Here is a 57,010-nt window from a genome sequence, read left to right as displayed (position 1 = left end):
TTCCACCGCTGCACCCCGTAGGCGATCAGGAACGTCAGCCCGAGTACGAGGACCACCGAGAGGGCCAGGATTCCCAGCTCACCCGCCGGCGGGAGCAGGACGTCGCCGCTGCCCTCGCGCCCGACCTGGAGCAGCGCCGGGAGGCCGAACGCGAGCAGCGTCACGCCCACCGCCCACGCCATCGCCCGCTTCGCCATCCCGGAACCGCCTCAGCGCAGGTGCGCGGTGTCGTTCACCAGCCGCACCGAGGTGCGCCCGTCGGAGCTCCAGGCGACCGTGCACAGCGAGGCTGCCTCCAGGAAGACCCGGTGGACGACGTCGTCGTCGACCCCGAGCCCGGCCGCGAGCAGCAGCTTGATCGGCGTGACGTGGCTGACCACCAGTACCGTCTTCCCGGCGTGCCGGGTGAGGATGCGCCGGCGGGCGCCGGCCAGCCGGGCGCTCACGTCGGCGATCGACTCCCCACCGGGCGCGGCCACCGTCACGTCGGCCATGAACCGGCGCACGGCGAGAGGGTGCCGGGAGCGCGCCTCGTCGAAGGTCAGCCCTTCCAGGTCACCGAAGTCGAGCTCCCGCAGGTCGTCGTCGAACTCCACCGGCAGCCCGAGGCGCCCGGCGACGATCTCGGCGGTCTCCCGCGTCCGGCGCAGCGGCGACGCGACGACGACCTCGATGCCCAGCTGGCCGGCCCGCTCCCCCGCCGCCTCGGCCTCGGCCCGCCCGGTGCGCGACAGAGGCAGCTCGTTGCGGCCGCTGAACCGGCGCTCGGGGGTGTGCTCGGTCTGCCCGTGGCGCAGCAGGTGGGTGACCGTGGTGACCACCGGGGCGGGCTCCGGCGTGGGCTGGACGTCGTCCTCGGCCACGCTGGGCTCGGCGGCGGCGTCGCGGTGCACCGGCTTGCCGTCCATCGCGCTGTTGGCGAGGGCGTCGGCGGCGCCGTTCTGCGCGCGGGGCACCCAGGTGTAGCGGACCCCGCCCAGCTTCCGCGCGATCGCGCGGGCCTGCAGCGCCAGCTGCTGCATGTCGGGGTGCTTGATCTTCCAGCGGCCCGACATCTGCTCGACGACGAGCTTGGAGTCCATCCGCACCTCGACCTCGGCGGAGGCGTCGAGGTCCAGCGCCGCCTGCAGCCCGGCGACCAGGCCGCCGTACTCGGCCACGTTGTTGGTCGCCCGGCCCACCGACGCGGCGCGCTCGGCGAGCACCCGGCCGGTCTCCGCGTCCCGCACGAGCGCGCCGTAGCCGGCGGGCCCGGGGTTGCCGCGCGAGCCGCCGTCGGCCTCGACGACGAACCGGCGGGTCACAGCGCTCCCCGTTCGACTCCGGGCTCGATCCGCTCCTCGGTCGCTGTCCCCCGCAAGCGGGAGGTGCCCCCAGCCTGTGGCGATGCTCCCTCGCCCGTCGTCCTCACAGCCCGGACTCGGCCGTGCGCACCAGGATCCGCCCGCAGTTCTCGCAGCGCACCACCTCGTGCGGGTCGGCCTTCTGGACCGCGGCCAGCTCACGGCCGTTCAGCTCCAGCCGGCACCCCTGGCACTGCCGCGCCCTGAGCATCGCCGCCCCGGTGCTGCCGGTCTGGGTGCGGACCCGGTCGTAGAGGGTCAGCAGCGGGGCGGAGAGGCCGCCGGCGACCGCGGCGCGCGCGCTCTCGTGCCGGGCGGTGGAGTCGGCGATGTCGGCGAGCGCGTCGTCGCGCAGCTGCTCCGCGCGCTCCCGGTCGGCCCGCGCCTGCTCGAGCGCCTGCTGCGCCGCCCGCAGGGTGGACTCGGCGGTCTCCAGGCGCTCCATCAGCTCGAGCTCCTGGTCCTCCAGGGTCGCCTGGCGCCGGGCGAGCGACTCCAGCTCCAGCTGCAGGCTGGTGGTCTCCCGCGCGGTGACCCCGCCGGCGTCCAGGCGCTGCTGGTCGCGGGTCGCGCGCTGCCGCACCGTCTCGACGTCGGCCTCCAGGCGGGACACCTCCCGCTGCAGGTCGCGGACCTCGGTCTCCGCCCGGACGACGTCGTCCCCGAGCGTCCGCTCGGTCTCCGCGGCGGCCTCGACGGCCGTGGCCTCCGGCAGCGTCCGCTTCCGGTGGGCGAGCTGGGTCAGGGCGACGTCCTCCGCCGCGAGCTCCAGGAGCTTCTGCTGCTCGAAATGGTCGACCTTCACGCGCTCAACCTACCCGCGCCCCGGTGGCGCTCCGCGCCGGTGACCCGCACGCGGCCGGGTCACCGCAGCGACAGCTCCGCCTCCACCGCGTCGACGGCGGCGGCGGGTGCGGGCAGGCCACCGGAGGCGAGCACCACGCCGTCGACGACGAGCGACTCGACCGCCATCCCCGCACGCACAGAGCGGCGCAACGCGGCGCCCCGGAGCCCGCGGCGGCGCCCGGCCCTCACCAGCTCCGGCAGCAGCCAGAGCCAGTTCGACGGCGAGACGACCTCGATCGCGACGTCGGCCGGCAGCCGCGCCCGCAGCGCCCGGTACACCTCCCCCACCGGGTCCGCCCGGGGCGCGTGGGCGTGCGAGCCCCCGTCGTCGAAGGGGCGCACGTCCCCGCTGCAGCAGCCGCCGCCCCCGCCCGCGGCCCGGGAGCCGCGGACGAGGACGACCCGCGAGGTCACCTGCGCGAGGTCCCGGTCGGCCCTTCGGTGGGCCCGGCCGTCGACTCGCCGACCTCGGGGTTGGCCTTCGCCACCGCGTCCGGCTCGCCCGTCCCGAACCCGTCCACCGGGGCGGACGGCCGCTCGCGGTAGGCGGTGCGGAGGGCCAGCGCCGCCTCCACGATCAGCCAGACCGCCAGGACGAAGATCAGGGCGTCCAGCGGGGCCAGCACCCACTGGTCGTCCCGGACGAAGTTGCGCAGGTTGACGATCAACGCCCACGACGTCATGGCCAGCAGGAACACCAGCGGGATGAGCGCGGCGAGGGGGTTGCGGCCGCGCCGGGTGATCCACACGGCGATGACCGACAGCGCCAGGCCGGCGGTGAGCTGGTTGGTGGTGCCGAACAGCTGCCACAGGACGCCGAACGTGTACCCCGCCTCGCCTCCGCCGGGCAGCAGCGCCATGCCGAGGGGGATGAGGACCGCGATGGTCGTCGCGACCGTGAGGTTGCGGGAGAGCGCCCGGATGCCGAGCAGCTCACCGATCTCCTGTACGACGTAGCGCTGCAGCCGGACCCCGGTGTCCATCGTCGTCGCGGCGAAGCTGATGACCACGACGGCGGCGAAGATCGTCGCGAGGTCGAGCGGGATCGCGATGTTGTTCGCGAACTGGGCCACGCCGTTGACGAAGTTGCCGGTCGCCCCGCTCGAGGCGGTCGCGAAGTCCGGGTAGAGCGCCTCCCAGTCCGCCTGGGACGCGGCGACGCCGGCCGTGGCGGCCAGGACGGCACCGGTGGCCAGCGACCCCTCGCCGACCGCCCCCATGTAGCCCACGTAGCGGGCGTCGGTCTCCTTGTCCAGCTGCTTGGACGTCGTGCCGGAGGAGACCAGGGAGTGGAAGCCGGAGATGGCCCCGCAGGCGATGGTGATGAAGAGGAAGGGGAAGAAGCTCGGCGATCCCTCGGGCACGTCGTTGATCACCGGCGCCTGGATGGTGTTCATGCCGACGATGACGCCCAGCGCGATGACGCCGAGGGCGATGAACAGCTGGTGGCTGTTGATGTAGTCGCGCGGCTGCAGCAGCACCCACACCGGGATGCGCGAGGCGATCCACGTGTAGGCGAAGAGCAGGACCACCCAGACGTTGCGGGTCTGCTCCACCCCCAGCGCCTCGGCGAGCCCGTCGAGCGAGATCGGGAAGGCGTTGCCGACCAGGATGAGGGCGTACAGCACGATCACGCCGACGATCGACGGGATCAGCGCCGAGGAGCGCGTCCGGTAGATGTAGACGCCGATCGCGATGGCCAGCGGGATCTCGAGCACGATCGGGATGACCGCACCCGGGTTGGCGACGAACAGGTTCCCGATCACCACGGCGAACACCGCGTTCACCAGGGTCAGCAGGAAGAAGATGATCGCCAGGAAGAGCTTCCGGGCCCGGCCGTTGATGACCTCGCCGGCCAGCGTGCCGATGCTCTTGGCCTTGTGCCGGACCGACACCGCCAGCGCTCCGAAGTCGTGCACGCCGGCGGCGAAGATGGTGCCCAGGACGATCCAGGTCAGGGCCGGGCCCCAGCCCCAGAACACCGCGATCGCCGGGCCGACGATCGGTGCCGCCCCGGCCACCGAGGTGAAGTGGTGGCCGAACAGGACGTGCTTGTTCGTCGGCACGAAGTCGTTGCCGTCGTTGTACTGGTGGGCCGGCGTGACGAACGCCGGGTCGAGGGCGTACACCTTCCGGGCCAGGTAGCTGGAGTAATACCGGTAGCCGAGGAAGAACAGCACCCCGACCACGGCGGCCACGACGAACGCGGGCACGGCAGAACCCCCTGGGTCCAGGGCGGCTTCGTCGCCGCCGTCGGAGGGAGTGAACACTCAGGCCATGGACCCCACAAGTCTGGCCGCGCTCCACGCCGCGGGTGTGGCCGAACTGTTGTGGTCCACGCCGGACGGGCCCCCGGCGGCCACCGGCGTCGTCCCGCTGGTCCTCGGCGGCCGGCCGGCGGTCGCGCTGCCCTGGGCGCACGTGGCGACCGCCCGCGCCGCCGCCGCTGCCGGCTCGGCCGCGCTGGTCCTCTCCGAGCCACGGTTGACCGGCTCCCGGTGGGCGCCGCTGGTGGCCACCGGCCGCCTCACCCTGGTCGAGGACGGCGACGGCGACCTGTTCACCGAGGAGCTGCTGGACCAGGAGCTCCGCAAGCACCCGCCCTCCCGGGCGCTGGCCGACTCGCACATGCTGCGCCGCGAGCACTGGTGGTACCTGCCGCGCCTGGTGCTGGTGCTCGATCCCGCCGACGTCACCGCGGGCGGGCGCCGGGACGGCCCCGCCGACGCGGTCCTCGCCGTCGACGACGGCGGCCTGCACGTGCGCACCGTCCGGATCCCCGACTGGGACGCCGATCCGCTCGCGCTGCCGGGCGGACCGCCGGAGGTGGCCGGCCCGGCGGTGCTGGTCGGGCAGGAGCTCTCCGTGCCCGACGTCGAGCGGTGGACCGTGCACACCACCTCCGGCCGCTACGCCGACGGCCGGCTCACCGGGGTGCGGCCGGCCGCGACCCGGCAGCTGGAGCCGGTGCCGGGGCTGCTCGCGCGGATCCGCCGCCAGCGCGCGCTCGAGCGCGGCTGCGTGCAGGCCCTGCGGGCCGCCGGCCACGGCTGACCGCGCGGACGCCCCGGTCAGCCCGCCCGGTGGGTCCAGGGATCGGTCCGCGGGGTGGCGACGGCCACCTCCACCGCGCCGTCCAGGTCGCGGCGCAGCACGTCGGCGGCCACCGGCAGCCACGGCCACTCGGAGGCCCAGTGCGCCACGTCGCACAGCGCCGGCCCGGGCACCTCCAGCGCGTCGGACACGGGGTGGTGCTTCAGGTCGCTGGTGAGCAGCACGTCGGCCCCGGCCGCCGCGGCGGCGCCCAGCAGCGAGCCACCGCTGCCGCCGCAGACCGCGACCGTGGTGATCCGCCGGTCGGGGTCACCGGCGGCCCGGACGCCCCCGGCCGTGGCGGGCAGCGCGGCCGCGGCGTGCTCGGCGAACCGGCGCAGCGTCATCGGCTCCGGCAGCCGGCCCACCCGGCCGAGCCCGGCCCGCGGGTCCGCGGCCGTCGGCTCCAGCGGCACGGCGTCCTCGAGGCCGAGCGCCGCCGCCAGCGCGTCGTTGACCCCGTGGCGCGGGGCCCGGTCGGCGTTGGTGTGCGCGACGAACAGCGCGGCGCCGGCCCGGACCAGCCGGTGCACCAGCCGCCCCCGCGGGTCGTCGGCCGGCACGCCGTGCACCGGGCCGAGGAACAGCGGGTGGTGGGTGACCAGCAGCTGCGCACCGGTCCGCACCACCTCGTCGACGACCGCCGCGGTCGGGTCCACGGCGAACAGCACCCGCCGCACCTGCTCCGCTGGATCCCCGCAGACCAGGCCGACGGCGTCCCAGCCCTCGGCGAGAGCCGGGTCGTATCGGGCATCGAGGGCGGCGAGGACCTTCCCGAGCTGCACGGTCACGGCTGGTCAGGGTAGGCGGGGGTGCGCACGGGCGGCCCGGTGGAGTGCCAAGCTTCGGAGCGTGGTGCGGCGGCGTGGGCAGCGATCGCTGCGGGCCCCCGCCTGGCTCGAGGAGCTGGTGCGCACCACGCCGCCGCCGGTCCCCTGGCGCGACGTCGCCCGGTTCGCCGTCTCGATCCCCGCCCCCCTGGGCGTCGCCGTCGCCATGGGCGGCCTGGACTCCGCCGCGCCCCTGGGCGCCGGCGTCTTCGGCACCATCGGGGCGCTCGCGGCGAGCCTCGCGCCCCAGCCCGGCCCGCTGCGCGAGCGGTTGCGCCGGATCGCCGCCGCCACGCTCTTCGGCACACTCGGCCTGCTCGTGGGCCAGTACGCGAGCGGTGGCGGCTGGGCGCCGGTGGCCGTCATCGCCGCGCTGTCGGCGGCCGCCGCGCTGATCAGCGCCGTCAACGCCACGCTGTCCCTGGGCGCGCTGCAGCTGCTCGTCTACACCGCCCTCGCCTCGGGCCTGGTGACACCGCTGCCGCTCGCCGCCGAGGTCGGGTTCTTCCTCTGCGGCGCCGCATGGGCGACGGTCGCGACCCTGGCCCAGGCCCGCACCGAGCCGCTGGACCCCGACCGGTCCGCCGTCGCGGCCGTCTTCACCCGCATCGGCGAGCTCCTGGCGGCGGTCGGCGGCGACGCGGCCCCCGAGGCCCGGCGGGCGCTCACCACGGCGCTCAACGCGGCCTACGACCGGGTCATCCGGAGTCGCAGCCGGTCGGCCGGTCGCAGCCGGGAGCTCTCGGAGCTCGCCGGCGTCCTCAACGCGGCGGCGCCGCTCGTGGAGGGCGCCGTCGCCGCCGCGCGCGCGGGTATCCCCCCGGATCCGCAGGACGTCGCCGCCGCGCACGCGCTGGCGGCGGCCGTCTCGGGCCGCGGCGAGCTGGTCGAGCAGCGCCCCGCTCCGCTCGAGCACGGCCACCCGGCCGTGCGGGCCGTCCGGCACGGCGTCCGGCTGGTGTGGAACGTGGTGGGCGACCCCGAGGAACGGGCCGGCGCGGCGGCCGCGGCGGTGGCCCGGCCCGACCTCCGCACCCGCCTCCACGACCTGGCCGACCGCACGCTCGCCAGCGCCGACGCCCGCAGCTTCGCCGTCCGGCTGTCGCTGTGCATGACCATCGCCGAGATCGCCCGCCAGCACCTGCCGATCGAGCGGCCGTACTGGGTCCTGCTCACGGTCGCGATCGTCCTGAAGCCCGACTTTGGCTCGGTGTTCACCCGGGCGGTGCAGCGGGGCGCCGGAACCCTCCTCGGCGTGCTGCTCGGCTCCGCTCTCCTCGCGGTGCTCCCCCGCAACGGGTGGGTGCTCGTGGCGCTGGCCGGTTCGGCCGCGGTGCTGCCGTGGGCGCGCAACGCCAACTTCGGCCTGTTCTCGGTGTTCCAGACGCCGCTGATCATTCTGCTTCTCGACCTCGCGCTGCCCGCCGGGCCGGGGCTGGTCGGTGCCCGGCTGCTGGACACGCTGATCGGCTGCGCGATCGTGCTGGTCTTCGGCTACCTGCTGTGGCCGCAGACCTGGCGCGCCCCGCTCGACGAGGCGCTGCGCGACGCCGCCCGCAGCCTGGACGCGTTCGTGGCGGCCGCCTTCACCGGCGGCCCGGCCGAGCGGCGGCGCGCCCGCCGGCGCAGCTACCGCGCGCTCACCGAGCTGCAGACCCAGCTGCAGCGGCGCCTGGCCGAGCCACCGCCGATCAGCACGCGGGCGGCCGCGTGGTGGCCGGTGATCGTGCAGCTGGAACGCGCGGCCGACGCGGTCACCGAGGCCGTCATCGCCAGCCGTGGCGGCGAGCCGGCCCCCGACCTCGCCCAGGTGGCCGTCCTGCGCCGGGCGATCCGCGGCCTGGAGGACGACGTCCGGGCGTCCGTCGTGCCGGACGACGCGGAGCTGCACGCAGAGGGCGTGCTGGCCCCGGTGGCCCGCGAGGTCGACGCCGCCCGCCGCCTGGTGCGCGAAACCGCCCCCGGGCGCCGCGGGGGGCACTGAGCCGACGGCCGCGGGCACGCCGGGGCAGCCCCGGTTGCGCGTGCCGCGCCGGGGGCCTGGGATGGCGCCGTGCCCGACGACCCGCCGCTGCTGACCGTGTCCCCGCTCGACGGCCCCCCGCCGCCGGGCTCCCGGACGGTGACCACCGATGACGGCTGCGACCTGCACGTGGAGTTCGACGGGCCGGGCGGGGGCGGTGGGGAGGACGCACCGCTCACCGTCGTCCTCTGCCACGGGTTCACCGCACGGCTGGCGGAGTGGCAGCTCCAGCGCGCGGCGCTGCGGGACCGGGCCCGGCTCGTCCTGTGGGACCAGCGCGGCCACGGCCGGTCCGGCTGGACGCCGCTGACGCGGGCCACGATCGACCGCACCGGCCAGGACCTCGGGCAGGTGCTCGACGCCGTCGCCCCCGCCGGCCCGGTGGTGCTCGCCGGCCACTCCATGGGCGGGATGAGCATCCTCGCGCTGGCCCGGCAGCGCCCCGAGCTGTTCGGCACCCGGGTCGTCGGGGTCTTCCTGCTCGCCACCTCGGCCGGCGGGCTGGTCAGCACCGGCGTCCTGGGCACCGCGGTGAGGCTGATGCGCCGGCTGCGGCTGCTGCCGCTGTACCTCTGGCTGCTGCAGCTGCTGGCCCCGACGCTGGAGCGGTGGCGCCGGCGGGGCACGCGGCTCGGCCGGCGGGCCATCCGGCGGCTGCTGTTCGGGAAGGACGACGCCGATCCGCGCAGCGTGCGCCTGGTGCAGCAACTGCTGGAGGAGACGCCGCTGCCGGTGACGATGGCGTTCTACGCGACCTTCCTCGACCACGACGAGACGGCGGCGCTGGAGGTCCTGCGCCGCGTGCCGGTGACCGTGGTGGCCGCGACGCACGACCGGCTGACCCCCGAGGCCCACGGACGGCGGATCGCCGAGGCGGTCGGCCCGGGCGCCGAGCTGGTCGTCGTCCCCGGGGCCGGGCACAGCGTCAACCTCACCCGCACGGCAGTGGTAGACCGCGCGTTCACCGGGCTGCTCGACCGGGTCGAGGTCGAGCGCCGGAAGGCCGGTTGACCGGCCGGATACGGGGCACCGGAAGGTGTGGCCGCCGCCACACTGCTGACTTGCCTGCACGGAGGGACACACCTACCTTCGGCGGCCACCATCCGGGACGTGCGAGGCCCTGGTCCGAGCAGAGCGACCAGGGCGGCGAGGAGTGAGACGTGGACCGCATGAGTGCCCTCGACAGCGGGTTCTACTTCGCCGAGAGCGAGAACACCCCCATGCACGTGGGGTCGGTAGCCGTGTTCGAAGGACCGGCACCGACCTACGGCGACGTGGTCCGGCTGCTGCTCAGCAAGCTGCCGCTCGTGCCGCGGTACCGGCAGCGGGTGCGGGAGGTACCGCTGCAGCTCGGCCGCCCGATGTGGGTCGACGACCCGCACTTCCAGATCCTGTACCACGTCCGGCACACCGCGGTGCCCTCCCCGGGCAACGACGAGCAGCTCCGCAACCTCGCCGGCCGCGTGCTCGGCCAGCGGCTGGACATGGCCAAGCCGCTGTGGGAGCTCTGGCTCGTCGAGGGCCTGGCCGACGGGCGCTGGGCACTCATCTCCAAGGTCCACCACTGCATGGTCGACGGCGTCGCCGGCACCGACCTCATGCAGCTGATGTTCGACCTGGACCCCGAGGCCACCCACGACGACCCCCGCGACTGGACGCCGCGGCGCGATCCCTCGTCGCTGGCCCTGGTCGCCGGAGCGGTCACCGAGGCGGCCACCCAGCCGCTGCGCACACTGACCAGCCTGCCCTCCGTCGGCAGCACCGTCCGCAACGTCCGCGGCCTCGCCGAGTCCGGGCGCACGCTGGCCCGCACCGTGCCGTCGCTGGCGAAGCAGGCCGTGACCCCGACCGCCCGGTCGCTCAACGGGCACATCGGACCGCACCGTCGCTGGGCGTGGACCCAGGGCCGGTTCGAGGAGTTCAAGTCCGTGCGCACCGCGCTGGGCGGCACGGTGAACGACGTCGTCCTCACCGCGATCACGAAGGGGTTCCGGGACCTGCTGCAGGGACGCGGCGAGCTCTCCTCCGAGGACCTGGTGGTGCGGTCGATGGTGCCGGTCTCGGTCCGCTCCGAGCAGCAGCGCGGATCGCTGAACAACCGGGTTGCCTGCGTCTTCGTCGACCTGCCCGTCGGCGACCCGGACCCGGTGTCGCGGCTGCGCGCGATCCGCGGGCAGATGGACGAGTACAAGCGTGCGATGCAGGCCGTCGACGTCCCGACGATCATCTCGATGGGCGACTTCGTCGCCCCCACCCTGCTCTCCCTCGGTGTGCGCTCGGCCATGCAGGCCGGGCAGATGTGGTGCCAGGCGGTGACCACCAACGTGCCGGGGCCGCGGGTGCCGCTCTACGTGCTGGGCAGCCGGATGTGCTCGGCCCACGCCTACGTGCCGATCGCCGGCGGCACCCGCTGCTCGATCGGGATCTTCAGCTACCTCGACACGATGACCTTCGGCGTCAACGCCGACTTCGACGCCTTCCCCGACGTCGACGTCCTGTCCGGAGGCATCCGGCGGGGCATCGAGGAGCTGCTCGAGCTCGCCCGCGCGGAGGAGGCCACGCCCGACGTGGAGCAGCCCACCCGGGGGACGACCAAGGCCCGGGCAGCCGCCCGGTGAGCGCCGGTGGGCGCGGGCTGACCGTGGCCGTCACCGGGCCGACCGGCACCTTCGGCGCCGGGCTCGTGCCGCTGCTGCAGGACGACGACCGCGTCGGGTCGATCATCGGCATCGCGCGCCGCCCGTTCGACCCGGCCGAGCGCGGCTGGACCAAGATGCGCTACCGGCAGGGCGACGTGCGTGACCCGGAGGGGCTGCAGGAGGCGTTCGCCGGCGCCGACGTCGTCGTCCACCTGGCCTTCCTGATCACCGGCAACGCCTCCCGGGAGACGACCCGGGCGATCAACGTCGACGGCACGCTGAACGTGTTCCGCGCGGCGGCGGCGGTCGGCGCCCGGCGGTTCGTCTACGCCTCCTCGGTCGCCGCCTACGGCTTCCACCGCGACAACCCGGAGCAGATCTCCGAGGAGTGGCCGGTGCGCCCGGCGGCGCGACTGTTCTACGCCCAGGAGAAGGCCGAGCTGGAGCACCTGCTGCAGGACGAGCTGGCGACGGCACCCGAGTTGGCGCTCTACCTGCTCCGCCCGCCGGTGGTGGTGGGTCCGCACGCCATCGGCGGCAAGGACGTGCTCCCGGGTCCGCTCGCCCCGCTGGGCCGCCGGTTGTTCGACCGGCCACGGCGGCTGCCGGTCCCCGTCCCGATGCTGGTGCCCCGCCACCCGCTGCAGTTCGTCCACGAGGACGACGTCGGGCAGGCACTGCTGCTGTGCGTCCTGGGCGCGGGTCCGCCGGGTGCCTACAACATCGCCGGCGACGGCGTCCTCACCGCCGCGGACGTGGCCCGGGAGTTCGGCGCGATCGCGATCCCGCTGCCCGCCGCACCCGCGCAGGCCGCGGCGCGGGTGGTCTCCCGGCTGCCGTTCCTGCCGCCGGCGGCCGAGTGGGTCGAGGCGGCCACCCGGCCGGCGATCATGGACACCACGCGCGCCCGCGAGGAGCTCGGCTGGCGGCCGCGCTACACCGGGCTGGAGGCGCTGCGCGACACGCTCCGCCCCGGCGGGGGGAGCTAGGCCCGCGACCCGGCGAGCCGCGCGTCCCGCATCCAGCCCAGCACCTCGGCCACCAGGCGCTCCGGCTCCTGCAGCTGCGGCACGTGACCGACGCCTGCCCACTCGGCGTACCGCCAGGCGGGGTGCTGCCGCGCGATCTCCCGGGCCGCCTGCACCGGCACCAACCGGTCGCGGTCGCCGTGGACCAGGAGCACGGGGACGTCGATGGACTCCATCGCGGCGCGGTAGCGACGCGGATCGGCCAGCACCCGGAGCACCGAGCGGGCGGCGGCGAGGAACGCCCGGTCCATCCCCTGGACGTCCCGGCGCTCCTCGATCAGGGTGACCGACCGGTCGATGACCTCCGCGGGCACCCGCTCGGGGTCGACGCCCACCAGTTCGAGCATGTCGTGCACGCGGACCAGCGCCGACGTGCGCTGCCGCCGCCACCACAGGAAGCGCTCCCCGACGAACGGGATCGCGTACAGCGCGAACGTGACGGCCACCAGGGGATCCAGCGCCCGGCGCGGGCCGGGCACGGCGGGGTCGAGCAGCACCAGCCCGCGGACGGCCTCGGGGTGCTCCCCGGCCTCGAGGATGGAGAGCATCCCGCCCATCGAGTTGCCGACGAGCACGGCCGGTTCACCGACCACCTGGGTGAGGAAGCGGTGCAGCACGGCCACGTTGGCCGGCACGCTGGCCGTGCGGCCGCCGGGCTCGCTCCGCCCGAAACCCGGCAGGTCGAGGGCCAGCACCCGCGCGTGCTCTCGCAGCGCCGGCGCGACGAGGTCCCAGTTCAGGTGCGAGCCGCCCAGCCCGTGCACCAGCACGACCGCCGGGCCGTCGTCCGGCCCTCCGAAGTCGAGGTAGTGCACGGGCCCGTCGAGGTCCACCGTGCTGCTCCGCCCGGGTGTGCCGTCCTCGCCCATCCCGCTCCTCTCGCCGTCGTCGTCCGTACGGTGGCACGTGGTGCCACCGGGCGCAGCGCGGGCGGGCCGCGAGGCGCGGAACGCGAACGTCCGCTATGACTCAGGACACAGTTCGGCAACATGTGCCCGCGCGTGCGCCCCCGCCAGGTGTGAGCCAGGCCGCATCTTGGTAGAGCCCGTGCACGAATGGACGGCAGCCTGGAGGACGACGTGGCACGACAGCAGGGTGACGGTCCGGCGCTCCCGCTCTACCTGAGCGAGCCCACCAGGGCGTTCGCGGACTACGGCCTCTACCTGGCGGCCCGTCCGCTGGCCCAGCGACTGCCGAAGGGCGACGGGCACCCGGTGCTCGTCCTCCCCGGCCTGCTCGCCGACGACTCCTCCACCCGGGTGCTGCGGGCGACGCTCCGGCGGCTCGGCTACCGGGTGCACGGGTGGGGGCTGGGCCGCAACATCGGCCCGACCGCCATCTGCGTGAACGGCCTGCGCGACAAGCTCGACTACCTGCACAACCGCTACCGGCGCGAGGTGACCGTCATCGGCTGGAGCCTGGGCGGCATCTTCGCCCGCGATCTCGCCCGGCAGTGCCCCGACCAGGTGCGCCAGGTGATCACCCTCGGCAGCCCGTTCCGCATCGAGCGGCACAGCCAGACCCGGGCCACCAAGGCGTTCGACCGCTACGCCCACCTGCACGTGGAGCGGCGCGAGTTCCCGCTGGAGTCCGAGGGCTGCCCCCTGCCGGTGCCCGCGACGTCGATCTACTCGCACTTCGACGGCATCGTGCACTGGCAGACCTGCCTGAACGTGCCCGGCGAGCGCTGCGAGAACATCGCGGTCACGGCCAGCCACCTCGGCATCGGCCACCACCCGGCGGCGCTCTGGGCCATCGCCGACCGGCTGGCGCAGCCCGAGGGCGAGTGGACGCCGTTCAAGGCGCCGGCGTTCCTGCGGCCGGCGTTCCCGAAGCCGGCCGCGCCGGGCCGGGTCGACGCCGCCGCCTGACCTGTCCGGGCACCGGCGGGGTTGTGGGCGCGACAGGGTTCGAACCTGCGACCGCTCGCTTGTAAGGCGAGAGCTCTACCGCTGAGCTACGCGCCCCGCCGGCCCAGCGTAAGGACCTCCCCGCCCCTCGCCACTCGCGAGCCGGCGGGGAGGCCCTGGCCGGGCGGCCGGTCAGGCGGCCGTGAGCTGCGCGACCGCGTCCTTCCAGCCGGACTGCTGGCGGGCGTCACCGGGTGCGTTCACCTCGGTGAAGGCGATGGTGCCCTCGGCGTCGACGAGGAACGTGCCGCGCAGGGCCATGCCGGCCTTCTCGTTGAACACCCCGTAGGCCTGGGCGACCTCGCCGTGCGGCCAGAAGTCCGAGAGCAGCGGGAACTCGAGGTTCTCCTGCGCCTTGAACGCCTTGAGGCTGAAGACCGGGTCGGTGCTGATGGCCAGCACCTTCACCCCGGCACCGGTGTAGGCGGTCAGCTCGTCGCGCAGCTGGCAGAGCTCGCCGGTGCAGATGCCGGAGAAGGCGAAGGGGTAGAAGACGAGCAGCACGGGGGTGCCGCGCAGGTCGGCCAGGGACACGACCTGCTTGTCCTGGTCGGGCAGGCTGAACTCGGGGGCGCGGTCACCGACGGAGAGGCTCATGCCCCCGATCGTGCCTCAGCGGCGGCTGCGCGCCGCCTTCGGGGTGACCAGCCGGATGCCGGACCAGTCCTTGGCCGCGGAGATGCTGCTGGTCTGCGACAGCCCGGCCGTGGGGGCGACCTCGGTGACGTCGCCGGGCTCCACGTGCCCGGGCCGGCCGGACTTCGGCACCAGCAGCCAGACGACGCCCTCGTCGGCCAGCGAGGTGAGCGCATCGGTGAGGGCGTCGAACAGGTCGCCGTCGTCCTCGCGCCACCAGAGGATGACGACGTCGGCCACCTCGTCGGTGTCCTCGTCGACCATCTCGCTGCCGGATGCCTCGATGATCGAGTCGCGCAGGTCCTCGTCGGCGTCCTCGCTCCAGCCGAGCTCCTGCACGACCATGCCCGGCTTGATGCCCAGCCGGGCCGCCATGCCGGCGCTGTCGACGCTCATCCCTGCTGCTCCTCCATGGGTCGGCCTGCTGCTGGCCAGGTGTGGGGTGTTCGGTGCCCGGCCCGGCCGGTGTTCACGCACGAAGGCGTCACGGGAGGACCGAGCGGTCGACGGACGGACACGCGGCGGAGATCGACACGACCAGCGGGAGAACCACCCGCACCCCGGTCATGTCCCCCCTCTCGCTGTCGTCGACGCCGTCGTCCGGCCGTCGTGGCCGGGCATCCGGGGCGGCGCCGTCTCGTCGATGCACCGCAGGCGGAAGCGTAGGGCATACGGGGCCGGGCGCAAGCCTGCATGCACCCAGCGCACCGGGGACGCCCCTCCGGTGGTGCGCGTCCGACACGACTTTTCCGCAGAGCGGGCACAGACGTGACGGGGACTACGTCGGCGGGAGACGATGGAGCCATGAGCGCACCGCAGCAGCCGGACGGCGACCCCGCCCGCGCAGGACAAACCCGCGCGGTCATCACCGACGGGCTCCCCAGCCAGCTGGTCGACACCGACCCCGACGAGACCCAGGAGTGGCTGGAGTCCCTCGACGCCGTCGTCGACCATGCCGGCCGCGGCCGGGCCCGCTACCTCATGCTCCGGATGCTCGAGCGCAGCCGGCAGCAGCAGGTGGGGGTGCCGGCCCTGCGCAGCACCGACTACATCAACACCATCCCGCCGGAGCGCGAGCCCTGGTTCCCCGGCGACGAGCACGCCGAGCGGCGCATCCGCGCCTACATCCGGTGGAACGCCGCGATCATGGTGCACCGGGCGCAGCGCCCCGGGGTGGGCGTCGGCGGCCACATCTCCTCCTACGCCTCGTCCGCCTCGCTGTACGAGGTCGGCTTCAACCACTTCTTCCGCGGCAAGGACCACCCCGGCGGCGGCGACCAGATCTGGTTCCAGGGGCACGCCTCCCCCGGCATCTACGCCCGCGCCTTCCTCGAGGGCCGGCTGACCGAGGAGCAGCTCGACGGCTTCCGCCAGGAGGTCAGCCACCCCGGCGGCGGGCTGTCGTCCTACCCGCACCCGCGGCTGATGCCCGACTTCTGGGAGTTCCCGACCGTCTCGATGGGCCTCGGCCCGCTCAACGCGATCTACCAGGCGCGGTTCAACCGCTACCTGCACGCGCGCGGGGTCAAGGACACCTCCGACCAGCACGTCTGGGCCTTCCTCGGCGACGGCGAGATGGACGAGCCGGAGTCGCTCGGCGCCATCGGCCTGGCCGCGCGCGAGGAGCTGGACAACCTCACCTTCGTCATCAACTGCAACCTGCAGCGGCTCGACGGCCCGGTGCGGGGCAACGGCAAGGTGATCCAGGAGCTCGAGTCGTTCTTCCGCGGCGCCGGCTGGAACGTCATCAAGGTGATCTGGGGCCGCGGCTGGGACAAGCTGCTGGCGGCCGACCGCGACGGCGCGCTGGTCAACCTGATGAACACCACGCCGGACGGCGACTACCAGACCTACAAGGCCGAGGACGGCGCCTTCGTCCGCGAGCACTTCTTCGGGCGTGACCCCCGCACCCGCAAGCTGGTCGAGGGCATGAGCGACAAGGAGGTCTGGGACCTCGCCCGCGGTGGCCACGACTACCGCAAGGTCTACGCCGCCTACAAGGCCGCGGTGGAGCACAAGGGCCAGCCGACGGTGATCCTCGCCAAGACCATCAAGGGCTGGACGCTGGGCAGCCACTTCGAGGGCCGCAACTCCACGCACCAGATGAAGAAGCTGACCGCCGAGGACCTCGCCGCCTTCCGCGACCGGCTCTACCTGGACATCCCCGACTCGGCGCTGGACAAGACCCTGCCGCCCTACTACAAGCCCGACCCCGACTCCGACGAGATGCAGTACATGCTCGAGCGGCGCCGGGCCCTTGGCGGGGCGGTGCCGCGCCGGCGGTCGGAGTTCAAGACGCTCAAGGCGCCCGAGGACAAGGCCCTCGACGTCCTGCGCCGCGGCTCGGGCAAGCAGGAGGTGGCGACGACGATGGCGTTCGTCCGCCTGCTCAAGGAGCTGCTCAAGGACTCCGAGCTCGGCCCGCGCTTCGTGCCGATCATCCCCGACGAGGCGCGCACGTTCGGGATGGACTCCCTCTTCCCGACGCAGAAGATCTACAACCCGGCCGGCCAGCGCTACACCTCGGTCGACCGCGAGCTGATGCTCACCTACAAGGAGTCCGAGCAGGGCCAGATCCTGCACGAGGGCATCAACGAGGCCGGCTCCACGGCGTCCTTCACCGCCGCCGCGACGTCGTACTCGACGCACGGCGAGCCGATGATCCCGATCTACATCTTCTACTCGATGTTCGGGTTCCAGCGGACCGGTGACTCCATCTGGGCCGCCGCCGACCAGATGAGCCGCGGCTTCCTGCTCGGCGCCACCGCCGGGCGGACGACGCTCAACGGCGAGGGTCTCCAGCACGAGGACGGCCACTCGCTCCTGCTGGCCCACACCAACCCGGCGGTGGTGTCGTACGACCCGGCGTTCTCCTACGAGGTCGCGCACATCACCCGGGACGCCCTGGTGCGCATGTACGGCGAGGACCCGGGCGCCCCGCTGGGCGGCTCCCGCTCCCCCGACGTCATGTACTACCTGACGGTCTACAACGAGCCATTCAGCCAGCCGGCCGAGCCGGAGGACCTGGACGTGCAGGGCCTGCTGGCCGGCATGTACCGCTACGCCGAGGGCCCGCGGGCCGACGACGGCGCGGCCGGCGAGGTCAAGGCGCAACTGCTCGCCTCCGGCGTCGCCGTGCCGTGGGCGCTGCGCGCCCAGGAACTGCTGGCCCAGGACTGGGGCGTGAGCGCCGACGTCTGGTCGGTGACGTCCTGGAACGAGCTGCGCCGGCAGGCCGACGAGTGCGCGGAGTGGAACCTCCTGCACCCCGAGGAGGAGCCGCGGACGCCGTTCGTCACCGCGCGGCTGCAGGAGACGGTGGGTCCGGTCGTGGCGGTGTCGGACTGGATGCGCGCCGTCCCCGACCTGATCGCGCCGTACGTGCCCGGCGGCATGGCGACGCTGGGCACCGACGGGTTCGGGCTCTCCGACACCCGCCCGGCGCTGCGGCGGCACTTCCACGTCGACGCCGAGTCGATCGTCGTGCGCACGCTCGCCTCGCTGGCCGACGAGGGCCAGGTGGACCGGGCGCGGGTGCGCGAGGCGGTGGAGAAGTACCGGGTGCGCGACGTGCAGGCCGCGCCGGCCGACGAGCGGTCCGACCCCAGCCCGGCCACCTGAACGGGCGAGGGGGCGCCGGGCACTGCTCGGCGCCCCCTCGTCGTCCTAGGCCTGCTGGCGGTGGCGGCGGATGATCTCGGCGTAGGCGCGACCGCTGTCCTTGATCGTGCGCCGCTGGGTCGCGTAGTCGACGTGCACCAGCCCGAACCGCTGGGCGTAGCCGCGGGCCCACTCGTAGTTGTCCAGCAGCGACCAGGCGAAGTAGCCGCGCACGTCGACGCCGGCCGCCATCGCCGCACGGAGTGCCGCCAGGTGCCGGAGCAGGAAGTCGGTGCGCTCGGGGTCGTGCACGGCGCCGTCGGCCGACACCTCGTCGTCCCAGGCCGAGCCGTTCTCCGTGATGACCAGGGGAAGGCCGGGCGCCTGCTCCTTCAGCCACAGCAGCAGCCGGGTGAACGCCTCCGGGCTCACCCCCCAGCCCATCGTCGTCGTGACCCCTTCCGGGTCCAGCTCGACGACGTCCTCCCCACCGATGAAGGAGGTCGGCGGCATGTCCTCGGGCCGGGCGCCGGCCCGCACCGTCTGCTCGAAGTAGTAGTTGACGCCCAGCCAGTCCAGCGGTGCGGAGATGACCTCCAGGTCGCCGTCCTCGACCGGCAGCGGGGCGCCGGCGGCCGCCAGGTCCGCCACGACGTCCTCGGGGTAGGCACCGGAGACGATCGGCACCAGGAACATCCGGTTCTGCTGCCCGTCGAGCTTGCGCGCGGCGTCGACGTCCTCGGGCCGGTCGCCGGCCGGGGACATCGGCGTGAAGTTCAGCGTGATGCCCAGGTGGTCGACCCCCTTGTCGCGCAGCACCCGCGCGGCCAGCCCGTGCCCGAGCAGCAGGTGGTGCACCGCGCGGGAGGCGGAGACGGCATCGCGGAGGCCCGGCGCGTGCGCCCCCGACTGGTGGCCCAGCAGGGCGCTCACCATGGGCTCGTTGAGCGTCGACCAGTGCCGCACCCGGTCCCCGAGCGCGTCGTGGACGATGCCGGCGTAGTCGGCGAAGCGGGCAGCGGTGTCCCGGTCGGCCCAGCCGCCGCGGTCCTGCAGCGCCTGGGGCAGGTCCCAGTGGTACAGCGTGAGCCACGGGTCCACGCCCTGGGCGAGCAGCTCGTCGACCAGCCGGCGGTAGAAGTCCAGGCCCCGCTGCTCCACGCGGCCGGTGCCCTCGGGCAGCACCCGCGGCCAGGCCACGGAGAACCGGTAGGCCGACAGGCCCAGCTCCTTCATCAGCGCCACGTCTTCCGGGTACCGGGTGTAGTGCTCCACGGCGACGTCGCCGGTGTCGCCCCGGAACGTGCGGCCCGGGGTGTGGCTGAAGGTGTCCCAGATGGAGGGGCCCCGGCCGTCGACGTCGACGGCGCCCTCGATCTGGTAGGCCGCGGTGGCGGCGCCGAAGAAGAACCCGGGCGGGAAGGTGAGCTGGCCGGCGAGCTCCGGACGGCTGTCGGTCGAGGACATGGGCGCACTGCTCCTTGGCGGGTCGGTGGGTCCGGGGCGCCGACCGACGGGCGTGCGCGGGCGACGCGGTGAGAACGCTCTCACACCAGGCGCCCGGCCGCCTCGCCCGGACCGGCGGATCTCCTCGCGCGCCTCGTGCGGCCGACCGGCGCGCACTACCGTGATCTCCCGGCGGCCGGTGGTACCGGGCGCCGGCCGTGATCGCGGAGGAGGTGCCATGACCACCGCTGGTGCGCGGCCTCCGACGCCCACGCTGGAGCAGGTGGCCGCGCTCGCCGGGGTCTCCCGGGCGACGGTGTCGCGGGTCATCAACGACTCGCCGCGCGTGAGCCCCGCGGCCCGGGACGCGGTGCACGCCGCCGTCGAGGCGCTGCGGTACGTCCCCAACCGGGCGGCCCGCAGCCTGGTCACCCGGCGCACCGACACCCTCGCCCTGGTGCTGTCGGAGTCCCACACCCAGGTCTTCGCCGACCCCTTCTTCGCCCGCATCGTCCGCGGGCTGTCGGCCCGGCTGGCCGACACCGATCTGAACCTGGTCCTGCTGACCGCCCGCGGCCGGCGGGAGCAGGAGAAGGTCGCCCGGTACGTCCAGCAGGGGCACGTCGACGGCATCATCCTCATCTCGCTGCACCGCGACGACCTGCTGCCCGATCTGCTCGCCCGCTCCCCCGTGCCGCTCGTGCTGTCCGGGCGGCCGTTCGACGGTCGGCCGGTGCCCTACGTCGACGCCGACAACGTCGGCGGGGCCACCACCGCCACCGCCCACCTGGTGTCGCTGGGCCGCACCCGGATCGGCACGGTCACCGGCCCGCTGGACATGGTGGCCGGCCTCGACCGCTTGGCCGGGTACCGCGCCGCGCTCGCCGCCGCCGGCGTGCCCGCCCGGCCGGAGCTGGTCGCCGAGGGCGACTTCACCGAGGCCGGGGGCTCGCGCGCCATGACCAGGCTCCTCGCCGACGTGCCCGACCTGGACGCCGTCTTCGTCGCCTCCGACCCCATGGCGATCGGGGCGCTGCGCGTGCTGCGGGCGGCCGGCCGGCGGGTGCCCGACGACGTCGCGGTGGTGGGCTTCGACGACGCCGAGGTGGCGGCGGCCTCCGACCCACCGCTGACGACCGTGGCCCAGCCGCTGGAGGAGATGACCGGCGCGCTGGTCGACCTGCTGCTCGACCGGATCGGCTCCGAGGGGTCCGGGACCGGGGCTCGCGTCTGCGGCACCTCGCTGGTGCGGCGCGCGTCCGCCTAACCGGTCAGGGCGCGCAGCGCCATCTGGGCGTAGAGCGCGACGCCGGCCGGCAGCGGTTCCTCGTCGAACACGACCAGGTTGGAGTGGTTGGGCGGCGCCGTGGCCGGGTCGATGCCGTGCGGGCGGGCGCCTAGCCATGCCATGACGCCGGGCACCCGCTGCAGCACGTAGGAGAAGTCCTCGGCACCCATCAGCGGGGCCGGCATCAGCACGGCGGCCTCCCGGCCCAGCAGCTCGGCCGCCGTGGTCAGCACGTGGGCGGCCATGCCCGGATCGTTCATGGTGACCGGGTAGCCCTCGAAGTGCTCCCAGTGCAGCTCCAGGTCGTGCGCGGCGGCCACGTGGGTGGCGACCCGCCGCACCGAGGCGACCACGTCGGCGCGACGTTCGGCCGACAGCGTCCGGATCGTCCCCTCGAGGTACGCGGTGTCGGGGATGACGTTGTTGGTGGCACCGGCCTCGATGTGCGCCACCGTCACCACCGCGGGGTCGAAGACGTCCACCCGCCGGGTGACCATCGACTGCAGGGCCAGCACGATCTCGGCCGCCACCGGGATCGGGTCGGCGGCCGCGTGCGGTTCGGAGGCGTGGCCGCCGCGGCCGCGCAGCGTCATCCGCCACTGGTCGGCGGCGGCCATCATCGGCCCGGGTCGGACGTTCACCGTCCCGCTCGGCAGCGTCGAGGAGATGTGCAGCGCGAAGGCGCCGCTGACCGGCGCCTCGGGGACGACGTCGAGCAGGCCCTCCTCGAGCATGTAGCGCGCACCGTGGAAGCCCTCCTCCCCCGGCTGCACCATGAAGACGACCTGCCCGGCCAGCTCGTCCCGGCGGGCGGCGAGCAGCCGGGCGGCGCCCACCAGCATCGCCACGTGGGTGTCGTGCCCGCAGGCGTGCATCACGCCGGGGACCTCGGAGGCGAAGGGCAGGGCGCTGTCCTCGTGCACGGGCAGGGCGTCCATGTCGCCGCGGAGCAGGAAGGTCGGTCCCGGCCGGGCGCCGCGCAGCACGCCCACGACCGAGCTCGTGGTGGTGCCGGTGGTGACCTCCACCGGCAGCTCGGCGAACGCCTCCAGCACCGTGGCCTGCGTCCGCGGCAGGTGCAGCCCGATCTCCGGGTGCCGGTGCAGCTGCCGGCGCAGCTCGATGGTGCGGTCGGCGTCGGAGTACGCGGCGGCGAGCAGGTCGGAGGAGCTGGTCGGCATGCCCCCACTCTCACCCACGCGACCGGGGTCGCGCCCGTCGCCACCACCCCCTCCCGGCGATCAGGTGGCCCAGCTCGGCCGGGAGGCGTCGAGCTGCCACACCAGCACCGTGGCCGCCCCGCCGGTGCGCACCGGACCGGCGTCCTGCTGTCGCACGCCGGAGGCGTCGGCGACGAGCACCAGCCCCGGCGGCGGCGCGAGCTCCTCCCCCGCTGCCGGGCGGGCCACCCACAGCCGGGCGTCGCCGCGCCCCAGGTCCAGCCACCCCCCGGGCGACCGGTGCACCGCGTGGGCCGCGGGTTCCGCGGGAGCGGCGCTGCGCAGGTAGCACTGCAGCACCCGCGCTCCCCGGTCGCCGGCCACCTCGTCGTGGACCAGCCCGTCACCCGCCCGGAGCACCGCCACGTCACCGGCGGCCAGGGCCGCCCCCGGGCCCCAGCGGTGGTGCAGGCTCCCGCCCAGGACGACGGCGACGACGTCGACCGCCCGGTGCTCGTGCCGGCCGTAGCCGGCCCCCGGCCCGAGCCGGTCGTCGGCGATCCGCAGCAGCGGGCCCAGCGAGCCGTCGTCGGGCGCCAGCACCACGCGGGAGTCGAGGCCGCTCACCGTGGCGCTCCCGCCGCTCCGGGAGCACCGGCCGAGGCATGATCCACACCTGCACTCTCCCCGATCCCGGGGGGCGTGACACGCTGACCCGGTGAGCCGGGTGAGCAACCGCCCGCCGAGCGACGCGACGCTGCGGCGGCTGGAGCGGGCGTCGGGGTCGTTGGCCACGCAGGCCGTGGCCCGGATGGACGAGGACCTGCCGTGGTTCCGGGCCATGCCGGCCGACCAGCGCTCGTGGGTCACCCTCGTCGCCCAGGCGGGCATCGCGTCGCTCGTCGAGTGGTGCCGCAACCCCGGGCGGCCGCCCCGCCTCACCGGCGAGGTGTTCGGGGCGGCCCCGCGCGAGCTGGTGCGGGCCGTGGCCCTGAAGCAGACCGTCGACCTCATCAAGGTCACCGTCGAGGTGACGGAGGAGCGCGTCGCATCGGTCGCCGAGCCCGGCGACGAGGAGGCGCTGCGGCTCGCCGTGCTGCAGTTCAGCCGCGAGGTCGCCTTCGCCACCGCGCACGTCTACGCCACCTTCGCGGAGAACCGGGGCGCCTGGGACGCGCGCCTGGAGGCGCTGGTGGTCGACGCGCTGGTGCGTGGCGAGCGCTCGGAGGAGCTCTCCGGCCGGGCCGCGGCGCTGGGCTGGGCCGCCGGCACGCCGGCGCTCGTCGTCGTGGGGGCCACGCCGGCCGGGCACGACGATCCGCACGGGGCCGTGCGCCGGGCCGCCCGCGGGCTGGGCTGCGACGTGCTGGTCGGCGTGCACGCCGACCAGCTGGTGGTCGTCCTGGGCGGCACCGGCGACCTCGAGGCCGCTGCGGAGCGGGTCGCGGACGACTTCGGCGCGGGCCCGGTGGTCACCGGCCCGGTCGTGGACGGGCTGGGACGCGCCGCCGTCTCCGCCGCCGCGGCACTCGCCGGGCTGCGGGCGGCGGGTGCCTGGCCGGAGGCGCCGCGCCCGGTCGCGGCGGACGCCCTGCTGGCCGAACGCGCGCTGAACGGCGACCCGCTGGCCCGCACCGCCCTGCACGAGCACGTGGCCGCGCCGCTGCGCTCGGCCGGTGGCGGGGTGCTGGAGACGGTGCGCGCGGTGCTCAGCAGCGGCGGCAACCTCGAGGCGAGCGCGCGGGCGATCTTCGTGCACCCCAACACCGTGCGGTACCGGCTCCGCCGCGCCGCGGAGCTCACCGGGCTGTCGGCGACCGACCCGCGGGGCAGCTGGACCCTCCAGGTCGCCCTCGCGCTCGCCGCGCTCGACCGCGACCGCTCCCTCTGGCACTGACCCGGACGGTCCGGTTCCCACGACGGGAACGCGCATCGAGGCCCTGAACCGCCGGGTGTATTGGAGGAATCCCACAAAGATCGGCGGGGTGCTTTCGTGCCGGACCGCCGCGCGCGGGACCGGTGATCACTGGCACGGTGGTGAGGTGCTCGCCGTCCTCGCCCCGGGTCAGGGTGCGCAGAAGCCCGGGATGCTGACCGACTGGCTCGACCTCCCCGGCGCCGAACCGTTCTTCCGCTGGGCCGGCGCGATCGCCGGCGCCGACCTGCTCTCCCTCGGCACGACCGGCGACGCCGAGGCGATCAAGGACACCGCGGTCACCCAGCCCCTCGTGGTCGCGATGAGCCTGTTCGTCGCCCGCGAGCTGGGTGGGCTCCCGGGGCCGGTGGCCCACACCCCGCACACCGGGCGCGACGTCGTCATCGCCGGGCACAGCGTCGGCGAGCTCACCGCCGGGGCGCTCGCCGGCGTGCTGAGCGTCGAGGCGGCGATCGCGCTCACCGCCGTCCGCGGCCGGGCCATGGCCGCCGCCTGCGCGCAGACCCCCACCGGCATGTCCGCGGTGCTCGGCGGCGACCCGGACGAGGTGCTGGCCGCCATCGAGCAGCACGGCCTGAGCCCCGCGAACATGAACGGCGCCGGCCAGATCGTCGCCGCCGGCCCGCTCGACGGGCTGGCCGCGCTCCGGGCCGAGCCGCCGGCGAAGGCGCGGGTCATGCCCCTTCCGGTGGCCGGCGCGTTCCACACCTCCTTCATGGCCCCGGCCCGAGCGGAGCTGGAGGGTCTCGTGGGCGGGCTGCGGCCGGCCGACCCGAGCCGGCTGCTGCTCTCCAACGCCGACGGCGCGGCGGTCGACTGCGGCTCCGAGGCGCTGGCCCGGCTGGTCAGCCAGGTCACCAGCCCCGTGCGGTTCGACGCGTGCCTGGCGACCATGCGGGAGCTGGGCGTCACCGCCGTGATCGAGCTGCCGCCCGCCGGCGCGCTCGCCGGGCTGGCCAAGCGGGAGTGGAAGGGCGCGGGCATCGAGGTGCTCGCCGTGAGCACGCCCGCCGACCTCGACCGGGCCCGCGAGCTGATCGAGGCCGAGCGGGGCCGCGCCGAGGCCGAGCACCTGCCCGACTGGCGGATGGTCGTGGCGCCCGCCCGCGGGACGGTGAGCCCCGCGGAGATCGCCGAGGGCACCCGCCTGCCCGCCGGCACCCCGCTCGGCTGCATCCGCGGCCGCCGGGAGGAGGTCAACGTCTCCGCCGGCTACGACGGCGTGCTGGCCGAGTGGCTGGTGCACGACGGCGACCTCGTCGACGCCGGCGACCCGATCGCCCGGCTCTACCCGGAGGTGTCCTCGTGACCCGTCTCCAGCTCCCGCCCGGCGCCCCCGGTGCCCGCATCCTCGGCTTCGGCAGCTACCGGCCCCGCCGCCGGGTGACGAACGCCGACCTCGCCCAGCGGATGGACACCAACGACGAGTGGATCCAGGCGCGGGTCGGCATCGCCGAGCGCCGGTGGGCCGAGCCCGACGAGACGCTCGTGGAGATGTCGGTGGCGGCCGGCGGCAAGGCGCTGGCCGCCAGCGGCCTCGACGCCGGCGACATCGACCTGGTGCTGCTCGCGACCACCAGCCCGCCGAAGGCGATCCCGGGGCTCGCCCCGCGGATCGCCCACCAGCTCGGGGTGCCCCGGCCCGGTGCCTTCGACGTCAACGCCGGCTGCGCCGGCTGGTGCTACGCGCTCAGCGCCGCGGCCGACGCCATCCGCAGCGGCACCGCGCGCAACGCGCTCGTCATCGGCGGCGAGCGGCTGACCGACTACACCAACCTCGACGACCGGGCGACGGCGGTCATCTTCGCCGACGGCGCCGGCGCCGCGGTCGTGACCGCCTCCGACGAGCCGGCCATCGGGCCGGCGGTGTGGGGCAGCGACGGCGACCTGCACGAGGCCATCGCCATCCCCGAGAACGAGACCGGCATGAGCATGGCGGGCCAGGCGGTGTACCGCTGGGCCACCACCAAGCTGACCGAGACCCTGACCGAGGCCATGCGTCGCGCCGGCGTCGGCCCCGACGACATCGACGTGTTCGCGCCGCACCAGGCGAACCTGCGGATCATCGAGCTCATGGCCAAGCGGCTGAAGCTGCCCGAGCGCACGGTCATCGCCCGCGACATCGTCCGCTCCGGCAACACCTCGTCGGCCTCCGTGCCGCTGGCGCTGGCCGCCCTGCTCGAGAGCGGCGAGGCCAAGAGCGGGGATCTCGCCCTGCTGCTCGGCTACGGCGCCGGCCTCACCTTCGCCGGCCAGGTGGTCGTGCTCCCGTGAGCCGCCCCACCCCAGTTCGCCGGGACACCGTGTCCCGGACGTCGGCGGGCACCGCCCGCCCCATCCGAGAGAGAGGACCCGCGTGAGCACCCAGGAGATCCAGTCCGGTCTGGCCGAGATCCTGGAGGAGGTCGCCGGGGTGAACCCCGCCGACGCCACCCCGGAGAAGTCCTTCACCGAGGACCTCGACGTCGACTCCCTGTCGATGGTCGAGATCGCCACCGCCGTCGAGGACAAGTTCGGCGTCGCCATCCCCGACGACCAGCTCGCCAACATCAAGACGGTGGGCGACGCGATCAGCTTCATCGAGAAGAACCAGGGCTGACCCCCTCGGGTCCCGCCGGCCGACCGCCGGCGGGACCCGGTCCCCGATCCGGCCCACCCGGCCGTCGTCCGCACGAGGAGATCCCATGAGCCCGTCCACCACCGACGTCGTCGTCACCGGCCTGGGTGCCACCACGCCGCTCGGCGGCGACGTGGCCAGCACCTGGGACGCCCTGCTCGCCGGGCGCTCGGGCGTCAGCCGGATCACCGAGGAGTGGGTGCGGGAGTTTCCCGCCCAGCTCGTCGCCCGCCTGGCCACCGAACCCGCCGAGCAGATCGACCGGGTCCGCGCCCGCCGGCTCGACCGCAGCCAGCAGGTGGCCGTCGTGGCCGCCGAGCAGGCGTGGGCCGAGTCCGGGGCCGGCGACGCCGGCGTCGCCCCCGAGCGGATCGCGGTCGTCTTCGGTACCGGCATCGGCGGTGCGCTGACCCTGCTGGGCCAGGACGACGTCCTGGAGCAGAAGGGCCCCAAGCGGGTCTCCCCCTTCACCATCCCGATGCTCATGCCCAACGGCCCGGCGGCGGCGGTCGGCCTGGCCATCGGGGCCAAGGGCGGCGTGCACGCACCGGTGAGCGCCTGCGCCTCGGGCGCCGAGGCGATCCGCTGGGGGCTGGACCTGCTCCGGTTCGACCGCGCCGACGTCGTGCTCGTCGGTGGCGCGGAGGCCTGCGTCCACCCGCTGCCGATGGCCGGCTTCGCCGCCATGCGCGCGATGTCCACCCGCAACGACGAGCCCGAGCGCGCCTCCCGCCCGTTCGACAAGGGCCGGGACGGGTTCGTCCTCGGCGAGGGCGCGGCCGCGCTCGTGCTCGAGCGGGCCGACTCCGCCGCCGCCCGCGGAGCCCGCGTGCACGCCCGCCTGGCCGGCGCGGGTGCGACCGCCGACGGCTACGACCTGGTCGCCCCCCACCCGGAGGGCGAGGGCGCCGGCCGGGCGATCACCGCCGCGCTGCGCGACGCCGGCCTCTCCACCACCGACGTGGGGCACGTCAACGCCCACGCGACCTCCACCCCGGTCGGTGACACCGCCGAGGCCGCGGCCATCCGCTCCTCGCTGGGCGAGCACGTGCTGGTGAGCGCCACCAAGAGCCAGACCGGCCACCTGCTGGGCGCCGCCGGCGCCCTGGAGTCGGTGTTCACCATCCTGGCGCTGCGCGAGCAGATCGTCCCCGCGACGGCGAACCTCGACGACCCCGACGACGACGCCGCCGTCCAGGCCCTCGACATCGTCCGCCGGGAGCCGCGCCGGGCGCAGCTGACCGCGGCGGTCAACGACTCGTTCGGCTTCGGCGGGCACAACATCGCGTTGGTCTTCACCACCGCCTGAAGAAGGACCCCGCTGCCCCCCGCCACTCGCGAGCTCGCGGCGGGAACCTGCAGCGCGGCCATGAGCCCCGGAGGTACCCGTGACGACAGTCCAGGCCGCGCCCGCCGTGACGGCCCCCGACCCGCGTGACCCGGAGGACCGGCTGCGGCGGTTCTTCGACACCGACTCCATGCAGCTGCTCGGCACCCGGGACACCTCCGGGGTGCTGGCCGCCCGCGGCGCCGTGTCCGGCAGCCCGGCCGTGGCCTTCTGCACGGACGCCACGGTGATGGGCGGGGCGATGGGCATCGACGGCTGCCGGCACATCGTCGACGCGATCGACACCGCCCTGCGCGAACGCGTGCCGGTCGTCGGCATCTGGCACTCCGGCGGCGCTCGCCTGGCCGAGGGGGTGACCGCGCTGCACGCCGTCGGCGAGGTCTTCGCCGCCATGGTCCGCGCGTCCGGGCGGATCCCGCAGATCTCCGTGGTGCTCGGACCGGCGGCCGGTGGCGCCGCGTACGGCCCAGCGCTGACCGACCTGGTGATCATGGGTCCGGCCGGCCGGGTGTTCGTCACCGGGCCGGAGGTCGTCCGCTCGGTCACCGGCGAGAACGTCGACATGGAGAGCCTCGGCGGCCCCGACACGCACGGCCGCCGCAGCGGGGTGGTGCACGTGGTCACCGACTCCGAGCCCGCCGCCCTGGAGACCGCCCGGCTGGCCGTCGACCTGCTGGCGGCGCAGGGCAGCTTCGCCCCGGCCGACGACGAGGCGGGGAACGACCTGGCGGCGCTGCTGCCCGAGCAGACCAACCGTGCCTACGACGTGAAGCCGCTGGTGTCCTCCGTGCTCGACGAGCCGGGCCTGGAGCTGCACCCCCGGTTCGCGCCCAACGTCGTCACCACGCTGGGCCGGCTCGCCGGCCGGACGGTCGGCGTGATCGCGAACAACCCGCTGCGGCTCGGCGGGTGCCTGGACTCCGCGTCCGCGGAGAAGGCGGCGCGGTTCGTGCGCATGTGCGACGCCTTCGGCATCCCGCTGGTGGTGCTCGTCGACGTGCCCGGTTACCTGCCGGGCGTCGGCCAGGAGTGGGACGGCGTGGTGCGCCGCGGCGCCAAGCTCCTGCACGCGTTCGCCGAGGCCGTGGTCCCGCGCGTCACGCTGGTGACCCGCAAGTCCTACGGCGGTGCCTACATCGCGATGAACTCCCGCTCGCTGGGCGCCACGAAGGTGTTCGCCTGGCCCGGCGCCGAGGTGGCCGTCATGGGCGCCAAGGCGGCCGTCGGCATCCTGCACCGCAAGAAGCTGGCCGCTGCCCCGCCCGGCGAGCGCGAGGCGCTGCACGCGCAGCTGGCCGAGGAGCACGAGCGGATCGCCGGCGGGGTCAACCGGGCGCTGCAGATCGGCGTCGTCGACGAGGTGGTCGAGCCGGTCCGGACGCGGCAGCGGCTCATCGAGGCGCTGGCCGGAGCGCCGCTCGGTCGCGGGGCCCACGGCAACATCCCGCTCTGACGTGGAAAGGCCGTCCCGGCGCCGCTTCCCCGACGGCGCCCGGACGGCCCGCTCCAGGCTACGACGACTCCCCGACCAGGCCGGGAGTGTCGTGCCCCGATCGTGACCTTCAGACGACCTGGTGCAGCCAGGTGACGGGACTGCCGTCACCGGCGTGCCGGTAGACCTCCAGATCGGCATCCCATGCGGCGCCCAGCAGCTGGTCGACGCCGTGCCGGAACGCCTCGATGGACGACGCCGTCGCCGCGAGGTGCCGCAGCTGCTGCTCGGTGACGATGAGGTCGCCGTTGGCGCTCGTGGGCGCGCGGAAGACCCCGTGGCCGGGCACGTAGGACATGCGCTCACCGTCGTTGCCGTGGCTGGCCTCTTCGGTCACCTCGAAGCGCAGCATCGGCCACGCGCGCAGCGCAGCGACCAGCTTGGCGCCGGTACCGGGCGAACCGGTCCACGCCACTTCAGCACGGTAGGCACCGTGCGCCGCGGGCTGCTCAGCCCACGACAGGGAGACCGGCGCGCCGACGACGCGTTCCAGCGCCCACTCGACGTGCTGGCAGAGCGCCTTCGGGCACGAGTGCACGAAGACGACACCCTGGGTTGACCGTCGCTGCACCGGGCACCTCCATCGACTCGATCGGTCTCGTCTTCCCCTACGGACCCATCGATTCGGTGACGCGCCGTTATCGGCAGTGGCGGAGCAGGGCTCCCGCGACAAGTTTGCACGATGGTCCCCCCATCGCGCCAGCCCGGCTGCGACTCCTGGGACGAAAGTGACGGCCGCGCTCGCCCGCCCGCCGGAGCACGGCCTTGTCGCTGGTCAGCGGCCAATACCATCTGTCACTGGCGGCGTCTACCTGCGTCAGCGATTTCACAGCTCCGCCCGACCGGCCGGAACCGTACCGGTCCCGGAGTGCTCGGAACCGGAGCGACGGCAACCGAGTGCGTCGTCACGCAGTGTAGTCGCGGACCCGGGGGCGCCGCCGCCCACCGTCCCCTTCGACCAGCGCGTCCTCCCCGCAGAAAACCACGTTGCGTAACCCACAGGCCACGCGGCGTGGACGGATCCGCGTCAGGCGTCCAGCACGCCCACCCGGTCGCCGCCGGTGCTCTTCGCCCGGTACATGGCGACGTCGGCCCGGTGCATCAGGTCCTCGACGTCGTCGCCCGGCTCGATCTCGGCCAGGCCCACGCTGGCGGTGACCTGGAACCGTGCGCCGGTGAGGGCCACGGCCGTCCGCAGCCGCTCGGCGAGCAGGGCCGCGGAGAACCCCGCGGTCACGTCGGCGAGCACCGCGAACTCGTCCCCGCCCAGGCGGGCCACGGTGTCGATCTCGCGCACGGCGGCCCCCAGCGCCGAGCCGACCGCGTTGAGCAGGGCGTCGCCGGCCGCGTGCCCCTCGGCATCGTTGACGGCCTTGAAGCCGTCCAGATCCACCAGGCAGACCACCGACTGGTGACCCCATGCCGCGGCCTCCACCGCGCGGGACACCCGCTCGAGGAACAGCCGCCGGTTGGGGATGCCGGTGAGCGGATCGGTGGAGGCGAGCATCTCCTGCGCGCGGATCAGCAGCATCTGCCGGTCGTAGGCGGCCCAGGAGTTCGCCGAGGACATCGCGCAGACGATGGTGAAGACACCCAGGACGGCGAGGAAGAACATGCCGTTGGTGGTCGTCCCCGGCAGCTCGATGAAGAACAGGTACGCCGCGGTCATGACGGTGCCCATGGCGACGACACCGGCCGGTGAGTACGCCACCGCCGTGAACGTCAGGGTGAGGAACAGCAGCGCGTCCAACGGGCTGGTGGACCCGCCGTCGAGGCGGGTGGCGACGACGACCACGACGATGGTGGCCAGCGTCCACCCGTAGAACAGGGTGGGTCCGCGCCAGTCGCGCATCATGGCGCGCAGCGGGAGCAACAGGGTCGCCGGAACGACCAGCGCCACCCCTGCGACGAGCAGCGCCAGGGCGAGGCGCGATGCGGCGGGTCCGTCGGCGAGCGCCGCGTAGCCGATGACGGCGAGCGCCGTGAGCTCGGTGACCAGCACGCCGATCCGGACGTGCCGGATCCAGAAGGCGACGCGGGCGTCGTCCCCGGCCAGAGGCCGGTACAGGCCGGACCGCAGGCGGACGAGGACGCCTGGCGGGGCCGGGCGCGACCGTCGCCCGGAGGCGTGGACGCTGCCCGCTCGGCGGTCGTGCGCCGGTGTCTCGCTCACAGAGGAGCGATCGGTCGGCGCCCTCCGCAGCTTGACGGCGCGCTCCCCCGTGCGGGTGACCGGTGCCACGGTGGTCCGTGCCTGCCGCGCGCGGCCTCCGGGTAGGGCTCCCCCCGTGGGTGGACACCAGGGCATGGCGGACGCGGGCCGCGACGCGGTCGCGGGGATGGTGCTGGACGCGTGGGACGCCTTCCTCGCGCAGGCGGAGTCGGTGGACCTCGACCGCCGGTCCCGGCTGCCCGGGTGGCGGGCACACGAGATCTGCGTGCACCTGGGCTGCTGGGACGACCACACCGCGCTGCCCGACCTCATCGCCTCCGCCCGGACCGGCGGCTCCGGCACGCCTCCCGACCCGGACGCGGTGAACGCGCGGGTGACCGCCGCTCACCGCGGCGCCTCCCGCGCCGAGGTGCTGGCCGCCCTGCGCCGCAACCGCGAGGCGACCGCCCGCTACCTGGCCGACGAGCCGGTGGAGCTCGACACCGCACCAGCGGTCTCGGTCGTCGGCCGGCTGCCGCTGCTCAGCGTCGTCCTCGGGCAGGCCTACGAGCTCGCCGTCCACGGGCTGGACCTGGTGTCCTGCGGTGCGCCGCCGCCGCACGCCCCGGTGCTGCAGTCGGGGCTCGCGGCGCTGACCGACGTGACCGGTGCGCTGGCCGCCTCCTCCGGCATCGCGGGCCGCGTCAGCCTCGTGACACCCGACGGCGGCTGGGGGTTCACCGCGGACGGCGACGGGTGGCAGGTGCGCCGGGTACCGGCCGGGGTCGTCGAGGGCCCGGCCGTCGAGGCCGCCGCCGACCTCCTGCTCGACGCCGCGGCCGGCCGGGTCAACCCGGTACCGGCGGTCGCCCGTCGCCGGCTCGCGGTGCACGACGTGGCGGGGCTCCTCCAGCTGGCGCCCATCGTGCAGCAGGTGCCGGGCATCCCGGGCGGACCGATCCTCCAGCTGGCCGCCCGTACCGTCGGCGGGGCCGGCGGGATGCTGGGGCGGCTCTTCGGCCGGGGTTAGCCCGCTCCCCCGAGCCAGGAGACGAGCACGCCGGTGGACGCGCCGGCACCCACCTGGAGCACCGTGCTGGGCACCAGCCCGACGGCGGTGGCCGCGAGGAAGTGCCCGAACCGGACCCCGGCCAGGCCCGCCCCGTAGCTGACCACCACGAACGGCGCCACCGGGACCAGCCGGCCGCCGAGCACCCACAGGAAGCCGCGTCCGGCGACCAGCCGATCGGCGCGGCGGAGCCGTGGGCCGGCGAGCCGCTCGGCGGCCGGGCGGCCCAGCGTGCGGCTCAGCCCGAAGGCGGCAGCCGCCCCCAGCAGGCCGCCGGAGAGCGCGACCGCCAGGCCCGGACCGAACCCGAGGACCGCGCCGGCCAGCGCCGACAGGACCGAGCGCGGGACGGGCGCCAGCAGCGCCACCGCCAGCGCTACGACCAGCAGCACCCAGACCTCCGCGCCGCCGCCGTCGAGCAGGGTGCGCAGCTGCTCCCCGGACGGCAGGTCGAGCCGCACGGCCACGACACCGCCGGCGACCAGGAGCGCTCCCAGGACGGCGGCACGCAGCCGGATCGAGGCACCCGCCGTCCGCCCGGTCCGGTTTCCCGGAACGAGCGCACCGGCAGGCTCAGCCGCAGCTGCCGCCGAGGGTGATGCCACGCTGCGCCAGCCACGGCACCGGGTTGGAGCGGTTGGCGTACAGGCCGCCGTAGTGCACCTCGAAGTGCAGGTGCGGGCCGGTGGACTGCCCCCGGTTGCCCACCTCGGCGATCTGCTGCCCACCGCTGACGACCTGGCCCGGCGAGACGAAGAACTGGTTCACGTGGCCGTAGACGGTGATGGCCCCGTCGTGGTGCTGGATGGCGACGGCGAGACCGAAGCCGCTGGCCGGGCCGGCCTGCAGCACGACCCCGGGCTCCGGCGTGAAGATCGGGGTGCCGATCGGTGCGGCGATGTCCACGCCGAGGTGCTGGGTGCCCCACCGGCTGCCGTAGCAGGAGGTGACCCGCCCCTGGGTGAGCTGGCCGGCACCCCCGGTCACCGGAGCCGCGACGGCCGCCTGCTCGGTGGCCTGCTGCTCGGACCAGGCGGCGACGGGATCGGCCGTGCCGCGGAGGCTGAGCATGCGGATCTCCGCCTCGCGCAGCTGCTCGTCCAGCGCCGCCTTCTCGGCGGTGAGCGCGTCGAAGTCGGCCTGCGCGGCGGCGAGGAGGGCGTCGACCTCCGCCTGCATGCCCTGCGCCTTGCGCGCGGCGGCATCCCGCTCGGCGACGGCGGTCTTCGCCTCCTGGTCGAGCCGGGCCTCGCGGGCCTCGGCCACCCGCAGGTCCTCGAGCACCTGCGCGCGGTCCTCGCCGAGGAGGTCGAGCGTCGCGGCCTGCTGGAGGAGCTCCCCCGGGCCTTCGGCGTGCAGGACCATCTCCAACTGCTTCATCGACTGGTCGCTGCCCATGTAGGCCTCCCGGCCGATGGCGGCGACCTCGCCCTGGGTGCTCGCCACGGCCTCCCGGACGGCGGCGAGCTCGGCGGCGATGGCGTCGGCGTGCTCGCGGGCGCGGTCGAGCTCGGCCTGCGCGGCGAGCACGGCGCCGCTGGCCTCCTCCGCCCGCAGGGTCAGCTGCTGCAGGCGCTCCTCGGCGTCGCGGACGCGCTGCTCGATGCCGGCGACCTCCGCCTCGACGCGGTCGTGCTCGCTGCGCGCGTCGCCGGGCGCGGCCGCCGCGGTCGGCGTCCCGAGCACGGCGAGCGCCAGCAGCGCGGTGGCGGCGGTGGCCGCCAGACGGGTGCGGCGGAGGGTCCGGCGCGCGGGCGCGGCCGGGACGTGGTTGCGCAGGTGGTGCGAGGTCGCCAAGGCGACGGTCTCCGTTCCTCGATCCGCCTACCAGGTCAGCTGACGGGTTCGGGCCGGAACATGCCCTACCTGTCTGCCCGTGGTGGCGCAGACGGGATTCACCCCAGAAAACGTGGGTCCCCGGTCCCCGCGGCGGTGAGGCCGCAGAGTTCGGCGGGGCCCGCCCGAGCCCCCGGGTTTCGGGAGCGGGATCGGGTGGGCCGCGAGAGACGGTACAAGCGGATCGCCCGAATGTCACAGGGGGGTAACGGACCTTGTCGGTTCGTCCCACCGACCCCAGGGCGTGACTGCGGCGCCGCGGCGCCGTCTGGCAGGCTGGCGGGTCCGGGGCGGTAGCTCAGCTGGTCAGAGCATGGGACTCATAATCCCTGGGTCGTGGGTTCGAGCCCCACCCGCCCCACCACTTCCGGGCCGCGGCGTCCTGCCCGGCGCTCGCGCCGCGCTGCCCGCGTGAGCAAGGACACCGCTCCGGTCGGGCGTGGGCACGGAGCGCACGTCGGCGCCGGTGGCGCGCCACTCCGGTGCCGCGGCCGGCCCTGCCCCGGGCCGGAGGTGCGGCAGCAGGTCCACGACGAGAGCGACCGGCGCGCCTCTGCACCGCCGCCTTCCCGACGTGTCGTAATCGAGCAGTGACACAACGTGCAACCGCCGTCGCCATGAACACGCGCAACCTGGCCGTCCTGGCGGCGCTGACCCTGATCGGCGGCGCCGGACTCACCGCTGCCGTCCTGGAGGCCCCTCGGCCCGTCACGTCGCAGACCCAGGCCGCCGCCGTGCTGCTCGCCCCGGCCGATCTCACCGGCAAGGCCGTCGATCAGCGGGCTTCGCTGGACTGGTCGGGGGTGTCCGGGGCGCGCGACTACCTCGTCATCGACGTCACCTCCAGCGCCGCCGGTCGCATCGTGGGCTCCACCAGCGCCACCGCCTGGACGTCGCCGCGCCTGCCGCTGTCCACCCCGAGGTACGCCTTCGTGGTCGTGCCGCGGGACCACGCCAAGGTGCAGGGTGAGCGGACGGAGCCGGTGCAGATCTACCCCGGCGGCCAGCCGGCCGAGCCGACCACCCCGGCCGAGGCGGCCCCGACGCCCCCTCCGTCCGAGCCCGCCACGACCAGCGAGCCGCCGACGCCTGCCACGGAGCCCACCACGCCCCCGACGACGCCGACGACCCCGCTCGCGACGGACCCTGCGCCCGAGCTGCCCACCGTCCAGCCCACGAGGGTCTGGGGCTACGACGCCACGACGCTGGCACCCGCTCCCTGGCCGGAGATCCACGCCCTCCGGCCGGACCAGTACGGCACCACCACGGCCAACCCGTACCCCGGTTCCGAGCGCACCGCCTTCTTCACCGTGCAACCCGGCGACACCGGCTGGAACGGTACGCAGGGCACCCTGCGCTCCGAGGTCCGCGACTCGATCGCCGACTCCGGCGACGTCCGGCCCGGCGACGAGCAGTGGTGGGCCTGGTCCACGTTCTTCCCGGCCGACTTCGACTGGGACGAGCGCGGCCAGTTCCTGATCTACACCCAGTGGCACCAGACGGTGAACTCCGGCAACCCCAACGTGCACTTCTGGTCGGACGTGGACGAGAACCTCATGGTCGACGTCCGCGGTGGCACGGGAGGCCGCATCGCCGGCGACGCGCAGTACGTCCGGACGTTCAACCTCGGCACCATCGACAAGGGCGCCTGGAACGACCACACGGTCCGCTTCATCTGGTCCCCCGACCCGGCGAAGGGCCTCATCGAGGTCTGGCACCAGGGCGAGAAGGTCCTCTCCGAACAGGTCGCCAACCTGTACGAGGGGCAGTCGGTGTACATCAAGCAGGGCATCTACTCGGCGGCCGGGACGTCCCGGACGCACTACCTCCAGCACGCCCCGATCGGCTTCGGCCCGACGCGCGAGTCCGTCGCGTCGCTGAACGCGATGGACTGATCCGCCCTGCTCGCCGGCTCGACGAGCCCGACCGTCATGGGCGGCGTACCGCCCGGAGCTGCCCGGGCGGCGGCTAGGTCACCGCCTCCGCCACCAGGTCGGCGAGCGCCCGGGCGCCGGCCTCCGTCGGGTGGACCCCGTCCCGGGTCAGGTCGCGGTCGCCCAGCACGCCGGCGAAGTCCACCAGCTCGACGCCCGTCTCCTCCGCCAGCCGGCGGACGGCGGCGTTGAGCGCCGTGGCGTCCGTGCCCGTCCACGGCTGCACCGTCGCCAGCAGCACGGTGCCCGCGACCTCCTGCCCGAGCCGGACCGCCCGGCGCAGGCTCGCCACCGTCTCCCTCGTCGGCACCCCGAGGCGGAGGTCGTTCGTGCCGGCCTGGACGACCAGGACGTCCACCCGCGGCTCGTCGGCCTCCAGACGCTCCAGGACGTCCGCCGCCGTCTCGCCGGCCACGGCCGCGTTCGCGCCGTCGGTGAACTCGTCGGAGCAGACGAGGTAGGAGTACCAGGAGCGACCGCCGTGGAAGCCGAACCGGGGCTCGCTGTCCGCGCGGCTGATCGAGTCCCCGTAGACCGCCAGCGACCGGTTCCCGTCGTCACCCACCCACGTGACGCACTCCGCGTGCACGGCGCCCCGGGCGAAGGCCCGCGTCGGGCTGCCCGGGATCAGGACCGACAGGCCCAGGGCGAGCACCACGATCCCGCCGGTGATCGCGATCGTGCGCCGCCGCGACATGCCGCAGGACGCTATCGGACCGCGCACCCCGTCAGCCCGCGACGAGCAACCACAGCGGCACGGTCACGAGCGCGGCCGTCGTCGCCAGGGAGACGTGCGCGGAGACGAACCCGCCGTTGCCGCCCATGCGCGCGGTCAGCACGTAGGACGCCGTGGCGGGCGGCACGACCGCGAACGCGAGGACGACGGCCCGCTGGTCGCCGTCGATGCCCAGGAGCGCCACGAGGCCCAGCGCCGCGGCGGGCACCGCGAGCAGCTTGACCGCCGCCAGGTAGCCGGAGAGCGCCCACTCCCGGCGGGCCAGCTCACCGATCCGGAGCGCCGCGCCCACCGTCAGCAGCCCCATCGGCACGGCCGCGGCGGCGATCCGGCCGAGCGTGGCGTCGACCGGCTCCGGCAGCACCAGGCCGGCGGCGTTCCCGGCGAGCCCGGCGACGGTCGCCACGATCAGCGGGTTGCGCACGACGGCCCCGAGCACGCCGAGGAGCGCGCCGCGTCCGCTCGCCGCGGCGGTGCCTCCCGCGAGGGCCATCACCGCGAGGACGTTGACCGCGGGGACGGTGACGCCCAGCAGGACGCCCATCAGCGCGAGCGCGGCCGGCCCGCGGTCGTCGACGAGCGCCAGCGCCAGGAAGGAGTTGAAGCGGAACGCCGTCTGCCATCCCGAGGCCGCGGTCACCCGGTCGATGCCCGGGAACCAGCGCACGAGCGCGCCGAGCAGCGCGCCCACCGCGATCCCCCCCACCGCCGCCAGCAGGGCCGCCCCCGTACCGGCCGCGGCGACGTCGGCGGCGAGCGTGGTGCGGAACAGCAGCGCCGGGAACAGCACGAAGTACACGAGGCGCTCGAGCTCCGCCCAGAACCCCGGGGACCGCCAGGCCCAGCGGCGCAGCACCAGCCCCAGGACGATGAGGGAGAACTCCGGCAGCACCACCGCCGCCCCCTGCACCACGGCAGACTAGCCAGCGCGGCCGCGTCATCTCCTGCCGATCTCGTAGACGTGCGCGACGACCGACGCCTGCTCACCGGGCGGCACGAGGAAGGGCGCGGCACCGGCGCGGAACGCGGCCAGCGACGGGTCCTCGCCGGCGTCGACCGCACGGGCGGCGGACCGGTACGCCGTCCCGATGGCGTGGTTGTCCGCGACGCTGCCGTACTGCGCCGCGAAGGTCACGGTGGTGACGTTCGGGCTGTCGTCGTTGGCGCGGCTGTCCAGCTGCGGGACGAGGTCGTGGTGGTTCTCCAGCGCGAGGAGCTGCACCTCCGGCGGGACGACGACGCGGGCGACGGGTGCGCCGACGGTGACCACGGCCCGCACGTCGAACCCGAAGCCGGGTCCGCCTGCCTCCGCGGCCGCCTGCGCGGCGACCATGCCGCCCTGGCTGTGCCCGACCAGGAGCACGGGGTCCGACGGGCCCGCCCCGGCCCGGTGCAGCGCCTCGGCGATCGCCGCCTGGCGCGTCGTCGCGTCGCCCCCGAGCACCCGGAGGCTGGTCCCGAGGTCGTGGGTCCGCGGGTGGACCGTGCCCGCCGGCGCGTTCCAGACGCCGGTACCCGGGATGTCGACGACGTAGGCGGTGCTGCCGTCGGCGCGGGTGAGCACCCGGACGGCGATCGTGTCGCGTGCCGGGCCGGACCGCCCGGCACGGATCTCGAGCGCGCCCAGCAGGTCGTCGATCCCGCGGGGCGGTGCGACCGCAGGACCGCTGACGTCGTCGGGCAGCCGCGTGACCACCGGGGCCCCGTCGGGCCAGAGCCGCCCGAGCCGGCGGGCCGCGGCGCCGACGTCCTCACCGCCGAGCCAGCGGCCGGTGGGACCGCCCGCGAGCCCGCCGGCCATGGTGGCCGCGCCGGGCAGCGCGCCCATCGCGTCGTCGACCAGCCCCGGGTGCCCGGTCAGCCAGCGCTCGGGGTCGGCGAGCAGCGCGGCGACGTCGACGGCCGAGCCGGTCGGGTCGGTGACGGCCCTCCCGGCCGCGCCCAGGACGACGACCCCCGCCGTGACCGGCCACAGGTAGCCGACGGTCCACTCCAGGTCGTCGGCCAGCTCGGCGAGCGCACGGTCGGCCGCCTCGTACGCCACGGCCGCGTTCTCCAGCGCCACCGCCCGCGCCGCAAACCGCACGGCGAGCGCGCTCAGCCCCCCCGGGCCGTCCAGCGCCTCCAGCAGGGCGGCACCGACCCGCGCCACGCCCGCGGGGTCCAGGAGCGCGGAGGCCAGCAGGTCGGGGTCGGCCAGCACCAGGTGGCACGCCGCGCTGGTGCGGGTCAGCAGCTCGGCCAGGCCCGCGCTGCTCCGGCCCAGGGTGAGGAGGTCGGCCAGCTCCGCCTCGATGCCGCCGGCCCCGCCGCTGACCGAGATCTCGGGGGCGGTCACCACAGGCCCGCGCCGCTCAGCCTCGCCGGCACGGTGCGCCAGGCGTCGGCGCCCGCCTCGGGGAGCTCGCCGAGCACCGCGCCCACCTGCTCGAGCACGTTCTCCCCGCGGGCGGCCCGCTCGGCCAGCCACGACCGGACCGCCCGCTCCGCCCGGGCGATCGCGGCGAGCCGGGCGCGCACCTCGTCGGCGTGCCGGCGCAGCAGCTCCGCGGCCCGCTCGATCGCCTCGGCCGCGGCGTCGACCTCCGCGCAGTCCCGCGCCTGCCGGCGCCGGTACGCCGCGGCGGCGTCGGACACCCACCGGGCCCGCTCACCGTCGCGCCGGTGCTCCTCCCCCGCGTCCCGCACGGCCCGCGCACGCTGCACGAGCTCGGCCGCCAGCGCGTCCAGCGCCTCGGGGTCCCCGTACCGGATCACCGCTGCCCCTTCCTCGTCCCGCGATCGAGGCGGAGACTAGGAGCGCGGGCGCACCCCGCGGCGGGCTCCGGCCGGGCCTGTGGGAAGCCGCCGGGGCTGTTGATGGATGCTGACCGGGTGACCGGCGAACTCGTTACCGACGCCCACGTGCAGGCCGTCCTGGACATCCCGCTCCACCGGTTCCTCGGGGTGGAGCTGCGCGACGCCGCGGACCCGGCGGCCGGCATCCGCTTCCCGGTGGGCCCCGCCGCGCAGAACCCGGCGGGGCTGCTGCACGGCGGCGTCGTCTACGCCCTCCTCGACGTCGCCTCGTTCCTGGCGCTGCTGCCCTCCCTCGGCGACGGCGAGCACGCGGTCACCCACGACGTCTCCGCGTCGCTGCTGCGGCCGGTGGGCGCCGACTCCACCGTCGAGGTGACGGCGACGGTGCTGCGCCGCGGCCGGGCGGTCGCCTTCATGCGGGCGGAGGCCACCGTGGACGGCGTCCTCGTGGCGACCGGTCAGGTCACCAAGACCGTCGTCCCCCCTCGCTGAGGGGGCCTCACCACAGCGAGATCGACCGCCGGAAGATGCCGGCCAGGTCCTCCTCGGTCACCGGGCGCGGGCAGGTGGCCAGCAATCGCTGCTGCTTCATCGCGCCGTCGACGAGGTCGGGGACGTCGCCCTCGCCGAACCCGACCGCGCCCACCCCGTTGGGGATGTCGATGTCGCGCATCAGGTCGGCCAGCACCGTGGGCAGGAACTCCGCCAGGTCCGCGGGCCGGTCGGCGCCCGGCGCCAGCAGCTCCGCGGCGCGGACGTGCCGCTCCGGGGACGCCTCGAAGGTGAAGCGGAACGCCTCCGGCGCGGTCAGGGCCACCGACATCCCGTGCGGCACCATCGGCTCGTCGGCCGGGTAGTCCTTGGGGTGGAAGTCCTTCACCTGCCCGGCGATCGGGTAGGCGTTGGCGTGCGGGATGTGCACGCCGGCGTTGCCGAAGCCCATGCCGGCGAACGTCGCCGCGATCGCCATGTCCGACCGCGCCCGGGCGTCCTCGCCGTCGCGCACGGCGGTGCGGAAGGAGCCGGCCAGCAGGCTCATCGCCTTCTCCGACCACATGTCGGAGATGGGGTTGGAGCCGCAGTAGGGCACCCGCTGGTCGGGGCTCTTGCGGTCGTAGGTGGTGTACCAGCGCGCGGTGTAGCTCTCCAGCGCGTGGCAGAGGATGTCCATCCCCGACGCCGCGGTCACCCCGGGCGGCTGGCTGAGGGTGAGGTCGGGGTCGATGACGGCGAGGGTGGGCCGCAGCCAGGCGTGGCTGATGCCGGTCTTCACCCGCTGGGCGATCACGTCCATCACGCAGATCGTGGTGCTCTCCGAGCCGGTGCCGGTCGTCGTCGGGACGGCGACCAGCGGCTTGAGCGGCTGCGACGGCGCCTGGCCCTTGCCGACCGGCACGTTGACGTAGTCCATCAGCTCGCCGGGGTTGGTCGTCAGCAGGTTGATCGCCTTGGCGGTGTCGATGCTCGACCCACCGCCGACGGCGACGAAGGCGTCCCAGGGGCCCGACGACCGGGCCTCGTCGATGGCGGCGACCAGGCTCTGGTCGGTCGGCTCGACGTGGACGCCGTCGAACACCCGCGCCTCGATGCCGAACTGCGACATCTGGTCGGCCACCCGCTGCGGGTGCCCGGTGGCCGCCACCCCGGGGTCGGTCACCACGAGGACCCGCCGCACGCCGTACCGGCTGAGGTCGAAGCCGATCTCGTCGGAGGCGCCGCTGCCGAACTTCAGCTGCGGCGCCCCGTAGGTGAAGACGGACTCGGGGTTGCCGGGCACGGTGCTGGTGGTCAAGGGGTCCCCCTGCGGCTCGGGCGGCGTGCGGTTGCACCGAATGTTGCACGCCGGTTGTGGTCGGCACCACAGCGGCGAATAGTCCAGGTCACCGCCCCGCCCGTCGACGGACGGGCCGTCGACCAGCCCTGGAGGCATCCGTGACCGACACCCCCACGACCGCGCCCTACCTCGGTGAGCTCCTGAAGGACGCGCCCACCAACTGGGGCAAGTGGGGGCCCGACGACGAGGTCGGCGCGCTGAACTACCTCGGTCCCGAGCAGGTGCTCGCCGCGGTCCAGCTCGTGCGCTCGGGCAAGGTCTTCACCCTGCAGCGGCTGATCGGCGACCCGAAGGGCGACCCGGTCTGGCCCGGCCGCACCCCCGCCGTACGCACCCAGGTGCTCGACGAGAGCGACTGGGACGAGGGCGGCAAGGGCGCCGACTACCCCGGCGGCCTGCACTACGCCGACGACAAGATCGACGCCTACCTCCAGGGCTCCACCCAGTACGACGCCCTCGGCCACCTCTGGTACGACGGCAAGATCTGGAACGGCTACGACGCCCGGACCACCGTCGGCGGTCTGGAGAAGGCCAGCGTCGCGCCGATCGCCGAGCGCGGTGTCGTCGGCCGTGCCGTGCTGCTGGACATGGCGCGTTTCCGCGGCAAGGCGACCCTCGACAAGGGCGAGACCTTCACCCACGAGGACCTCGTCGCCTGCGCGGAGGCCCAGGGCACCCCGATCCAGAAGCGGGACATCCTGGTCGTCCGCACCAACTTCCTGCAGCTGTTCCACGAGCAGGGCGAGGCGTTCTACGAGGGCTTCAACGAGCCGGGGCTGGTCTACTCCCCCGAGCTGGTGCAGTGGTTCCAGGAGATGGAGATCCCCAACCTGGTCACCGACACGATCGCCAACGAGGTCACCTTCGACCCCAACAACGGCGTCGCCCTGGTGCTGCACAACGCGCTCATGCGCAACCTCGGGGTCACCCTCACCGAGATCGCCGACCTCGAGAAGCTGGCCGCGGACTGCGCCGAGGACGGGCAGTACGCGTTCCTGTACGTCGCGGCCCCGCTCAAGGTCGCCAAGGCGGCCGGCACCCCCGTCAACCCCGTCGTCATCAAGTGAGGCGGCGCTCGTGAGCGGCTACGACGACCGGCCCTGGCTGGCGCTCTACGGCGACCAGCCGGCCGACTACCCGATCGAGTACGACACCGCCCTGGACATGTTCCGGGCCGGGGTCGAGCGGGACCCCCTCGGCGTCGCCCTGCGGTACTTCGACGGGACGATCACCCGCCGGGAGCTCGACGAGCTCAGCGACGCCCTCGCCGTCGGCCTGCTCGAGCGCGGGTTCGGGCCGGGCGACCGGCTGGCGGTCTACCTGCAGAACGTGCCGCAGTTCGTGATCGCCATGGTCGCCGCCTGGAAGGCCGGCGGGATCATGGTGTCGATCAACCCGATGAGCCGGGCGCGCGAGCTCTCCTACCTGCTCGCGGACTCCGGGGCCACGGTGCTGCTCGCCCTGGAGACGCTCTACGACGAGGTGGCGCGCGAGGTCGTGCCGGACACCGATGTCCGCCTCGTCCTCACGACCAGCGAACTGGAGTTCCAGACGCGGGACGACGAGCGGCTCTTCGCCGGCATCAGCCGGCAGCGGCACGAGGGGACGACGGACTTCGCCGAGTTCGTCGCCGTCCACCGCGGCCGGGTGCCACCGCCGGTCGGCCTGCGCTCCGACGACGTCGCGTTCCTGACCTACACCTCGGGGACCACCGGCGTGCCCAAGGGTGCGATGAACACCCACCGCAACGTGGTCTTCACCGCGCAGGTCTACCGCGACTGGGTGCACGCCGGCCGGGACGGCGCGATCTTCGGCGTCGCCCCGCTGTTCCACATCACCGGCCTGATCGGGCACATCGCGGTCAGCCTGCTGGTGCCGGCGCCGCTGGTGCTGGCCTACCGGTTCGAGCCCCAGGTCGTGCTCGACGCCTTCGCCGAGCACCGCCCGGCGTTCACCATCGGGGCGATCACCGCGTTCAGCGCACTGCTCAACGCCCCCGGGTTCACGCGTGACCACTTCGCCTCGTTCACCTCGATCTACTCCGGCGGTGCGGCGATCTCGCCGACCGCCGAGCAGAACTTCCTGGCCGCCACCGGCAAGCAGGTGCACAACGCCTACGGCCTGACCGAGACGACCTCACCGATGACCGTGACGCCGTTCGGGTCGCCGTCGCCGGTGGACCCGGTCTCGGGTGCGCTGTCGGTCGGCGTCCCCGCCCCGAACACGGTGGTGCGGATCCAGGACGACGAGGGCCGCGACCTGCCCCTGGGCGAGATCGGCGAGATCGTGGCCGAGGGGCCCCAGGTCGTGGCGGGCTACTGGGGCAAGCCCGAGGAGACCGCGGCCGGCCTGCCCGGCGGTGCGCTCAAGAGCGGTGACGTCGGCTTCATGAACGACGAGGGCTGGGTGTTCATCGTCGACCGCAAGAAGGACATGATCAACGCCTCGGGCTACAAGGTGTGGCCGCGCGAGGTCGAGGACGTGCTGGCCGAGCACCCGGCCGTCCGCGAGTCGGCCGTGGTCGGCGTGCCGGACGAGAAGCGCGGCGAGACCGTGAAGGCGTTCGTCAGCCTCAAGCCGGGGGCGAGCACGACGTCGGAGGAGCTGATCGCGCACTGCAAGGAGCGCATGGCCGCCTACAAGTACCCGCGCAGCGTGGAGCTGGTCGACGAACTGCCCAAGACCGTGACCGGCAAGATCCTCCGCCGCGAGCTGCGCGGGCGGTGAGGGCGACCGGACCCCCACGAGCGGAGGGGCGAGGCCGCGTTCCGCCAACCCCACCGGAACGCCCCGCGGCCGGTTAGCGTTCAGCCGGCCCCTCCCGGCTCGCCGATCCTGGCGGTGATGACGATGACCACTCCGCCCGAGCCCGCCGTCGGGGCTGTCCCGGCCCCGGCGGCGGACGCCGCGGCACCCGCCTCGGGAGCTCCGGCGGTGCGACGACCCTCGCCGGTCCCGCGGGATCCCTCGGCCGTCCGGCCCGGAACCCGGCCGGCGCGCCGGCGCTCCGCGCCGAGGCGGGCGACGCCGCCGCCGTCGCCACCGGCCCGGTGCGCCGCCGAGACGGCGGCCCTCCGCCGGTTGCGTGGACTGGCAGTCCTGACGGGCGGGCTGGGGTTCGCCGCGCTGGTCACGCTCAGCGGGGCCGATGTGCCCGCGGCCGGCTCCGCCGGCCTGCAGGTATCGGCGGACGACCGGGCGGAGACGCGGATCTGGCTGCTGCCCCCCGAGGCGGGCAGTGGCATGGGGCCGCTGGAGATCCCGACCATCGGCGCTCTCCCACCCGGGACCGAGGACTGGTTCCTGCCCGGCGCCCCCACCGCCGGCGTTCCGAGCCCCGTCCCGCCGGACCCTGGGGACGCGGGCCGGCAACCTGCGCCCCCGGCGCCGTCCCCGTCGCCCACGGCCACGCCGGCGCCGACGCCGGACCGCTCCGACGAGGACCCGGTCGAGCCGCTCGACGAGGAACTCGCCGCCGACCCGGGTCCCGCCGCCATGGAGCCCGCGTCCTCCCCCGGCCACACGTCCTCCCTGTCCGCGGCCCGGCACCCGGCCCCCTCGACACCGCCGCCCGCCCCGGCACCCCTGACCACCCCGGCATCGCCGACGGTGCCGTCACCCACGGAGACCCCCGCGCCGTCACCCACGGAGCCCACACCCACGGAGCCCACACCCACCGGGACCCCACCCACCGGGACCCCCGCGCCGTCGCCCACGGAGCCCCCACCCACCGAGACCCCCGAACCGACCGTGGTGCTCGTGCCCGGGGCGCCGCTGGAGGTGCGGGACCCCGCGACGAGCGACCTGGTCCTCACCGTCACGGTGGAGGAGGTGCTGCCGGACGTGAGCTGCGCCGACCCCGCCGTCGTCCCCCGCAACGGGTCACTGGTGGCGGTCCGCATCACGGTGACCACCGGCGCCGATCTCTCCGCGCTGGGGAGCGAGCGCAGCGTGGCGGCCGGGGACTTCCACCTGGTCGGGGACGACGGCACGGTCGTCGCCGGCGGCTCGCCGGCCGGGGTGTGCGACGCCGGCGCAGCGTCCTTCCCGGCGGCTCCGCTCGCACCCGCCCAGGAGCGCAGCGGCACGGTGGTGCTCGACGTGCCCGAGCTGTCGGGGACCGTGCTCTACCGCCCGGGGTGGCCGGCCGCCGGAGGTGAGTGACGACCGGGGAGCGGCGGGCGCCGCACTGCGGCAGGGTGGGGGCATGACGACGGAGCCCGAGACGCCGCAGCCCCGCGACATCGCCCTGGAGCAGGAGTCGCCCGAGATGGCGGCGTCCCTGGAGGAGCAGAGCGCGCCCCGCGAGGCGCCGCAGGGTGACGAGAGCGACGTCGAGGGCCACCCCTCCTAGGTACGCCGCCCGGCGGTCAGCTGCCGGGCCGGGATGCGGCCGGCTGCGACGTAGTACAGCGTCGTCCCCACCGCGAGCGGGGTGTCCCAGGGCGGGCTCACCGCGAGCCCCTCAGGGCCGCGCACCGCCAGCACGGTGGCACCGAAGGCCGCGCCGAAGTGCCGCTGGCACTCGCCGAACGTCGCGTGCGGGAAGCCCGGCGGCACGGTCATCGAGTAGGTGTTGCGCCCGCCGTGGGTCATCAGCTCGCTGTAGACCTGGGTGATGCCGGGATCGTTGGCCTCCTCGGTGAGCAGGGACGGCATGTGCCACTGGACGCCCTGCACGCCGGCGCTGACGTAGCGCAGCGTGTCCCGCCGCTCGAGGTCGCGCAGCGCCGCGACGAGGTGGACCCCGGGGTGCGCGTGCTCGACGGCCACCACGACGGCGAGCGTCTCGTTGTCGTCCCGCACGTCGACGACCACCGTCCGGGCCTGCGGCACGCACGCCCGCTGCATGACGTCCTCGTGGGTGAGGTCGCCGCGGACGAAGTGCACCGCCGGCTGGTCGGGCATGGGGTTCTCCATGACGTCCTCCCAGGCGCACAGCGCGACCTGGGTCCGCCCCTCGGCGGTCAGCTCGGCGACGATCCGCTCGGTGCGCCCGGGCCAGTAGCCCAGCAGCACCACGTGGTCGGACAGGTCCAGGGGAACCACACCTCTCAGACGGCGGCCCCGCAACGACTGCAGGGCCTCGGACAGCCGGGTGAACAGCAGGGTCAGGGTGACGATGCCGCCCACGATCACGTAGGCGCCGATGACCCGGCCGACCACGGAGCTGGGGAAGACGTCGCCGTAGCCCACGGTCGCGGCGGTGACGAGGAAGTACCACCAGTAGGTGCCCGGCGCGGTGATGTCGCTGCCCACGGGCTCGACCAGCGCCATCGCCAGCCAGCTGGAGAGGAAGACGAACACCGCGACCGCCAGCGGCAGCCGCCAGCCGGTCAGGCGCAGGCGGATCAACCGCGTGAAGCGGTGGAGGAGGAACGGCAACGGAGCTCCAGGGGCAGGGGCCGGGACGACGCAAGCTACCGCGGCGCGCACCGGACGACGGGCGGCATGCACCTGTTCGCCGTACGTTCGGGACCGTGACCGTCGACAGCCCCGACTTCTACGCCATCGATGACCTCCTCGAGCCGGAGGAGATCGCGATCCGCGACCAGGTCCGGGCCTTCTGCGCCGCAGAGGTCACCCCGTACATCAACGACTACTGGGAACGCGCGGAGTTCCCGTTCGAGATGGCGCGGAAGCTCGCCGGGCTCGGCATCGTCGGCGGCACGATCGAGGGCCACGGCTGCCCCGGCATGAGCAACGTCGCCGCGGGCCTGGTGGCCGCGGAGCTGGCCCGCGGCGACGGGAGCATCGGCACCTTCAACGGCGTGCACAGCTTCCTGGCGATGCAGTCGATCGCCGTCCTCGGCGACGAGGAGCAGCGCGAGCGCTGGCTGCCCGAGATGGTGCGGCTGGAGAAGATCGGCGCCTTCGGCCTGACCGAGCCCAAGCACGGCTCCGACGCCGTGGGCCTGGAGACCTCGGCCCGCCGCGACGGTGACGCCTTCGTGCTCAACGGGCAGAAGAAGTGGATCGGCAACGGGTCGATCGCCGACTACGTGATCATCTGGGCGCGCGGCGAGGACGGCAAGGTCGGCGGCTACGTCGTCGAGAAGGGCACCCCGGGCTACGAGGCGACGGTCATGACCGGCAAGACGGCACTGCGCGCGGTGTGGCAGGCCGAGATCACCCTGACCGACGTCCGGGTGCCGGCGGAGAACAAGCTGGCCAACTGCCACTCGTTCAAGGACGTCTCCTCGATGCTCGACCGGACCCGCTACACGGTCGCCTGGCGGGCGCTGGGCCTGGCGACGGCGTCCTACGAGCTGGCTCTGGCCCACGCCCTGCGGCGCGAGCAGTTCGGCCAGCCCATCGCGGGCTTCCAGCTGGTGCAGGACAAGCTCGCCCGCATGCTGGCGGAGATCACGTCGATGCAGCTGATGTGCTGGCGGCTGTCGAAGCTCGCCGACGCCGGCCGGATGACGGCGGCGATGGCGTCGCTGGCCAAGATGAACCACGCGGCCAAGGCGCGGGCGATCGTCGCCGACGCGCGCGACATCCTCGGCGGCGACGGCATCCTGCTCGACCACCACGTCGCCCGGCACCACGCCGACATGGAGGCGATCTTCACCTTCGAGGGCACCGACTCGGTGCAGGCGCTGATCGTGGGCCGGGCGATCACCGGGCTGTCGGCGATCAGCGGCCGGAAGCCCGAGCGGCGCTGAGCGGGTCGGCCGGCTCCGGCCGGCCGACCCGGGAGCCCGGGGTCAGCGGGCGGTGGTCAGCCGGTTGTCGACGGCGGTGAGGCGCGCGCACTCGGGGCAACCGGTGCGGCCCACGCCGATGCGCTCCCACTTCTGGGAACCCCAGACCTGGACGATGGCCCCGCAGAGGGCCAGCTCCACCTCGCCGTCCAGCTCGGCCGGCGGGCGGTGGGCCTCCACGGCGTGCCACGGGTAGCTCGGCTCGGTGCGCGGCCCGCCGGACCAGCGGTCGGGACGGGCGAAACCCACGGCGTACGTGTCCACGGGTCACACGTGCCCCGGATCACCGGCGCTCAATCACCACGATCGGGCGAAACCGGCTCCGCGACGACGGCCACGCTGCGCGACCGACCCGCCGGCGCCGGCGTCACCGACGGTCACCCCGCCGGAGGACGGCGTTCGCGCGTTACCGTCGATGTCTCGCGCGGGAGGTGCACGCAGATGGATCCGATCAGCCTGCTGGTGGGCGCGGCGCTGCTCGGCGCCGGCTTCGTCGCCGGGCGACTGGGCCGGGGCCGGCCGAGCGCCCCGCCCCCACCGATGACCCCGCTGTGCGGCTGCGGGCACACGCTCAGCCAGCACGACACCGAGAGCAACACCTGCTACGCCGAGTTGCGGCGCGACACCTACGACAAGCGGGGCCGCTGGTCCGGGCACAGCTGGGTGCCCTGCACCTGCCGCCAGTACGTCGGCCCCCGGCCGATCGACGAGGTGTTCGTCCCGCGCGTGCTGCCGCCGACCGACTGATCCCACCTTTGGCCGGGCATGCAGGTCGGGTGAGCAACCCGTCCGGACGGCCCCGGGGCACCCGCACCGACGACCTGCTGGCCCTCACCGAGCCGGCCCGCGCGCTGGTCAGCGCCGGCGCGCTCGCGGCTGGGTCCCCGCTGCTCCGGTTCGCCCCCCGCGGCGAGCCGCACCCGGTCGTCGTCCTCCCGGGCTGGCTGGCCTCCGACGCCTCCACCCGGACGCTGCGCCGCTGGATCGGCCGGCTCGGCCACCCCGTGGTCGGCTGGGACCTCGGCCGCAACCACGGGCCCCGGCCGGAGGTGGTGGACGGCGTCCGGGCGCTGGTGCAGCGGCTCGCCGACGAGCACGGCGGACCGGTGAGCATCGTCGGGCAGAGCCTCGGTGGCATCTTCGCCCGTCGGCTGGCCGAGCGCTCCCCCCAGCTGGTGCGGCAGGTGGTCTCGCTCGGCTCCCCCGTCGCCGGGGTGCCGTCCCGGCCGCGCCGCGCCGCCGCGGGCGCCGGCATGTACCAGGAGTACCGCCGCCTGCGGGCCGTGCGGGACGTGCGCCCAGCCCCGGCGCTGCCGGTGCCGAGCACCTCGGTCTACTCGCGCTGGGACGGCGTCGTCGACTGGCGCACCTGCCTGCAGCAGGCGGGGCCGCTCAGCGAGAACGTCGCCGTGCACGCCAGCCACCTGGGCATGGGGCTGGATCCGGCCGTGCTCTGGGTGGTCGCCGACCGGCTGGCCCAGCCCCTCGGCGCCTGGCGGCCGTTCCGGCGACCGACCCGTCTCGGGCTGCGCGCCTTCTTCCCCGCCGGGTGAGCGACGGCCCGGTCGGCGGCCGACGGGGCGCGGGCCGGGCCAGGGCGGTGGCCCCGCCCGCGCTCGGGCGGGTCAGCCGCGCAGGAGCTCGCCGAAGCGCGCGCTGCTCTCGTCGATCGCCGTCTGCGCGGCCGGCGAGATCGTGCCCATGTCGAAGAAGCCGTGGATCATGCCGTCGTAGCGCCGGACGTCCGCGGGAACGCCCGCGGCGCGCAACGCCTCGCCGTAGGCCTCGCCCTCGTCCCGCAGGGGGTCGTACTCGGCCGTGACGATCACCGCCGGGGGCAGGCCGGAGAGGTCGGCGCCGTGCAGCGGCGACAGCCGCGGGTCCTTCGCGTCGTCCCAGGCGCCGGCGTAGTGGCCGTAGAACCAGTCCATGGTGTCCTTCTCGAGGAAGTACCCCTTGGCGTTCTCGATGCGGGAGGGGTACTCGCCCTCGGCGTCCACCGCCGGGTAGATGAGGAACTGCGCCGTCACCGGCGTGCCGTCGGCGTGCAGGGCCTGGACGACGACGGCGGAGAGGTTCCCACCGGCGCTGTCCCCGGCGACACCGAGCCGCTGGTCCCCGCCGAACTCGTCGAGGTGCGCCGCGATCCAGCGGGCGGCGGTCACCGCGTCGTCCGCCGCGGCCGGGAACGGGTGCTCGGGGGCCAGCCGGTAGTCGACGGCGACCACCACGGCGCCGCTGCCCCGGCAGACGTTGCGGGCCATGTTGTCGTGGGTGTCGAGGTCTCCGATCACCCAGCCGCCACCGTGGAAGAAGATGACCGTCGGGAAGGGCCCCTCGCCCTCCGGGCGGTAGACGCGGGCCCGCAGGTCGCCCTCGGCGCCCGGGACGGTGCGGTCCTCGGTGCCGCCCACGGGCACCAGCTGCTCCGGTGTGCGGGCGCCGTGGGTCAGCGCCAGGTACAGCGCCCGCCCGGCCTCGGGGCTGCCTTCGTACATGGGCGGCATCCCCGCCTGCTCCATCATGGTCAGCATCGCGGCGATGTTCTGGTCGACGGGCACGGCGACTCCTGTTCTGGGTGGATGGGAGGTGCGGGGGTGCGGACGGTCAGCGGTAGACGAGGGACGAGTCGTCGAGGTCGACGGCGGGCAGCGCGGTGCGCTCCTGCGCGTACTCCAGCAGGTGGGTCCAGGGCTCGCGGTCGCCCTGCTTGAACATGCGGTCCACCGAGCGCATGACGTAGCCGGAGTTGAAGTTCTCCGGCTCGGCCCACGGCCGCAGGGGCATGTCCGCGTCCTCGGGACGCAGGGTCGGGACGACCACGGTGGCCCCGCGCTCCTGCATGTGCGCCAGCAGCCGGCAGACGAGCTCGCTGACCAGGTCGGCGCGCAGGGTCCAGCTGGCGCGGAAGTACCCGAACACGTAGGCCATGTTCGGCACGCCGCTGATCATCGTGCCGCGCCAGGTGACCCGCTGGGTGAAGTCGACCGGCTCGCCGTCGACGGTGAAGGCGACACCCCCGAAGAGACTGAGGTCGAAGCCGGTCGCGGTGACGACGACGTCCGCCTCGAGCTCCTCCCCCGACGACGTCCGGATCCCGTTCTCGGTGAAGGTCTCGATCGTGTCGGTGACGACCGAGGCGCGCCCCTCGCGGATCGCGGTGAACAGGTCGCCGTCGGGCAGGAGCGCCAGCCGCTGCTGCCAGGGCCGGTAGCCGGGGTTGAAGTGCTTGTCGATGTCGAAGCCCTCGGGCAGGAGGGGACGCATCGCCTCGATGAGCATCTCCCTCAGCTCGTCGGGCGCCTCGAACGACAGCCGGGTGATCTCGTCGCCCTCGGCGATGTAGGCCCGCCGGAGGATCTCGTGCGTCCACTCGTCCGGGACCTCGAGGGCCCGCAGCGTCTCGGCCAGCTCGTGCGTGCGGGGTCGGGCGAAGAAGAACGTCGGGGAACGCTGCAGCATCGTCACGTGGGCAGCGGTCTCGGCCATGGCGGGGACCAGGGTCGCGGCGGTCGCGCCCGAGCCGATGACCACGACCCGCTTGCCGGAGTGGTCGAGGTCGTCCGGCCACTGCTGCGGGTGCACGACCACGCCGCGGAACCGGTCCGTCCCCGGCCACTCGGGCCGGTAGGGGCGCCCGTGGTCGTAGTAGCCCTGGCACATCCACAGGAAGTCGGTCGTGACGGCGAGCTCCTCGCCGGTGTCCTCGCGGGTGACCCGCACGGTCCACCGGCGCTCCGCGGACGACCAGCTCGCGCTCGTCACCCGGTGGCGGTAGCGGATGCTCCCGGCCAGCTCGTCCTCGTCGATGACCTCGTCGAGGTAGGACAGGATCTCCGCCGAGGTGGCGATCGACGCCCCGCGCCACGGCTTGAACCGGTAGCCGAAGGTGAACAGGTCGCTGTCGGACCGGACGCCCGGGTACCGGTGCGTCCACCAGGTGCCCCCGCGGCTGTCGAGCGCGTCCAGGATGGCGAAGGTCCGGCCGGGGAGGCGGTCCTTCAGGTGGTGCGCCGCCCCGATGCCCGAGATGCCCGCGCCGACGATGAGCACGTCCACGTGCTCGGTCGTCGCCGTCGTGACGGGCTGTTCCGCGATGGCCGTCATCTCGTGCTCCCCCTACGTTCGTGACCTCTGTCACCGCGAACGTAATGAGGAGCACGCGGTGTGAGCCATGACACAATCGGCCGCACATTGATGAATTCGGCCAACCCCGTCCACGCCGCCGCCCGGGGCACGGGCAGCGCGGCGCTGCTGTGCGCGCTCGCCGAGGAGCACGGGCTGCCGCGTGCGCGCCTCCTCGAGGACGCCGGCATCGCGGAGGCGGCCCTCGCCGACCCGGCTGCCGAGATCAGCGCCGAGCAGGAGGTCCGTCTCGTCGCCGCGCTGGCCGCCGAGCTGCCCGAGCACGGCGGCCTGGCCGCCGGGGTGCGCTACCGGCTGGCCACCTACGGCATCTGGGGCTTCGCCCTCCTCTCCAGCCGCACGCTGCGCGAGGGCCACGAGGTCTCGATGCGCTTCCTCGACCTGACCTACGCGCTCACCCGGATCAGCGCCCAGGAGGACGAGGGGGAGCTCACCCTCTTCTTCGACGACCTCGACCTGCCCGAGCCGGTGCGCCGGTTCGTCCTGCTGCGCGATGCATCGGCGGCGCTGCAGCTGTGGCGGGAGTCCCTGGGCCGCCCCGTCGTCCCCCTGCGCGTGGCGCTGCGGCTGCCGGAACCCGCCGACCCGGCGCCGTACGACGCCGCGTTCGGGGTGCCGCCGCGGTTCGACGCCGCCCGGTCGGTCCTCGTCTTCGACGCCGGGCTGCTCGACCAGCCGCTGCCGCAGGCGGCGCCGCTGACCGCCGCCCTGTGCGAGGCGCAGTGCCGGGAGCTGCTCGAGCGGCGGGTGTCCCGCCGCGGGCTGAGCGGCCAGGTCCGCGACCTGCTGCTCCGCCGCCCCCAGGAGATGCCCGGCCAGGAGGCCGTCGCCGCCGAGCTGCACATGAGCGTGCGGACGCTGCGCCGCCACCTCGAGGAGGAGGGGACGAGCTTCCGCGCCGTCGTGGACCAGACCCGGCGGCACCTCGCCGAGGAGCTGCTCGTCACCGTGGGGCTGAGCGTGGAGCAGGTCGCCGAGCGGATCGGCTACTCGGAGGCCTCGGCCTTCGTCCACGCCTTCCGGCGCTGGACCGGGGTCAGCCCGCGGCGCTGGGCGCGGTCGGCCCGCGCGGACGCGCACACCTGAGGCGGCCGCCGTCCGCCGCACGACCTGCCCGCGCCGCTCAGGTCCAGGTCCGCCCGGCGGCCAGGACCACCAGCGCCACCGTCGTGCCGACCTCCACCAGGGCGCCGAACACGTCACCGTTGACCCCGCCGAGCCGCCGGTCCGCGTGCCGGGTGAGCAGACCGGTCGTGGCGAGCGCCACCGCGACCGCGGCGAGCGCCCACGCCGCCTCCGCGGCGGATCCGCCGGTCGCCGGCACCGCCGCGCCCACCGCGACGAGCAGCACCGCGGTCGCGACCACCCGCACCGCGGTCGAACCCGCGCCGGCCACCAGCACACCCAGCGAGGACCCCGCTGCCGGCCGCCGCGCCGCCGCGTGCAGCACCGCCACCCGGCCGGTGACCGTCGCGAGGACGACGGCCACCACGCCCTCCCCCCGTGCGGCGTCGCCGAGGACTGCCGCCAGCGCGGCGACCTGGACCAGCACCGTGCAGGCGATCGCCGCGACGGCGAAGGCACCCACCTCCGGGCGCCGCATGATGGCCAGCGCCTGCTCGGCCGGTCGCCCGCTGCCGAGACCGTCGGCGAGGTCGGCGGTCGCGTCCAGGTGCAGCCCCCGGGTGAGCAGGGCGAGCGCCGCGACGACCAGCGCCGCGGCCAGCAGCGGCGACCCCTCCGCGCCACCGCGCCAGACGGCCAGCGCGGGCAGGCAGGCCAGTACGCCCAGCACCAGGCCGACGACCGGCAGCCAGCGCAGCACGCCCGCCCCGGGGGTGCGCGCCCGCTGCGGGACGGGCAGCACGCTGAACAGACCCAGCGCGGCGAGCAGCCCGCCGCCGCCCGCCACCGACCGCGGAGCCGCGCTCACCGCAGCCGCTGCGGGAGCCCGGCGGTGACCAGCCAGACCCGCTGGGAGGCGGCGGCGACGCGGGCGTTGAGGATGCCGAGCTCGTCGCGGTAGCGGCGGCCCGAGGCGGTGGCGGGCACGACGCCGGAGCCCACCTCGTTGCTCACCGCGACCACCCGGCGGCGGGTGCCGGACCAGGCGTCCACGACGTCGTCGACCGCGGCGGCCAGCCGCGCGTCGGCGCCCTCGGCCGCGGTCCAGACGCCGCAGTCGTCCATCACCCGGGCCAGCCAGGTGGAGAGGCAGTCCACGAGCAGCGGCGGACCCGGCTCCCCCAGCACCCCGACCAGGTCGACGGTCTCGACGGTGCGCCAGGACGCCGGGCGGCGGTCGCGGTGCAGGGCCACCCGATCGGCCCACTCGGGGTCGCCGCCGTCGGCCGGCAGGCCGCAGGCCACGTACTCGACCCCCCGGGCGCGCGCCAGCAGCTGCTCGGCGTACCGCGACTTGCCCGAGCGCGCCCCGCCGAGGACCAGCACGCGGCGCGGTCGCCGCGGGATCACCGGACCCGCCCGGCGGTGTGCCGGGCCCGCAGCGCGGTGAGCAGCAGCTGCGCGGCGAGCACGGCGCCGATGCCCTCCCCCGCGCGCAGGCGCAGGTCGAGCAGCGGCTCGAGCCCCAGCTCGGTGAGCACCCCGGCGTGCCCGCGCTCGCGGCTGCGCTGGCCCGCGACCAGCGCCGGCTGCGCGGCCGGCTCCAGGCGCGCCGCGACGGTGGCGGCGACCGAGGTGACCAGCCCGTCGAGGACCACCGGCACCCCGGCCGCCGCGGCGCCGAGCGTGATCCCGGTGAGGACGGCCAGCTCCGGGCCCCCGAGCGCCGCCAGGGCCGTCAGCGGCTCGTCGAGCGCCGAGCCGTGCTCGGTCCGCGCGCGGTCCAGGGCACCTCGGACGACGGCCCGCTTGCGGTCGAGCATCGCCGCGTCGGCGCCCGCCCCGAGACCGACCGCGTCGTCGGGGTCCAGGCCGAGCAGGCCGCAGGCGAGCGCGGCCGCCACCGTGGTGTTGCCGATGCCGACCTCGCCGAGGCAGACCAGGCCGTCGGCGGCGAGCTCGTGGCCCAGCGCCCGCCCCTCCTCGACCAGCGCCGCGGCGACGGCCGGGGTGAGGGCGTCGGCGGTGAGCAGGTCGCCCTGCGCCTCCGGGGAGACCGCGTGGTGGGCGCGCACCCGCAGCCCGGCCTGCCGGGCGGTCGACGCCCCGAGCGACTCCCCGGTGCGGGTCGCGGCCAGCACGTCGGCGGTCACGGTCGACGGGTAGGCCGACACCGCGTGCGCGCGGGCGACGGGGTGGTCACCGGCCACGACGACCAGCGTGCCGGTGGCCGGCACCGGTCCGGGCAGGGCCAGCACGCGGTCGACGGCGCGGTCGAGCACCCCGAGCGACCCGGGCACGGCGAGCAGGTCGTCACCGGTGTCCCGCGCGGCCACCACGGCCTCCGGCCGCGGACCGGCGAGGTGGCTGACCGGCGCGTCCGGGCTGTCGTCCGCCGGCCACCGCTCGTGCAGCACGACGTCGTCCAGCGCGGCGCGGGTGGACCAGCCGTGCCGCACGAGGCCGGGCTCGGGTGGGCGCTCGTCGGGCCAGCCCAGGCACAGCCAGCCGAGGGTCTGCACGCCGTCGGGCAGGTGCAGCAGCTCGGCCAGGTCGGGCGGCTGGAAGAGCGTCACCCACCCCATGCCCAGGCCGGCGGCGCGGGCGGCCAGCCACATGTTCTGGATGGCGCAGGCGCAGCTCCACAGGTCGGCGTCCGGGAAGGTGGCGCGGCCCAGCACGCCGGTGGCGTGGGTGCGGCGGTCGCAGGCGACGACGACGCCCAGCGGCGCCTCGCGGATGCCCTCCAGCTGCAGGTCGAGCAGCCGGGCCCGGCGGTCGGGGGTGAGCAGCTCGGCCTGGCGCAGCCGCTCGCGGTCGGCGAGCACCGCGGCGCGGTCCCGCGTGCCCTGCTCGGTGACGACGACGAACCGCCACGGCTGCGAGTGGCCCACCGACGGCGCCCGGTGACCGGCCTCCAGGACCGACCGCAGCAGCTCCGGGGGCACCGGGTCGGGGCGGTAGCGGCGGATGTCCCGCCGCGCCCCGATGACGGTGTGCAGCGCCTCGACCGTGGCGGCGCCCAGGGCCCAGCCCCCCGGGTCCGCGGCTCGTTCGGCGGCGTGGGTCTGGTCACCGATCACCGGGACCGGCCGGGGCCAGGTCATGCCAACTCCTCCATCGGGTCTCGGGAAGACCCTCGCACGCCCGCACCGGCGCGTGGACCCCGGTTCCCCCGCAGGGGTCCGCTGGATCAGCCCTCCGGGGCGGCCAGCTCGCCCAGCGCGCGGCGCAGGCCCTCGACGCGCGCGGGGCCCAGGGAGGCGGCCAGCGCCGCCTCGTGGGCGCGCACCAGAGCCTCCCAGCGGCGCAGCCGGTCGCGGCCGGGGCCGGAGAGGTGGACGACGACCTTGCGCCCGTCCTCGGGATGCGGCAGCCGGTAGGCCAGCGGGGGGGGGGGGGGGGGGGGGGGGGGGGGGGGGGGGGGGGGGGGGGGGGGGGGGGGGGGGGGGGGCGGGGCCCGCCGGGGGGGGGCGGGCCCCGCCGGCGGCCCGCGG

Annotated in this window: 53 protein-coding genes, 2 tRNA genes and 1 riboswitch (1 of these 56 cut by a window edge); of the genes, 26 read left to right on the top strand and 29 right to left on the bottom strand. The window is 75.0% G+C overall.

The window, feature by feature from the left end:
* The 5 genes from ACI79S_RS14900 to ACI79S_RS14880 form a co-directional block, all read right to left on the bottom strand.
* On the bottom strand, positions 1-197 hold the 5' portion of the coding sequence (locus tag ACI79S_RS14900; RefSeq protein WP_456594223.1) for a hypothetical protein. It extends 37 nt beyond the left edge of the window; the window shows 197 of its 234 coding nt (coding positions 1-197); its start codon is at positions 195-197; its stop codon lies beyond the left edge, outside the window.
* Between the two features lie 12 nt (positions 198-209).
* Positions 210-1,304: a bifunctional RNase H/acid phosphatase gene (locus ACI79S_RS14895; RefSeq protein ID WP_456594222.1), complete on the bottom strand. Its 1,095-nt coding sequence runs from the start codon at positions 1,302-1,304 to the stop codon at positions 210-212.
* A gap of 103 nt (positions 1,305-1,407) precedes the next feature.
* On the bottom strand, positions 1,408-2,148 hold the full coding sequence (locus tag ACI79S_RS14890) for a zinc ribbon domain-containing protein (RefSeq protein ID WP_456594221.1): 741 nt from the start codon (positions 2,146-2,148) through the stop codon (positions 1,408-1,410).
* Positions 2,149-2,207: 59 nt separating this feature from the next.
* Complete coding sequence (locus ACI79S_RS14885) at positions 2,208-2,603, bottom strand: hypothetical protein (protein ID WP_456594220.1); 396 nt, start codon at positions 2,601-2,603, stop codon at positions 2,208-2,210.
* Complete coding sequence (locus ACI79S_RS14880) at positions 2,600-4,402, bottom strand: carbon starvation CstA family protein (protein ID WP_456594219.1); 1,803 nt, start codon at positions 4,400-4,402, stop codon at positions 2,600-2,602. The genes ACI79S_RS14885 and ACI79S_RS14880 overlap by 4 nt, the downstream gene beginning before the upstream one ends.
* A gap of 64 nt (positions 4,403-4,466) precedes the next feature.
* Between ACI79S_RS14880 and ACI79S_RS14875 the strand changes: the two genes are divergently transcribed.
* Positions 4,467-5,243: a hypothetical protein gene (locus tag ACI79S_RS14875; RefSeq protein ID WP_456594218.1), complete on the top strand. Its 777-nt coding sequence runs from the start codon at positions 4,467-4,469 to the stop codon at positions 5,241-5,243.
* A 17-nt stretch (positions 5,244-5,260) separates the two neighbouring features.
* Here ACI79S_RS14875 and ACI79S_RS14870 read toward each other — a convergent pair whose 3' ends face one another.
* Positions 5,261-6,073, bottom strand: a complete 813-nt coding sequence (locus tag ACI79S_RS14870; protein WP_456594217.1) for a Nif3-like dinuclear metal center hexameric protein — start codon at positions 6,071-6,073, stop codon at positions 5,261-5,263.
* Positions 6,074-6,134: 61 nt separating this feature from the next.
* On the opposite strand from ACI79S_RS14870, the gene ACI79S_RS14865 reads away from it, so the two are divergent.
* From ACI79S_RS14865 to ACI79S_RS14850, 4 genes are all read left to right on the top strand, one after another.
* Complete coding sequence (locus tag ACI79S_RS14865; protein ID WP_456594216.1) at positions 6,135-8,096, top strand: FUSC family protein; 1,962 nt, start codon at positions 6,135-6,137, stop codon at positions 8,094-8,096.
* A gap of 69 nt (positions 8,097-8,165) precedes the next feature.
* Positions 8,166-9,146 (top strand): alpha/beta fold hydrolase, encoded by a 981-nt coding sequence (locus tag ACI79S_RS14860; protein ID WP_456594215.1) that lies wholly within the window; start codon positions 8,166-8,168, stop codon positions 9,144-9,146.
* A gap of 158 nt (positions 9,147-9,304) precedes the next feature.
* Positions 9,305-10,753, top strand: coding sequence for a WS/DGAT/MGAT family O-acyltransferase (locus ACI79S_RS14855; protein ID WP_456594266.1), 1,449 nt, complete (start codon positions 9,305-9,307; stop codon positions 10,751-10,753).
* Positions 10,750-11,763 carry an NAD-dependent epimerase/dehydratase family protein gene (locus ACI79S_RS14850; protein ID WP_456594214.1) on the top strand — a complete coding sequence of 338 codons (1,014 nt, stop codon included), beginning with the start codon at positions 10,750-10,752 and terminating at the stop codon, positions 11,761-11,763. Before ACI79S_RS14855 ends, ACI79S_RS14850 begins: the two co-directional genes overlap by 4 nt.
* Here ACI79S_RS14850 and ACI79S_RS14845 read toward each other — a convergent pair.
* Positions 11,760-12,671, bottom strand: coding sequence for an alpha/beta fold hydrolase (locus tag ACI79S_RS14845; RefSeq protein WP_456594213.1), 912 nt, complete (start codon positions 12,669-12,671; stop codon positions 11,760-11,762). The two genes, ACI79S_RS14850 and ACI79S_RS14845, sit on opposite strands and share 4 nt — an antisense overlap.
* Positions 12,672-12,881: 210 nt before the next feature.
* Here ACI79S_RS14845 and ACI79S_RS14840 point away from each other — a divergent pair, with 210 nt between their 5' ends.
* Complete coding sequence (locus ACI79S_RS14840) at positions 12,882-13,673, top strand: esterase/lipase family protein (RefSeq protein WP_456594212.1); 792 nt, start codon at positions 12,882-12,884, stop codon at positions 13,671-13,673.
* A gap of 24 nt (positions 13,674-13,697) precedes the next feature.
* Here the strand turns inward: ACI79S_RS14840 and ACI79S_RS14835 are convergent.
* The 3 genes from ACI79S_RS14835 to ACI79S_RS14825 form a co-directional block, all read right to left on the bottom strand.
* Positions 13,698-13,769, bottom strand: a tRNA-Val gene (locus ACI79S_RS14835).
* Positions 13,770-13,844: 75 nt separating this feature from the next.
* A complete protein-coding gene (locus tag ACI79S_RS14830; protein ID WP_456594211.1) occupies positions 13,845-14,309 on the bottom strand; it encodes a peroxiredoxin in 465 nt (154 codons plus the stop codon).
* Positions 14,310-14,324: 15 nt separating this feature from the next.
* The gene (locus tag ACI79S_RS14825) at positions 14,325-14,744 is read right to left on the bottom strand and encodes a DUF3052 domain-containing protein (protein WP_113810483.1); all 420 of its coding nucleotides are present in this window, start codon (positions 14,742-14,744) and stop codon (positions 14,325-14,327) included.
* A gap of 408 nt (positions 14,745-15,152) precedes the next feature.
* Between ACI79S_RS14825 and aceE the strand changes: the two genes are divergently transcribed.
* Positions 15,153-17,969 carry a pyruvate dehydrogenase (acetyl-transferring), homodimeric type gene (gene aceE / locus ACI79S_RS14820; RefSeq protein ID WP_456594210.1) on the top strand — a complete coding sequence of 939 codons (2,817 nt, stop codon included), beginning with the start codon at positions 15,153-15,155 and terminating at the stop codon, positions 17,967-17,969.
* A 45-nt stretch (positions 17,970-18,014) separates the two neighbouring features.
* On the opposite strand, the gene ACI79S_RS14815 is transcribed toward aceE, so the two are convergent.
* The gene (locus tag ACI79S_RS14815) at positions 18,015-19,415 is read right to left on the bottom strand and encodes a GH1 family beta-glucosidase (RefSeq protein ID WP_456594209.1); all 1,401 of its coding nucleotides are present in this window, start codon (positions 19,413-19,415) and stop codon (positions 18,015-18,017) included.
* Between the two features lie 217 nt (positions 19,416-19,632).
* On the opposite strand from ACI79S_RS14815, the gene ACI79S_RS14810 reads away from it, so the two are divergent.
* Entirely contained in the window at positions 19,633-20,661 is a 1,029-nt protein-coding gene (locus tag ACI79S_RS14810; RefSeq protein WP_456594208.1) for a LacI family DNA-binding transcriptional regulator, read from the top strand.
* Here the strand turns inward: ACI79S_RS14810 and ACI79S_RS14805 are convergent.
* The gene (locus tag ACI79S_RS14805; protein ID WP_456594207.1) at positions 20,658-21,863 is read right to left on the bottom strand and encodes a M20 metallopeptidase family protein; all 1,206 of its coding nucleotides are present in this window, start codon (positions 21,861-21,863) and stop codon (positions 20,658-20,660) included. The genes ACI79S_RS14810 and ACI79S_RS14805 overlap by 4 nt on opposite strands.
* A 60-nt stretch (positions 21,864-21,923) precedes the next feature.
* Positions 21,924-22,469 (bottom strand): pirin family protein, encoded by a 546-nt coding sequence (locus ACI79S_RS14800; RefSeq protein ID WP_456594206.1) that lies wholly within the window; start codon positions 22,467-22,469, stop codon positions 21,924-21,926.
* Positions 22,470-22,560: 91 nt separating this feature from the next.
* On the opposite strand from ACI79S_RS14800, the gene ACI79S_RS14795 reads away from it, so the two are divergent.
* The 6 genes from ACI79S_RS14795 (at position 22,561) to ACI79S_RS14770 (ending at position 29,196) form a co-directional block, all read left to right on the top strand.
* Complete coding sequence (locus ACI79S_RS14795) at positions 22,561-23,739, top strand: PucR family transcriptional regulator (protein WP_456594205.1); 1,179 nt, start codon at positions 22,561-22,563, stop codon at positions 23,737-23,739.
* 145 nt (positions 23,740-23,884) lie between these two features.
* Positions 23,885-25,087 carry an acyltransferase domain-containing protein gene (locus ACI79S_RS14790; RefSeq protein ID WP_456594204.1) on the top strand — a complete coding sequence of 401 codons (1,203 nt, stop codon included), beginning with the start codon at positions 23,885-23,887 and terminating at the stop codon, positions 25,085-25,087.
* Complete coding sequence (locus ACI79S_RS14785) at positions 25,084-26,052, top strand: beta-ketoacyl-ACP synthase III (RefSeq protein WP_456594203.1); 969 nt, start codon at positions 25,084-25,086, stop codon at positions 26,050-26,052. The genes ACI79S_RS14790 and ACI79S_RS14785 overlap by 4 nt, the downstream gene beginning before the upstream one ends.
* Positions 26,053-26,134: 82 nt before the next feature.
* Positions 26,135-26,377, top strand: coding sequence for an acyl carrier protein (locus tag ACI79S_RS14780; RefSeq protein ID WP_456594202.1), 243 nt, complete (start codon positions 26,135-26,137; stop codon positions 26,375-26,377).
* 85 nt (positions 26,378-26,462) lie between these two features.
* A complete protein-coding gene (locus ACI79S_RS14775) occupies positions 26,463-27,704 on the top strand; it encodes a beta-ketoacyl-[acyl-carrier-protein] synthase family protein (protein ID WP_456594201.1) in 1,242 nt (413 codons plus the stop codon).
* Between the two features lie 79 nt (positions 27,705-27,783).
* Positions 27,784-29,196, top strand: coding sequence for an acyl-CoA carboxylase subunit beta (locus ACI79S_RS14770; RefSeq protein ID WP_456594200.1), 1,413 nt, complete (start codon positions 27,784-27,786; stop codon positions 29,194-29,196).
* A 109-nt stretch (positions 29,197-29,305) separates the two neighbouring features.
* On the opposite strand, the gene ACI79S_RS14765 is transcribed toward ACI79S_RS14770, so the two are convergent.
* Together ACI79S_RS14765 and ACI79S_RS14760 are read right to left on the bottom strand one after the other, a co-directional pair.
* Entirely contained in the window at positions 29,306-29,806 is a 501-nt protein-coding gene (locus ACI79S_RS14765; protein WP_456594199.1) for a DUF3145 domain-containing protein, read from the bottom strand.
* Between the two features lie 456 nt (positions 29,807-30,262).
* Positions 30,263-31,408, bottom strand: a complete 1,146-nt coding sequence (locus tag ACI79S_RS14760; protein ID WP_456594198.1) for a diguanylate cyclase domain-containing protein — start codon at positions 31,406-31,408, stop codon at positions 30,263-30,265.
* 115 nt (positions 31,409-31,523) lie between these two features.
* On the opposite strand from ACI79S_RS14760, the gene ACI79S_RS14755 reads away from it, so the two are divergent.
* Positions 31,524-32,417, top strand: a complete 894-nt coding sequence (locus ACI79S_RS14755) for a maleylpyruvate isomerase N-terminal domain-containing protein (RefSeq protein WP_456594197.1) — start codon at positions 31,524-31,526, stop codon at positions 32,415-32,417.
* Here ACI79S_RS14755 and ACI79S_RS14750 read toward each other — a convergent pair.
* Positions 32,414-32,923: a TVP38/TMEM64 family protein gene (locus ACI79S_RS14750; protein ID WP_456594196.1), complete on the bottom strand. Its 510-nt coding sequence runs from the start codon at positions 32,921-32,923 to the stop codon at positions 32,414-32,416. The two genes, ACI79S_RS14755 and ACI79S_RS14750, sit on opposite strands and share 4 nt — an antisense overlap.
* Positions 32,924-33,029: 106 nt before the next feature.
* Positions 33,030-34,253 carry a murein hydrolase activator EnvC family protein gene (locus ACI79S_RS14745; RefSeq protein WP_456594195.1) on the bottom strand — a complete coding sequence of 408 codons (1,224 nt, stop codon included), beginning with the start codon at positions 34,251-34,253 and terminating at the stop codon, positions 33,030-33,032.
* Positions 34,254-34,263: 10 nt separating this feature from the next.
* Positions 34,264-34,406, bottom strand: a riboswitch (cyclic di-AMP (ydaO/yuaA leader).
* A 173-nt stretch (positions 34,407-34,579) separates the two neighbouring features.
* On the opposite strand from ACI79S_RS14745, the gene ACI79S_RS14740 reads away from it, so the two are divergent.
* A tRNA-Ile gene (locus ACI79S_RS14740) sits at positions 34,580-34,656 on the top strand.
* Positions 34,657-34,909: 253 nt separating this feature from the next.
* Positions 34,910-36,187, top strand: a complete 1,278-nt coding sequence (locus tag ACI79S_RS14735) for a heparin lyase I family protein (protein WP_456594194.1) — start codon at positions 34,910-34,912, stop codon at positions 36,185-36,187.
* A gap of 73 nt (positions 36,188-36,260) precedes the next feature.
* On the opposite strand, the gene ACI79S_RS14730 is transcribed toward ACI79S_RS14735, so the two are convergent.
* Genes ACI79S_RS14730 through ACI79S_RS14715 form a run of 4 tightly spaced genes read right to left on the bottom strand, consistent with a single transcriptional unit; the run spans position 36,261 to position 39,719 of the window.
* A complete protein-coding gene (locus ACI79S_RS14730) occupies positions 36,261-36,923 on the bottom strand; it encodes an SGNH/GDSL hydrolase family protein (protein WP_456594193.1) in 663 nt (220 codons plus the stop codon).
* Positions 36,924-36,954: 31 nt separating this feature from the next.
* A complete protein-coding gene (locus ACI79S_RS14725; protein WP_456594192.1) occupies positions 36,955-37,872 on the bottom strand; it encodes an AEC family transporter in 918 nt (305 codons plus the stop codon).
* Positions 37,873-37,899: 27 nt separating this feature from the next.
* Positions 37,900-39,300, bottom strand: a complete 1,401-nt coding sequence (locus ACI79S_RS14720; protein WP_456594191.1) for a PGAP1-like alpha/beta domain-containing protein — start codon at positions 39,298-39,300, stop codon at positions 37,900-37,902.
* Positions 39,297-39,719 (bottom strand): putative T7SS-secreted protein, encoded by a 423-nt coding sequence (locus ACI79S_RS14715; RefSeq protein WP_456594190.1) that lies wholly within the window; start codon positions 39,717-39,719, stop codon positions 39,297-39,299. Before ACI79S_RS14715 ends, ACI79S_RS14720 begins: the two co-directional genes overlap by 4 nt.
* A 117-nt stretch (positions 39,720-39,836) precedes the next feature.
* Between ACI79S_RS14715 and ACI79S_RS14710 the strand changes: the two genes are divergently transcribed.
* A complete protein-coding gene (locus ACI79S_RS14710) occupies positions 39,837-40,253 on the top strand; it encodes a PaaI family thioesterase (RefSeq protein ID WP_456594189.1) in 417 nt (138 codons plus the stop codon).
* A gap of 7 nt (positions 40,254-40,260) precedes the next feature.
* Here the strand turns inward: ACI79S_RS14710 and ACI79S_RS14705 are convergent, their stop codons facing one another.
* Positions 40,261-41,553: a hydroxyacid-oxoacid transhydrogenase gene (locus ACI79S_RS14705; protein WP_456594188.1), complete on the bottom strand. Its 1,293-nt coding sequence runs from the start codon at positions 41,551-41,553 to the stop codon at positions 40,261-40,263.
* 140 nt (positions 41,554-41,693) lie between these two features.
* Here ACI79S_RS14705 and ACI79S_RS14700 point away from each other — a divergent pair, with 140 nt between their 5' ends.
* The 4 genes from ACI79S_RS14700 to ACI79S_RS14685 all read left to right on the top strand — a co-directional run bounded on the left by ACI79S_RS14700 (position 41,694) and on the right by ACI79S_RS14685 (position 45,949).
* A complete protein-coding gene (locus ACI79S_RS14700) occupies positions 41,694-42,662 on the top strand; it encodes a cyclase family protein (RefSeq protein WP_456594187.1) in 969 nt (322 codons plus the stop codon).
* A gap of 10 nt (positions 42,663-42,672) precedes the next feature.
* Positions 42,673-44,322: an AMP-binding protein gene (locus tag ACI79S_RS14695; protein ID WP_456594186.1), complete on the top strand. Its 1,650-nt coding sequence runs from the start codon at positions 42,673-42,675 to the stop codon at positions 44,320-44,322.
* Between the two features lie 354 nt (positions 44,323-44,676).
* Positions 44,677-45,759: a hypothetical protein gene (locus ACI79S_RS14690; protein WP_456594185.1), complete on the top strand. Its 1,083-nt coding sequence runs from the start codon at positions 44,677-44,679 to the stop codon at positions 45,757-45,759.
* A 43-nt stretch (positions 45,760-45,802) separates the two neighbouring features.
* Positions 45,803-45,949: a hypothetical protein gene (locus tag ACI79S_RS14685; RefSeq protein ID WP_456594184.1), complete on the top strand. Its 147-nt coding sequence runs from the start codon at positions 45,803-45,805 to the stop codon at positions 45,947-45,949.
* Here the strand turns inward: ACI79S_RS14685 and ACI79S_RS14680 are convergent.
* On the bottom strand, positions 45,946-46,980 hold the full coding sequence (locus ACI79S_RS14680) for an ion channel (protein ID WP_456594183.1): 1,035 nt from the start codon (positions 46,978-46,980) through the stop codon (positions 45,946-45,948). The two genes, ACI79S_RS14685 and ACI79S_RS14680, sit on opposite strands and share 4 nt — an antisense overlap.
* A 95-nt stretch (positions 46,981-47,075) precedes the next feature.
* Here ACI79S_RS14680 and ACI79S_RS14675 point away from each other — a divergent pair, with 95 nt between their 5' ends.
* Positions 47,076-48,263: an acyl-CoA dehydrogenase family protein gene (locus tag ACI79S_RS14675; protein ID WP_456594182.1), complete on the top strand. Its 1,188-nt coding sequence runs from the start codon at positions 47,076-47,078 to the stop codon at positions 48,261-48,263.
* A gap of 42 nt (positions 48,264-48,305) precedes the next feature.
* On the opposite strand, the gene ACI79S_RS14670 is transcribed toward ACI79S_RS14675, so the two are convergent.
* Positions 48,306-48,566, bottom strand: coding sequence for a hypothetical protein (locus tag ACI79S_RS14670; protein WP_456594181.1), 261 nt, complete (start codon positions 48,564-48,566; stop codon positions 48,306-48,308).
* A 177-nt stretch (positions 48,567-48,743) separates the two neighbouring features.
* Between ACI79S_RS14670 and ACI79S_RS14665 the strand changes: the two genes are divergently transcribed.
* Positions 48,744-49,049, top strand: a complete 306-nt coding sequence (locus tag ACI79S_RS14665) for a hypothetical protein (protein ID WP_456594180.1) — start codon at positions 48,744-48,746, stop codon at positions 49,047-49,049.
* Between the two features lie 29 nt (positions 49,050-49,078).
* A complete protein-coding gene (locus ACI79S_RS14660) occupies positions 49,079-49,855 on the top strand; it encodes an esterase/lipase family protein (protein ID WP_456594179.1) in 777 nt (258 codons plus the stop codon).
* 72 nt (positions 49,856-49,927) lie between these two features.
* Here the strand turns inward: ACI79S_RS14660 and ACI79S_RS14655 are convergent, their stop codons facing one another.
* The gene (locus ACI79S_RS14655; RefSeq protein ID WP_456594178.1) at positions 49,928-50,863 is read right to left on the bottom strand and encodes an alpha/beta hydrolase fold domain-containing protein; all 936 of its coding nucleotides are present in this window, start codon (positions 50,861-50,863) and stop codon (positions 49,928-49,930) included.
* Positions 50,864-50,909: 46 nt separating this feature from the next.
* The gene (locus ACI79S_RS14650; RefSeq protein ID WP_456594177.1) at positions 50,910-52,409 is read right to left on the bottom strand and encodes a flavin-containing monooxygenase; all 1,500 of its coding nucleotides are present in this window, start codon (positions 52,407-52,409) and stop codon (positions 50,910-50,912) included.
* 90 nt (positions 52,410-52,499) lie between these two features.
* Here ACI79S_RS14650 and ACI79S_RS14645 point away from each other — a divergent pair, with 90 nt between their 5' ends.
* Positions 52,500-53,534, top strand: a complete 1,035-nt coding sequence (locus ACI79S_RS14645; protein ID WP_456594176.1) for an AraC family transcriptional regulator — start codon at positions 52,500-52,502, stop codon at positions 53,532-53,534.
* A 37-nt stretch (positions 53,535-53,571) separates the two neighbouring features.
* Here ACI79S_RS14645 and ACI79S_RS14640 read toward each other — a convergent pair whose 3' ends face one another.
* The 3 genes from ACI79S_RS14640 to bluB are packed head-to-tail and all read right to left on the bottom strand — an operon-like array spanning position 53,572 to position 56,620.
* On the bottom strand, positions 53,572-54,381 hold the full coding sequence (locus tag ACI79S_RS14640; RefSeq protein ID WP_456594175.1) for an adenosylcobinamide-GDP ribazoletransferase: 810 nt from the start codon (positions 54,379-54,381) through the stop codon (positions 53,572-53,574).
* On the bottom strand, positions 54,378-54,923 hold the full coding sequence (locus ACI79S_RS14635) for a bifunctional adenosylcobinamide kinase/adenosylcobinamide-phosphate guanylyltransferase (RefSeq protein ID WP_456594174.1): 546 nt from the start codon (positions 54,921-54,923) through the stop codon (positions 54,378-54,380). The genes ACI79S_RS14640 and ACI79S_RS14635 overlap by 4 nt, the downstream gene beginning before the upstream one ends.
* Complete coding sequence (gene bluB / locus ACI79S_RS14630) at positions 54,920-56,620, bottom strand: 5,6-dimethylbenzimidazole synthase (protein WP_456594173.1); 1,701 nt, start codon at positions 56,618-56,620, stop codon at positions 54,920-54,922. The genes ACI79S_RS14635 and bluB overlap by 4 nt, the downstream gene beginning before the upstream one ends.
* Between the last annotated feature and the right edge of the window lie 390 nt (positions 56,621-57,010).

The organism is Blastococcus sp. SYSU DS1024 (genome assembly GCF_054050795.1).
This window is presented reverse-complemented; position numbering and strand designations above follow the sequence as displayed.

Bases quoted from the DNA above. Each gene is read 5' to 3' on its own strand.
- ACI79S_RS14875 (WP_456594218.1), top strand. From the start codon at position 4,467: ATGGACCCCACAAGTCTGGCCGCGCTCCACGCCGCGGGTGTGGCCGAA.
- bluB (WP_456594173.1), bottom strand. From the start codon at position 56,620: ATGACCTGGCCCCGGCCGGTCCCGGTGATCGGTGACCAGACCCACGCC.
- ACI79S_RS14805 (WP_456594207.1), bottom strand. From the start codon at position 21,863: ATGCCGACCAGCTCCTCCGACCTGCTCGCCGCCGCGTACTCCGACGCC.
- ACI79S_RS14825 (WP_113810483.1), bottom strand. From the start codon at position 14,744: ATGAGCGTCGACAGCGCCGGCATGGCGGCCCGGCTGGGCATCAAGCCG.
- ACI79S_RS14650 (WP_456594177.1), bottom strand. From the start codon at position 52,409: ATGACGGCCATCGCGGAACAGCCCGTCACGACGGCGACGACCGAGCAC.
- ACI79S_RS14665 (WP_456594180.1), top strand. From the start codon at position 48,744: ATGGATCCGATCAGCCTGCTGGTGGGCGCGGCGCTGCTCGGCGCCGGC.
- ACI79S_RS14815 (WP_456594209.1), bottom strand. From the start codon at position 19,415: ATGTCCTCGACCGACAGCCGTCCGGAGCTCGCCGGCCAGCTCACCTTC.
- ACI79S_RS14810 (WP_456594208.1), top strand. From the start codon at position 19,633: ATGACCACCGCTGGTGCGCGGCCTCCGACGCCCACGCTGGAGCAGGTG.
- ACI79S_RS14645 (WP_456594176.1), top strand. From the start codon at position 52,500: ATGAATTCGGCCAACCCCGTCCACGCCGCCGCCCGGGGCACGGGCAGC.
- ACI79S_RS14685 (WP_456594184.1), top strand. From the start codon at position 45,803: ATGACGACGGAGCCCGAGACGCCGCAGCCCCGCGACATCGCCCTGGAG.
- ACI79S_RS14730 (WP_456594193.1), bottom strand. From the start codon at position 36,923: ATGTCGCGGCGGCGCACGATCGCGATCACCGGCGGGATCGTGGTGCTC.
- ACI79S_RS14775 (WP_456594201.1), top strand. From the start codon at position 26,463: ATGAGCCCGTCCACCACCGACGTCGTCGTCACCGGCCTGGGTGCCACC.
- aceE (WP_456594210.1), top strand. From the start codon at position 15,153: ATGAGCGCACCGCAGCAGCCGGACGGCGACCCCGCCCGCGCAGGACAA.
- ACI79S_RS14845 (WP_456594213.1), bottom strand. From the start codon at position 12,671: ATGGGCGAGGACGGCACACCCGGGCGGAGCAGCACGGTGGACCTCGAC.
- ACI79S_RS14830 (WP_456594211.1), bottom strand. From the start codon at position 14,309: ATGAGCCTCTCCGTCGGTGACCGCGCCCCCGAGTTCAGCCTGCCCGAC.
- ACI79S_RS14855 (WP_456594266.1), top strand. From the start codon at position 9,305: ATGAGTGCCCTCGACAGCGGGTTCTACTTCGCCGAGAGCGAGAACACC.
- ACI79S_RS14735 (WP_456594194.1), top strand. From the start codon at position 34,910: ATGAACACGCGCAACCTGGCCGTCCTGGCGGCGCTGACCCTGATCGGC.